Origin of the sequence: Paenibacillus sp. FSL H3-0310, assembly GCF_038002785.1 — a bacterium.
Taxonomy (GTDB): Bacteria; Bacillota; Bacilli; order Paenibacillales; family Paenibacillaceae; genus Paenibacillus_AQ; species Paenibacillus_AQ odorifer.
Genome location: NZ_JBBODC010000001.1, coordinates 2,652,181 through 2,709,851, shown reverse-complemented (window position 1 = coordinate 2,709,851; position 57,671 = coordinate 2,652,181). Strand labels below are relative to the sequence as shown.

At 43.2% G+C, this 57,671-nt stretch carries 44 protein-coding genes and 1 pseudogene (2 of these 45 only partly in view); 38 read left to right on the top strand and 7 right to left on the bottom strand.

Features of this window, described 5'->3' with window-relative positions; translation table 11 throughout:
* On the bottom strand, positions 1 to 362 hold the beginning of the coding sequence (locus MHH63_RS12295) for an MBL fold metallo-hydrolase (RefSeq protein ID WP_076126538.1). The gene continues 661 nt to the left of window position 1, outside the view; 362 of the gene's 1,023 nt are visible here — the first part of the coding sequence; its start codon is at positions 360 to 362; the stop codon falls past the left edge of the window.
* A gap of 155 nt (positions 363 to 517) precedes the next feature.
* Here MHH63_RS12295 and MHH63_RS12290 point away from each other — a divergent pair, with 155 nt between their 5' ends.
* From MHH63_RS12290 to MHH63_RS12130, 33 genes are all read left to right on the top strand, one after another.
* Complete coding sequence (locus tag MHH63_RS12290) at positions 518 to 1,528, top strand: fumarylacetoacetate hydrolase family protein (RefSeq protein WP_076281794.1); 1,011 nt, start codon at positions 518 to 520, stop codon at positions 1,526 to 1,528.
* A gap of 91 nt (positions 1,529 to 1,619) precedes the next feature.
* Positions 1,620 to 2,201, top strand: coding sequence for a TetR/AcrR family transcriptional regulator (locus tag MHH63_RS12285; RefSeq protein WP_076279708.1), 582 nt, complete (start codon positions 1,620 to 1,622; stop codon positions 2,199 to 2,201).
* A gap of 368 nt (positions 2,202 to 2,569) precedes the next feature.
* Positions 2,570 to 3,517 (top strand): ABC transporter permease, encoded by a 948-nt coding sequence (locus tag MHH63_RS12280; protein WP_036677080.1) that lies wholly within the window; start codon positions 2,570 to 2,572, stop codon positions 3,515 to 3,517.
* A 13-nt stretch (positions 3,518 to 3,530) separates the two neighbouring features.
* Positions 3,531 to 4,400 carry a carbohydrate ABC transporter permease gene (locus MHH63_RS12275; protein WP_036677077.1) on the top strand — a complete coding sequence of 290 codons (870 nt, stop codon included), beginning with the start codon at positions 3,531 to 3,533 and terminating at the stop codon, positions 4,398 to 4,400.
* Between the two features lie 66 nt (positions 4,401 to 4,466).
* Complete coding sequence (locus MHH63_RS12270; RefSeq protein WP_036677074.1) at positions 4,467 to 6,053, top strand: extracellular solute-binding protein; 1,587 nt, start codon at positions 4,467 to 4,469, stop codon at positions 6,051 to 6,053.
* A 190-nt stretch (positions 6,054 to 6,243) separates the two neighbouring features.
* Positions 6,244 to 7,983: a sensor histidine kinase gene (locus MHH63_RS12265; RefSeq protein WP_341143120.1), complete on the top strand. Its 1,740-nt coding sequence runs from the start codon at positions 6,244 to 6,246 to the stop codon at positions 7,981 to 7,983.
* 2 nt (positions 7,984 to 7,985) lie between these two features.
* Positions 7,986 to 9,605, top strand: coding sequence for a response regulator transcription factor (locus MHH63_RS12260; protein WP_340393628.1), 1,620 nt, complete (start codon positions 7,986 to 7,988; stop codon positions 9,603 to 9,605).
* A gap of 84 nt (positions 9,606 to 9,689) precedes the next feature.
* Positions 9,690 to 11,921, top strand: coding sequence for an FAD-dependent oxidoreductase (locus MHH63_RS12255; protein ID WP_341171588.1), 2,232 nt, complete (start codon positions 9,690 to 9,692; stop codon positions 11,919 to 11,921).
* 14 nt (positions 11,922 to 11,935) lie between these two features.
* Entirely contained in the window at positions 11,936 to 13,147 is a 1,212-nt protein-coding gene (locus MHH63_RS12250; protein WP_341171587.1) for a GDSL-type esterase/lipase family protein, read from the top strand.
* A gap of 296 nt (positions 13,148 to 13,443) precedes the next feature.
* Entirely contained in the window at positions 13,444 to 19,050 is a 5,607-nt protein-coding gene (locus MHH63_RS12245) for a golvesin C-terminal-like domain-containing protein (protein WP_341171586.1), read from the top strand.
* A gap of 341 nt (positions 19,051 to 19,391) precedes the next feature.
* Positions 19,392 to 20,333: a hypothetical protein gene (locus MHH63_RS12240; RefSeq protein WP_076184887.1), complete on the top strand. Its 942-nt coding sequence runs from the start codon at positions 19,392 to 19,394 to the stop codon at positions 20,331 to 20,333.
* Between the two features lie 108 nt (positions 20,334 to 20,441).
* A complete protein-coding gene (locus MHH63_RS12235; RefSeq protein ID WP_341171585.1) occupies positions 20,442 to 27,239 on the top strand; it encodes a putative Ig domain-containing protein in 6,798 nt (2,265 codons plus the stop codon).
* Positions 27,240 to 27,446: 207 nt separating this feature from the next.
* On the top strand, positions 27,447 to 28,124 hold the full coding sequence (locus MHH63_RS12230; RefSeq protein WP_076126558.1) for a response regulator transcription factor: 678 nt from the start codon (positions 27,447 to 27,449) through the stop codon (positions 28,122 to 28,124).
* Positions 28,121 to 29,128 (top strand): sensor histidine kinase, encoded by a 1,008-nt coding sequence (locus MHH63_RS12225; RefSeq protein WP_341171584.1) that lies wholly within the window; start codon positions 28,121 to 28,123, stop codon positions 29,126 to 29,128. The genes MHH63_RS12230 and MHH63_RS12225 overlap by 4 nt, the downstream gene beginning before the upstream one ends.
* 92 nt (positions 29,129 to 29,220) lie before the next feature.
* On the top strand, positions 29,221 to 29,934 hold the full coding sequence (locus MHH63_RS12220; RefSeq protein ID WP_341171583.1) for an ABC transporter ATP-binding protein: 714 nt from the start codon (positions 29,221 to 29,223) through the stop codon (positions 29,932 to 29,934).
* A complete protein-coding gene (locus MHH63_RS12215) occupies positions 29,931 to 30,704 on the top strand; it encodes an ABC transporter permease (protein WP_341171582.1) in 774 nt (257 codons plus the stop codon). Before MHH63_RS12220 ends, MHH63_RS12215 begins: the two co-directional genes overlap by 4 nt.
* The gene (locus MHH63_RS12210; RefSeq protein ID WP_076190264.1) at positions 30,701 to 31,459 is read left to right on the top strand and encodes an ABC transporter permease; all 759 of its coding nucleotides are present in this window, start codon (positions 30,701 to 30,703) and stop codon (positions 31,457 to 31,459) included. Before MHH63_RS12215 ends, MHH63_RS12210 begins: the two co-directional genes overlap by 4 nt.
* Positions 31,460 to 31,649: 190 nt before the next feature.
* Complete coding sequence (locus tag MHH63_RS12205; RefSeq protein WP_249267693.1) at positions 31,650 to 32,234, top strand: TetR/AcrR family transcriptional regulator; 585 nt, start codon at positions 31,650 to 31,652, stop codon at positions 32,232 to 32,234.
* Between the two features lie 158 nt (positions 32,235 to 32,392).
* Positions 32,393 to 33,262 carry an NAD(P)-dependent oxidoreductase gene (locus MHH63_RS12200; RefSeq protein ID WP_076190263.1) on the top strand — a complete coding sequence of 290 codons (870 nt, stop codon included), beginning with the start codon at positions 32,393 to 32,395 and terminating at the stop codon, positions 33,260 to 33,262.
* A gap of 63 nt (positions 33,263 to 33,325) precedes the next feature.
* Positions 33,326 to 34,378, top strand: a complete 1,053-nt coding sequence (locus tag MHH63_RS12195; RefSeq protein ID WP_341171581.1) for an LLM class flavin-dependent oxidoreductase — start codon at positions 33,326 to 33,328, stop codon at positions 34,376 to 34,378.
* Between the two features lie 60 nt (positions 34,379 to 34,438).
* Entirely contained in the window at positions 34,439 to 35,380 is a 942-nt protein-coding gene (locus MHH63_RS12190) for an alpha/beta hydrolase (RefSeq protein ID WP_076190261.1), read from the top strand.
* A 306-nt stretch (positions 35,381 to 35,686) separates the two neighbouring features.
* Positions 35,687 to 36,613: an ADP-ribosylglycohydrolase family protein gene (locus tag MHH63_RS12185; RefSeq protein WP_076190260.1), complete on the top strand. Its 927-nt coding sequence runs from the start codon at positions 35,687 to 35,689 to the stop codon at positions 36,611 to 36,613.
* A 44-nt stretch (positions 36,614 to 36,657) separates the two neighbouring features.
* Positions 36,658 to 38,307, top strand: a complete 1,650-nt coding sequence (locus tag MHH63_RS12180; protein WP_076190259.1) for a DUF6138 family protein — start codon at positions 36,658 to 36,660, stop codon at positions 38,305 to 38,307.
* Positions 38,304 to 38,513, top strand: a complete 210-nt coding sequence (locus MHH63_RS12175; protein ID WP_341171580.1) for a hypothetical protein — start codon at positions 38,304 to 38,306, stop codon at positions 38,511 to 38,513. Before MHH63_RS12180 ends, MHH63_RS12175 begins: the two co-directional genes overlap by 4 nt.
* A 33-nt stretch (positions 38,514 to 38,546) precedes the next feature.
* A complete protein-coding gene (locus tag MHH63_RS12170) occupies positions 38,547 to 38,681 on the top strand; it encodes a hypothetical protein (protein ID WP_256717169.1) in 135 nt (44 codons plus the stop codon).
* 227 nt (positions 38,682 to 38,908) lie between these two features.
* Positions 38,909 to 39,589, top strand: coding sequence for a nicotinamide riboside transporter PnuC (gene pnuC, locus MHH63_RS12165; protein ID WP_076179409.1), 681 nt, complete (start codon positions 38,909 to 38,911; stop codon positions 39,587 to 39,589).
* Positions 39,586 to 40,596: an AAA family ATPase gene (locus MHH63_RS12160; protein WP_076179408.1), complete on the top strand. Its 1,011-nt coding sequence runs from the start codon at positions 39,586 to 39,588 to the stop codon at positions 40,594 to 40,596. Before pnuC ends, MHH63_RS12160 begins: the two co-directional genes overlap by 4 nt.
* A gap of 26 nt (positions 40,597 to 40,622) precedes the next feature.
* Positions 40,623 to 41,510, top strand: coding sequence for an NUDIX domain-containing protein (locus MHH63_RS12155; protein ID WP_076190258.1), 888 nt, complete (start codon positions 40,623 to 40,625; stop codon positions 41,508 to 41,510).
* A gap of 2 nt (positions 41,511 to 41,512) precedes the next feature.
* Complete coding sequence (locus tag MHH63_RS12150; RefSeq protein ID WP_076190257.1) at positions 41,513 to 42,064, top strand: NADAR family protein; 552 nt, start codon at positions 41,513 to 41,515, stop codon at positions 42,062 to 42,064.
* A gap of 596 nt (positions 42,065 to 42,660) precedes the next feature.
* Positions 42,661 to 44,616 carry an AraC family transcriptional regulator gene (locus tag MHH63_RS12145; RefSeq protein ID WP_076126581.1) on the top strand — a complete coding sequence of 652 codons (1,956 nt, stop codon included), beginning with the start codon at positions 42,661 to 42,663 and terminating at the stop codon, positions 44,614 to 44,616.
* Positions 44,617 to 44,690: 74 nt separating this feature from the next.
* A complete protein-coding gene (locus tag MHH63_RS12140) occupies positions 44,691 to 45,716 on the top strand; it encodes a FecCD family ABC transporter permease (protein ID WP_076126583.1) in 1,026 nt (341 codons plus the stop codon).
* Positions 45,713 to 46,726, top strand: a complete 1,014-nt coding sequence (locus tag MHH63_RS12135) for a FecCD family ABC transporter permease (RefSeq protein ID WP_076126585.1) — start codon at positions 45,713 to 45,715, stop codon at positions 46,724 to 46,726. The genes MHH63_RS12140 and MHH63_RS12135 overlap by 4 nt, the downstream gene beginning before the upstream one ends.
* A gap of 9 nt (positions 46,727 to 46,735) precedes the next feature.
* A complete protein-coding gene (locus MHH63_RS12130; RefSeq protein WP_076126587.1) occupies positions 46,736 to 47,593 on the top strand; it encodes an ABC transporter ATP-binding protein in 858 nt (285 codons plus the stop codon).
* Positions 47,594 to 48,138: 545 nt separating this feature from the next.
* On the opposite strand, the gene MHH63_RS12125 is transcribed toward MHH63_RS12130, so the two are convergent.
* On the bottom strand, positions 48,139 to 49,050 hold the full coding sequence (locus tag MHH63_RS12125) for a helix-turn-helix transcriptional regulator (RefSeq protein WP_076126589.1): 912 nt from the start codon (positions 49,048 to 49,050) through the stop codon (positions 48,139 to 48,141).
* 99 nt (positions 49,051 to 49,149) lie between these two features.
* Between MHH63_RS12125 and MHH63_RS12120 the strand changes: the two genes are divergently transcribed.
* The 3 genes from MHH63_RS12120 (at position 49,150) to MHH63_RS12110 (ending at position 51,072) form a co-directional block, all read left to right on the top strand.
* Positions 49,150 to 50,091: an alpha/beta fold hydrolase gene (locus MHH63_RS12120; RefSeq protein ID WP_341171579.1), complete on the top strand. Its 942-nt coding sequence runs from the start codon at positions 49,150 to 49,152 to the stop codon at positions 50,089 to 50,091.
* Positions 50,067 to 50,657, top strand: a complete 591-nt coding sequence (locus MHH63_RS12115; RefSeq protein ID WP_256715941.1) for a YdeI/OmpD-associated family protein — start codon at positions 50,067 to 50,069, stop codon at positions 50,655 to 50,657. The genes MHH63_RS12120 and MHH63_RS12115 overlap by 25 nt, the downstream gene beginning before the upstream one ends.
* A 226-nt stretch (positions 50,658 to 50,883) precedes the next feature.
* The gene (locus MHH63_RS12110) at positions 50,884 to 51,072 is read left to right on the top strand and encodes an alpha/beta fold hydrolase (RefSeq protein ID WP_341171578.1); all 189 of its coding nucleotides are present in this window, start codon (positions 50,884 to 50,886) and stop codon (positions 51,070 to 51,072) included.
* Between the two features lie 20 nt (positions 51,073 to 51,092).
* On the opposite strand, the gene MHH63_RS12105 is transcribed toward MHH63_RS12110, so the two are convergent.
* Positions 51,093 to 51,428: a hypothetical protein gene (locus tag MHH63_RS12105; protein ID WP_076126593.1), complete on the bottom strand. Its 336-nt coding sequence runs from the start codon at positions 51,426 to 51,428 to the stop codon at positions 51,093 to 51,095.
* Positions 51,429 to 51,756: 328 nt separating this feature from the next.
* Between MHH63_RS12105 and MHH63_RS12100 the strand changes: the two genes are divergently transcribed.
* Positions 51,757 to 53,250 (top strand): SMI1/KNR4 family protein, encoded by a 1,494-nt coding sequence (locus MHH63_RS12100; RefSeq protein WP_341171577.1) that lies wholly within the window; start codon positions 51,757 to 51,759, stop codon positions 53,248 to 53,250.
* Positions 53,251 to 53,616: 366 nt separating this feature from the next.
* Positions 53,617 to 55,095, top strand: a pseudogene (locus MHH63_RS12095) (serine hydrolase domain-containing protein).
* 209 nt (positions 55,096 to 55,304) lie between these two features.
* Here the strand turns inward: MHH63_RS12095 and MHH63_RS12090 are convergent.
* The 4 genes from MHH63_RS12090 to MHH63_RS12075 form a co-directional block, all read right to left on the bottom strand.
* The gene (locus tag MHH63_RS12090) at positions 55,305 to 55,655 is read right to left on the bottom strand and encodes a hypothetical protein (protein WP_036677002.1); all 351 of its coding nucleotides are present in this window, start codon (positions 55,653 to 55,655) and stop codon (positions 55,305 to 55,307) included.
* The gene (locus MHH63_RS12085) at positions 55,645 to 55,884 is read right to left on the bottom strand and encodes a helix-turn-helix transcriptional regulator (protein WP_036677000.1); all 240 of its coding nucleotides are present in this window, start codon (positions 55,882 to 55,884) and stop codon (positions 55,645 to 55,647) included. The genes MHH63_RS12090 and MHH63_RS12085 overlap by 11 nt, the downstream gene beginning before the upstream one ends.
* Before the next feature lie 269 nt (positions 55,885 to 56,153).
* Positions 56,154 to 56,399 carry a hypothetical protein gene (locus MHH63_RS12080; protein WP_341171576.1) on the bottom strand — a complete coding sequence of 82 codons (246 nt, stop codon included), beginning with the start codon at positions 56,397 to 56,399 and terminating at the stop codon, positions 56,154 to 56,156.
* Positions 56,400 to 56,806: 407 nt separating this feature from the next.
* On the bottom strand, positions 56,807 to 57,671 hold the 3' portion of the coding sequence (locus MHH63_RS12075; protein ID WP_340393688.1) for a ketopantoate reductase family protein. 59 nt of this gene lie beyond the right edge of the window; the window shows 865 of its 924 coding nt (coding positions 60–924); its start codon lies beyond the right edge, outside the window; its stop codon occupies positions 56,807 to 56,809.

Genomic DNA, 57,671 nt, shown 5'->3' with positions numbered 1-57,671 from the left:
CCTCTTCTAATGACGCTGTCCATCCAAGCGATATTTTCGGTGAGACGCTCTCTGGAGGCTTCCTTGTGCATAATAATACAAGCATCTTCAAACACTTTGTTTCCCCAGGCATGGTCGCTGTTATAGTGCGAGTTCACCACATATGCGGGAGAGCCGCCGTTGCTTACATCCATAAAAGCCTCCCGCATTTCCCGCGCATGGAACAAATCGAAAAACGTGTCATACACCAGCCCGTCACCCTTGTTGATGAATCCGGCATTGGCCCAACTGATCCCACGATACGGCGAAATACCAGCAAAGACGCCATCTGCGACTTCAAAAAATTTAACGCGAGGTTTTTGGATAATACGTCCATACTTCATAAAAATTCTCCTTTACGTATATGTTTTTGGGGTAAAGCATGCCTTTATTATAGAGAGTGGAAAACATAATTGCAAGCATGTACTTGCATGCATTTGTTCCATGTAATATGATGTAACAGAACAACATCACACTACATGGATGGAGGCGCTGCAACATGAAACTAGTAACCTTTCAAACCAAGACATCCCAGGAACCTTTGTTTGGGCTTGTAATTAACGAGAAATTTGTCGTGTCTTTTGCCGCAATCATGAAAAAGCAGGGAACATTCGTTGACAGTCTTGAAAGTATGGACAGCTATCTTCATTATTTACCGGCAAGTTATGATGCCGCTAAGGAATTAATGCAATATGCGGTCGAACAGTCGCATCAATTTAATGAAAATGAAATCTGCCCGATTGTAGCGGTAAACCTGCTGCCGCCAGTTCCAAATCCGGCTGCGCTTATCGATTTCGGACTGACACCAAGACATCTGAGAAATGCTGGCGTAAATCTGCTGCAAAGAGAATATACAGGGCCGGAAAGAGAAGAGCTTAAACAAAAAATTGCTGAAAAATTCCAGCAAGATCCGAACAAAGTAACTTTCAGTTATTACAAATGTAACCATAATGCATTAATTGGCGATGGAGATACGATTCATTGGCCTTCGTATTCTTCCTACCTGGATATTGAGCCGGAGCTGGCCTTTGTTACAGGGATGGAGAACTGCATTGCAGGTTATGTTATTTTTAATGACAGTACTGTCCGCGATGTGCAATGGCCGGACTTCCAGGGGCTGACCGGACCGACGCGCTGCAAAGATTTTGATCGCAGCAAAGGAATAGGGCCATTTCTGGTTACGCCGGATGAAATCGACAATCCGCTGGTACTGGATGTGAATGTATGCATCGGGGAGAGACTGCACTGGAAGGGGAGCACATCCGAGTATGCTGCACACCCTGCAAAAGTGATGGAGGAGGTTCTCAAAGTTTTCACGCCGCTCCCGGGCACGATTATAGGAATGGGGACGATACCGGATTGCTGCGCAATCGAGACCGAAGAATGGCTGTTGCCCTCTGACCGAATCCAGATTACATTTGATAAATTAGGCACGCTCACGCAATTGGTGCCTGATCATGTCAAGATTACGGAACCAAGCCGCTGGGAAAAAAGAAGCGATTTGCCTTAAAAAACGTTTATCAAAATGATGAACCCCAACCCTGCTGCATATGCAAAACTTGTAGTAGAATAGGATTAACATATGCAAAAGGAGAAATACAATGCAAACTTCAGACAGAATCATTGAAGCCGCGACACAGCTCATCAAAAAGAATGGCTATCGGGGAGTAAGCACCAAAGCCATTGCAACGGAAGCTAAAGTCAATGAATCTACGATTTTTCGGCAATTCGGAAGCAAGCAAGGCATATTGGAAGCCATCATTGAAAGACATTCGGATATTCCGCAATTTGAGAAGCTGTTAAAAGAGGAAGCGACCGATAATCCGGAAGTCGATCTGCTGAATGTAAGTCAGCAGTACCGTTTGTTTTTCCATAAAAATGCGGACATCATTTTGATTGGCATCCGCGACAAAGGAATGCTTCCCGAATTAGACAGAATGCTCGCCGATCCGCCGGCGAAGCTTCACTCCTTGCTGGTTGAATATTTTGAACGCTTGCAGAAGAAAAAAGTTATCGCCAGACAGGATGAGCGTCTTGTCGCAATGTCTTTTCTCTCGATGTGCTACGGATTTCAGATGAGCGAGCTGATTCACCGGCAATATCAATCCCAATTCGTCACCGAGGAAGAGTTCTACAAGCATAGTGTCTCATTGTTTGTTAAAGGAATTTTAGCCCAGTCATAAGCATTATTGATTTATCCCATTCATCTAATGGAAGAGCATGCAGCGACGGTTGATGATGTGGTGATTATTTTTAGTAATGGAAAATAAAATACGTGGATGCATTATATAAAAAACATGACTCATTAAATTAAGCCCAATTTTTTCTAGGGCTTTTTTTGTTTGGGTCCTCAGGATTGTATTTGGTCTATACTCAAACTTTCGAGCCAGAGTTATTGTACGAGCTTTAATGCAAGACAATCATGCCTATTGCATTGGAATTATCCAGGGCTGTACTTACTTAATATCTTATAAGAAATTCTTGAAATTACAGAAATTTATCCAGTAGGGGGATGCTATTATACAAATACAAATAAAGACGAGGTGATGATATGCAAGCAAAATTGGCAGCGGACGCCATTCCCCTCCCCAAAAAGCGGAACTCATGGATAAGGACGATAAAAAAGTATAAAGTGATGTACGCTCTCTTGTTCCCGGCATTAGTTTACTTTGCCGTATTCAAATACATTCCTATGGCGGGAATCATTATTGCCTTTAAAAACTATAACCTAGCTTTGGGACTATGGGATAGCCCATGGGTGGGATTTAGAAATTTTACAGATTTTATGAACGGCGTTTATTTCTGGGACATCATGAGAAATACGATTATCATATCCCTGTATAAGCTGTTGTTCGGTTTCTCAGCTCCTATCATACTTGCTTTGCTGCTCAATGAAGTTTATACCCAATGGTTTAAGAAAATCGTTCAAACGATCACTTATTTACCCCACTTTCTATCATGGGTCATTGTTTATGGAATGATGGTGGCATTATTAGCCCCAGGGGATGGTCTTTTTAACATGATCTTGAAGGAAACTGGAGTTGAACCCATCTCATTCCTAACGGAACCTGCCTGGGGCAGACTGCTGATCATCTTATCTGAAATATGGAAGGATATTGGATGGGGAGCGATATTGTACCTTGCAGCATTAGCAGGAATCGATCCAAGCTTATATGAAGCGGCTAGAATTGATGGCGCTTCCAAGTGGAGACAGCTATGGCATGTAACACTTCCCGGCATTCGAGGCGTGATGATTCTGATGCTGATCCTTAAATTAAGCCATATTCTGGATGCTGGTTTTGACCAAATATTCATGTTTGCCAACAGCTTTAATCAGGAGAAGATCGACATTATCGACACATGGGTATACCGTGAAGGGCTCGAGCGACTTAAGATTGGCTTGGCTACTGCTGTGGGATTATTTAAAGCGGTCATCGGATTTGTTTTAGTGTTGGCAGCGAATAAGCTCGCCAAAAAATTCGATGGGCAAATTTGGTGAGGTGGTTATCAAAATGATCAATTTGACAATCGGAGAAAAGGTCTGGCAAGCATTCGTTTATTTTATTCTTATTTTGCTAGCTCTACTTTGCTTACTACCCTTTCTATATGTGGTTGCTGTTTCAGTAACGCCAGAATCGGAAGTGCTAAGAAGAGGAATTGTTATTATACCAGAAACCTTTACCTTTCTAGCCTATAAAGAAGTATTCATTTCTCATGGTATTGGGCAGGCGTATAAAATCACATTGTTTCGAACGATTGTAGGCACTGCTCTCAATGTGTTCTTTACGGTAATCGCAGCATATCCGTTATCCAAAAAATATTTGCCGGGTCGCAGCCCATTTTTACTATTCATTGTCTTTACCATGATGTTTGGGGGAGGATTAATTCCGACTTATTTACTAGTCCGCTCTCTGGGATTGCTAAACAGTCCGTGGGTATTGATCATTCCAAATCTCATTAGTGCATTTAATCTGGTGATCATTAAAGGCTTTTTCGAGCAATTGCCTGCTGAAATCGAGGAATCAGCGAGGGTAGACGGTGCAAGTGAACTTCAGTCGTTATGGCGGATCATTTTACCTCTGTCCTTGCCCGTCCTTTCCACAATTTCATTATTTTACGCAGTCGGGCATTGGAATAGTTACTTCGATGCTATTGTTTATATCAATGATTCCAACTTAATGCCGCTCCAAGTGATCTTGCGCAACATCCTGCTTAACGTCGCAACACAAAGTGCTGATTCGCTTGCCAATACCGGAGCTGTTAGTACGTTCGCTATACAAATGGCAGCAGTTGTCGTGACTACAGTTCCGATTTTGATCGTTTACCCATTTATGCAAAAGCATTTTACCAAAGGTGTGCTCTTGGGATCGGTTAAAGGTTAAAAAGATATTCCAACCTGAGTTGTTACGGGGAAACCGTGATAATATAGAAGCAAAGGAGAGGTCATTATGCAACGTAAAGCGATTACATTTGCTATTCTGACAGCAATGGTCGGTGTGGGAACAGTATTGTCAGGCTGTGGGGAACAAAAAGAGGTTACATCGACAGCTTCGGGTAATTCACAAGGCCAGTCTAGTCCCTTTGAAACCAAATTGAAAATTTCGATGTTTAACCAAGGAACTTTCAATGCTGCTGCTCCGATTCCTCCCCGTGAAGAAGATATCCAACGCCAAATGTTGGAGAAAGCAGTAAATATCGACTTGGAAATGATGATTCCTCAATCAGGGCAAGCAACGACTAAATTAAATACGCTCATTGCTGGCGGAGATATTCCAGATTTGATCTTTTTAAAGAGCCGGGCTGATCTCGCGCAATATTATGACCAAGGCGTTCTTGCGGATTTGACACCGTATCTGGATCAATTCCCTGAACTGCAGAAACGTTTTAGCAACGACTCCTGGGAGGCGATGTCCTATCAGGGAAAAACCATTGGGGTTCCAGGTTATGATAACGTAAACGGTATTAGTCGAAGCTTCTTTATCCGTAATGATTGGCTGAAAAAGCTGAATATGGAAGTGCCAACAACACCTGACGAGCTATTTGAAGTTATGAAAGCCTTTACAGAGAAAGACCCGGACGGCAATGGCAAAAATGATACGTACGGATTCATAGGCGGTATGAATAAAGAAGGCAATCTGCAAACCTATGGCTTCGATAGTTTGATGTGGATGTTTGGAGTCAATCCTCCCTCAGCCATTGATGTGAAAGACAATGAACCGGTGTTCCTGTTTACCGACCCAAAAATGAAAGAAGCGCTCGCTTATATCAATAAAATGATGGAAGCTAAAGTTGTAGATCCAGACTGGGTGACGATGAATACTCCCGATTTATTGGACCAAAAGCTATTTAAGGGTAAAGTTGGCTTTATGATAAGAGATGCCCGCAGGCTGGAACCAGATTATCAGCAAAAAATGAAAGAAATCAGTGGAGAGGTGCCGGAATGGATCGTCATTCCTCCAATGACAGGTCCTTATGGTGATCAAATTGTAGAGAGAAAATCGTTCCAAGGCAATTCATGGGCCATATCCAAGAAAGCGGATAAGGACAAAATCATTCGGATCTTGTCCATGCTGAATTATCTCTTTACGGACAAAGAAGCATATCCAAATTTTGCATACGGAATTAAAGGGATTCATTGGGATTTGGTAGACGGCAAGATCAAAAATAAAACCTCCGAATTATCAAAGGAAATGAAAGAAAAGTACTTATGGGTCGATCATTATAGAATGCCGCGTCGTGGTGATGATGCTGAGTACTTCAGCTTCCAGAATCCGAAGACGGCAGAAGCTTTTGAGAACAATCAGAAATACGTGGCGGCTACGTTGCCCGGGAATTTATTGACTGAAGACCCGAACGATTCATTGGCTGCTGACCGCCAACGCTACATTAATGAAAGCTTGGTCAAATTTATGACTGGCAAAGAACCTCTTTCGAACTGGGACAATTTCCTCAATACATTGGAAACTAAGTTTGACATGCAGAAGTATAAAGACTCAGTAATCAAGCAATTTAAAGAAGCAGGCTTAATCAAGTAAATCAAACGAAGAGAGCGGCTATAATTAGCCCCTCTCTTTATTGAAATATAAGAAAGTGTAAGTTTTACTTTATGCTTTATCCTTCTATTTTTCGAAGAAACGCTTATCGTCCTTAAAAAGGACGCCGAAGGCGTTTCTTCTTATCATATGCTATTATTTGTTTATTACAGATTTAAAAGGAAGATGATCGATGCGAAGAAGAATCAGCTTGCCTTTAAAACTATTTTTTATCGTGTTTGCATTTGTGTTAAGCTGCATAATCTTGATAAGCCAATTGTCTTATCGTTATGTCCAAAAGGAAATTAGAACCTCTGACATTTATTATACCAACCAAATACTTGATAAGATTGATCAGTATTTCACAGTTAATTTTTCCTCCTTCCAGACGATGCTGTTCTCGGTCGAGTCATCGGTGAAAGCCAACATTGACAATCCGGACGTGATTAAAAAGCAATTAAGAGAGCTCTATGAACTCAACAGTAATTACGTCAGTAATATTTATTTGATCAAAAGCGATTTATCTATTCTAGGCGGAAGTACACCTACCCGAATATTTGATGAACCTTTAGCTGAAAGAGAACCATTGTTTGATGCAGCTGACAAGAATAGAAGGATTACATTTGTCAGTGATCCTTACAAATCTAAATATTCCGGCTGGACAGTTACGATGGTCCGATATCTGAACAGTGCTCCGTTTCCTATGGCCATTGCAGTAGATTTAGATCTAAATGCCATTGAAGATACCTTGTTCAAGATTAATAAAAAAGAACAAATGAATTTGGCTCTAATCACCGCATCGGGAAAAATCATTGCCGGATTTTCGGAAAATAAAGGCCCCCTGAATGTTCAAGATCATACTTTTTCAATCGGTGAAACGTCAGCAGAAGAAATTCTGGATACTACAGAAACAAACCTTCAACTGCACACCAAGGAGGGGATTCAAGTCTCCCTTCTAAAAAAACCGACTGAAAAATTCAACTGGACCATCATCTCAATCAACGATGAATCACGCTTGAAAGCTGCTTTATCCAGATTGGAAACCTATTATATCGAGCTTCTAGCTGCTGGTTTTCTCTTAAGTCTGTTCGTTTCCTTCTTTATTGCCAAATATATAAGGAACCCGCTCTATGCACTCAAAACAAAAATGAAGCGGGTGGAGCAAGGCTCCCTCACAACTACAATATCGATTAACCGAAATGATGAGTTTGGAGATCTCTCCCGAGCATTCGATCGTATGCTACAGCAAATTGTGGAACTGATTCGGGGAGCAGAGCTTCATAACGAACTTGAACGAAAGCTGGAAATTCAAGTGCTGCAGTCTCAAATAAACCCTCATTTTCTGTATAACACGCTTGGTTCTATCAGCAATGTCATACGACTCGGACAAATAGAGAAAGTAGATGTGGTGATCGAGTCTCTCATTTCAATATTGGAATATGGGATAGCCGACGCTTCGGAGAAGGTATCACTGCGTCAGGAATTGCAAAATGTATCAGACTATATCGCGATCCAGAACATCCGCTATAACCGAAACTTCCACTTAATCGAAAATATCGAAGCAGGGCTAATAGATTTTCCGGTTTTTCGAATGCTGTTGCAGCCCCTTGTGGAGAATAGTATCTTCCATGGTTATAACGGAGGGGGGATCGAAGGCCCTATTACTATTCATGCGTACAGGGAGGGTGGCAACGTCATCATAGAAGTAGTTGATCAGGGCGAGGGAATTCCAACTGATAAAATAAAGCATATTTTAATTTCAGAACCGGGGGATGTGGAATTGAAAAGGAAAAGAATCGGGTTAAATAATATTCATGACCGAATCAGACTTCACTACGGAGAACAGTTCGGGCTCCAAATCATAAGCATACCTAAGGAAATAACCCGGGTTCGCGCCTTATTCCCAGCAGGCTTGTTTAAAGGAGATGCATGATGATGAGAGACTACACCTGCTTCATTGTTGACGATGAAGATCTAATCATTCAGAGATTGGAATTGTTTTTTCACGAGCGCTCCCTTAGGGATAAGCGATTTCATTTAGTGGGAAAAGCGAATAATGGGCTGAAGGGGATAGAGGAGATCGTAAAGCTTAAGCCGGATATCGTAATATCTGATATCGTCATGCCGCGAATGGATGGGATTTCCATGATTGAGCAGCTAAAGCCAAAGCTTCCCCATACCCAATTCATTCTTTTGACCGCTTATTCATCCTTTGAATACGCCCAGAGAGCTATTCAAGCCAACGTATTGGAGTACATTGTTAAGGTTCCGCTCAGAGATGCGGATTTGGATCGAGCTTTAGATAAGGCAGCCGGGATTTTAAATGAAGTTAAGAAAAAAGAAGCGGAATTTCAATCTTTAAACGTATCCGTGCTTGAAAATAAATATCGAGTCCGCAAACAATTTTTTAACGAGCTTATCAGAGGTGAAATCCCTTCTCATCGGGCATCAGATTTTGCCAATCGTATGCAGTTTCATTTCTTTCAAGCCAACTATCGCTGCTTCATTGTCGAGATGAATATGTATGAAAGTTTCCGAAATGATTATTCAGCGTCTGATCAGAACATATTGAGGTATGCGATTACAAATATAATCGAAGAAACGGTGATGAATGGTGGCAGTGGTGTAGCTGCGGATCTATCCGATAATCGTTTTATTGGCTTTCTATCCTGGGAAAATAATCGCAGTGATCTGGAAACGGAATATGATTGCCAGACATTGGGGGGGCAGATCGTCTCCCATTTGCATCAATATTTGAATCAAAGAGTATCCGTCGCTTTTGGAGGTCCGCACCGAGGCTGGGAATCCATCAAACAAGCTTACACGGAAGCACAAAATGTGAGTGATGATTTCTATTATCATACAGAGAAAGTTGTAAAAACACCCATGCATCGGTTCCAGTACCATAATGACAGAAAAGAAGAAGTTCAGCAGAAATTGGCTGATTTTCTTGCTGGGGTGAAAAGAAAGGTTTCCAAGGAAGAGCTGGAGAAAGCATTTGCTGATCTGAACCAATTTGTTACGGACCATAAAATCCATAAGTCCATCATGGCGCCTATGCTAAGAGACTTATACAGAGACATTATTGTGAAGTTTAAATCGGGGAACAAGTTAGCCACGGAAGTAGCAGAGTTTCCTATAGAATTTTTAGCCTTTCGGGAGCAGCTTGCCTATATTGGCGACTTTACCTTTGAATATGTGCACGCTGGCCAACTTTTGCATCGTATAGAAATCATGAGTGCTATGCGGTTTATAGAGAAAAATCTGAAACAGCGATTAACGCTCGAGGCGATTGCCGAGGAAGTGAATTTAGCTCCATCGTATTTTAGCAGCTTATTCAAAAAAACAATGAATGAAGGCGTTATCAGCTACATCAATCGTAAAAAAATCCAATTAGCTCTCGAGCTGTTAAATGTTCAGGATTATTCTATATTGGAATTGTGTGAGGAAGTAGGAATTGTGAATGAAGGTTATTTTTGCAAATTATTTAAAGAATATACGGGTGATACTCCTAAGCAATATCGGATAAAAATGACACGGTATGAATCCAATTAAGGTTGCAAAAAATGTGTGATTTTTTCGCGAAATCATGTAAAAAAAAAGGGAGCAAAAGGATTACCATGATAGAAGGATCTAATCATGGAGGTTATCAAAATGGAGCTTATTAAAGCAGATGTAACCGTCGTCGGCGGAGGTATTGCTGGGATATGTGCTGCCATTGCTGCCGCACGCCAAGGGCTGCAAGTGTCACTAATTAATGATCGACCGGTTCTTGGGGGAAATGCGAGCAGCGAGGTCAGGGTTCATATCAACGGGTCGGCATATCTCGGAAACAGTCCATCCTATTATGCACGCGAAGGAGGGTTGGTGGAAGAACTCAAGTTGAAGATTTTCCACTATAATCCGTTATACAACAAGAAGCTGATGCTTTCGCTTTCGGATACGGTCTTGTTGGATATGGTCTATGCTGAGCCTAACATTTCTCTATTTCTGAATACATGCGTGCATGAGACGGGCATGGAGAACGGCAGAATTAAATGGGTGGAAGGCCTTCAATTGGCTTCCGAAAGGAAATTCCGTTTTGAAAGCCGAACCTATATCGATTGCTCTGGAGATGGAGTTGTCGGATATCAGGCAGGTGCTCTCTTCCGATGGGGGAGAGAAGCGAAACATGAATACAAGGAAGAATTGGCTCCTGAAGTGGCGGACCATTACACCATGGGCGATACGATCCTGTTTCAAGCCCGTGACGTAGGATATTCCGTTCCATACAAAAGACCTGGCTTTGCGTATGATATTACGAAGTTGGCCTTTTTCGATAGTATCAGAAAAGGCTTAAACCATCGGGCTTTTCCAAGAAAAATCAACGGGCTTGGCGGATTGTGGTGGCTGGAATACGGCGGACATATGGATATTATCAAAAATAATGAAGACATCGCGTTGGAGCTGCGGAAATTGGTATACGGGATTTGGGATTATCTCAAAAATAGCGGTGAATTTGATGATGTAGACAATCTCATTTTGGATTATGTATGCCCGATCCCGGGAAAGCGGGAGTCGAGGCGGTTTATTGGGGATCACATGTTGTCTCAGAACGATCTCACAGCAAAGCCGCATTTCGAAGATGCTGTATCGGTCGGTGGATGGTATATGGATTTACATGCTAATAAGGGCATCTACGATGAGGGGCCGGCTACAGCTTGGAATTTCGTGCCTGGATTGTACAATATCCCTTTCCGCAGTTTATATTCACGAAATATTCCTAATCTCATGTTCGCTGGTCGCAATATAAGTGCTACCCATGTGGCTTTCGGATCTACAAGGGTTATGGCAACCTGCGGTTGTATGGGGCAGGCGGTTGGAACAGCTGCTTCGTTGTGCTCGAAATATGAGGTAGACCCTGCTGCTATAGTCGAAGCTCATATGGGGGAGCTGCAGGCGCTATTGCTTCGAGACGGACAAACCATTGTAGGCCTTCAAGAGGAATTGGATCCTTACTTCGCTGACGGATTAACTATTCGTGCCTCGTCTCAGCGCAGCTATGACAATCTTCATCCAACCGAAGAGATTTCCTTGGAGAAAGGGTTATGTTTGGTCTTGCCGATTCAGACATCCGTGGCTGAAAGCGTACGGTTCAAAATTAAAAATAGCTCCAAGCATTCGGAAACTCTACATGTGAAGCTTTTTGGCGGGGAACGAAAGGAAAACTACATTCCAACCAGCGAGTTGAGAGACTACCACTTGGTTATTACAGCCGGTCATGACGACTGGATTACGCTAGACTTGGACTGCAAGAAACCGGCTGACGACAAAATCTACATCATATTGGAGGGCACGGCGAGCCTTGCCATATACGGTAATGAAGAGAAATTGACAGGAGCGGCCAGCTTCCACTATAGGCCGGAAGAGCCGTCCAGGCTGAAGAAATTCAATAAAAGCATTTGCTTTAAGGACCTGGTGCCAGCTCAGAATATGTATAGTCCTGAGAATGTTGTCAATGGCTACTCCAGACCTTATGGCCAACCGAATGGCTGGATTTCTGAACATTCGGAAGGACAGGAATGGTTGGAATTCTGTTTTGCAAGCCCCAAAAATCTGGACGAAATCCATCTTGTTTTTAATTCGCAGCTGGATTTGGAGCATTTCAACGACCCGATTGAGTCCCTTATCCAAGATTATGATATGACCTTGACCTTAGAAGACGGAACCGAGAGGACAATCATAACTCGTGGAAATTATCTCACGTTGAATAAACATAAGATAGATGCGAATGGTGTAACCCGAATCCGGATTAATTTCGGCGCAACTTATGGTTCGCCTTATTTTGAAGTGTTTGCTGTGAAATTGTTTGCTCCTAAAATCGATAAATGAGGACAGGTGAAGTCATGATGAAGGAATTATTCCCTCGTAAAGGGCTCCCCAATATAATTCAAAAATTGGAAAATGGGGATACCGTAACAATCGTCTATTTCGGCGGCAGTAATACACGTTCTGAAGGCTACAGGGTTATGACGGCGGATTGGCTTCGTAAGCAATATCCTAAGGCGGATATCCGCTCTGTGAATGCAGGCATTGATGGGACAGGATCGGATTTGGGCTGTGCCCGTTTGGAGACAGATGTACTGCGTCATCGACCTGATCTAGTATTTGTTGAATTTGTCGGTAATGATGGCGGAGATCCCGAATCCAAGGCGCGGATCGAAGGGATTGTCCGTCAGATCCGCAAGCGGAGCCGGTTTACTGATATCCTGTTCGTTTATACGCTGAAGGAGCGGGATGTGGCCTTATTTCAGTCTGGAGAATACCAGAAGGGGGCTCTAATGCAAGAGGAAGTGGCCGACTATTACGGTATTCCTTCGATTCATCTGGGCGTAGCGGTCAGTCACTTGGTGTCGGAGGGAAAACTCGTTTTCACCTCAAGGGAAGACGTGTCCATTTCCGGAGCCGTTGTTTTTACACATGATTCGATCCATCCGACTATTCCCGAAGGACATCAGATTTACACGGATACGATCACCCGGTCATTTGAGAAAATTAGAGAACTTCAGGATCATCCAGGAAGGTCAGTACATCACTTACCTCAGAATCCGTTGGTCCCGGCTAATCCTTGGGAATATGCGAGCATGCTGCCATTGGATAGTCTTACCGATTTTTCCGCAGGATGGTCTTACATGACTCCCGATGATTGTGCTTTAGTACGCGAGTACAATTGGTTGTTCCCCGGCCTGTGGCGAGCAGTCGATCCTGGAGAGGCTATTACGGTGCAGTTCGAAGGAACCCATATCGGGTTATTCGATATCGGGGGGCCTGATTCTGGCAGATTGAAGGTGTCGGTGGATGGTGGGGAACCCTTTATTGTCGATCGATTCACACTACACAACGATCATAATCGTAATCAGTATGTATTCTTGCCGGAGCTCCCTAATGGGAAACATACGGTGCGCTTCGAAGTCGATACCGAAAAGACAGACAAAGCGGCTGTATTTGAGGCATGCGGCAATGAACGAAGTATTGAGCATGTTCGGCAGCATCCAGATTGGTATGATCAAACGGTGATCCAGCTTGGGAAGTTGTTATTGGTGCAGCCGCCATTATAATTAATCATAAGGTTTTCACCAATTGAAAGACCTATATCATACTGACTGCAGTTGAGCGGCCAGTTATGATGTAGGTCTCTTTTTTAAAGGAAGACAATGTCGTTTCTTCTTGCTTAAAATCTTATAAGAAATTCTTGAAATCAAAGAAATTTCACAGTTATGTGACATGCTATGATAAAAACGACGGAGCGGGATTAGCCAGAAGAATACGGCTGATTGCTTCTTTATGATCTTCGAACAAAGGAGGGTTTTATTAATTTGTAAGCGTTATCAACTTAAGGGAGGCTGTGAGTTGTATGATAAAAAGGAAGCTGTTTTTCTTAATCGTTTTCATCGTGACGATATTAGTTCCTTTCAGCCTAGACGGAATAAGGACCGCTTATGCAGAGACCTTACCGTATAAGACGATTATCATCGATGACGGGAGCATCACGATCAATGATGTTGTGACACCTGATGTGGGTAACGAGAACAACGGATATTCGGCTCCAAATTGGACCACAAGTACAGGGGTGAAGGGGTATGATAACTCCAGCTCCAAATATACGAGTACAGCAGGCAGAACGATATCATGGAATCCACGATTGGAAGCAGGAACGGCGAGAATTTCGTTATACAAGCTTAACTGGGAAGATAAAGCGGATAGCAATGTAAAAATTGAAATCGTCCACAATGGAACGACGGATGTTCTCTTTATGGATTTGAGACCTTCATTTGGCGCTTCTGTGGGATGGGTTGATTTGGGAGAGTACTATTTTTCCGGAGTTGGTAACGAATTCGTTAGATTAACTCGGTCTACCAGCACAACCAGCACGATACTTACTCGTGCAGATGCGGTCAAGTTCGAAGGGAATATTCAGCAAAAAGAGCCTCATAAGACGATCATCATTGATGATGGAAGCCTCACGATTGATGATGTCGTCACCACTGATGTAGATAACGCAAATAACGGGTTCTCCGCTCCTGATTGGACTACAAGTACTGGAGTGAAGGGATTTAATAATTCTAGTTCCAAATTTACCGATGCAGTAGGAAGAAGCATCACATGGAATCCGCGATTAGAAGCAGGGACGGCGAAAATTTCATTCAACAAGCTTGATTGGGCGGATAAAGCAGACAGTAATGTTAAAATCGAAATTGTTCACAATGGGATTACGGATGTCATGTTTATGGATCTGAGACCCTCGTCGGGGCCATCGGCCGGATGGGTTGATTTGGGGTCCTATTATTTCAGTGGTGATGATAGCGAATTTGTCAGACTGACTCGAACACAACCTACGACCGGAAAAATCATTACGCGGGCCGATGCGGTCAAATTTGAAGGGAATATACGGCAGCAAGCTCCGCCGTTGCCTCCGCTGCGCAGCCGTACATTGGCGAATCTCAGTTACACGGAAAAAGGCAGCATCGAGAATGCCAGCTATAAGGCTACCTTTTATGAAGCTGCTTGGGATGAAGGCAAAACCATCGTTCGTGATATGTTCTACAAGGATACGGATACGGGGAACTGGATGCCTGTTAATAATGTGGCGGAAAGACTTGAAGAACAATGGGTCTTATTGGATGGGAATGCGGGGAGTCGAACCAATTATTACGATACGATGAACAAACGCTGGATTACATTCGACGAGATCAATTTCCCAGACAGCCACACGGCGATATTAACCGATTCTTCACATGAAAGCGATTACGATTTACAAGTGAACTGGTCTATGTCAGGGGACAAACCTGATGTTTCCTTCGCCTTTACACCTCGCAAGGATGGCAATTATGTAATCGGTTATCAGTCCTTCACAACAGAGCAAATCTCAGACGTCAATGAAGTGTTAAATGGTTTCAGATCACACGCCAAAATGGTAGGTTCAGTGGAATCAACAAGCTTAAGGGAACTAAGCGCTCCGATGAGTCTAATTGAGAAGAATGACGGTTCGGGGAATCCATTGACATATGGGGTATTTGTACCGTCGGATGAGCTTCCGGTTGAATTTGAACCGACGGGAGGCGTTACGAAGCAAAGGCTTGGCATGAGCCTTGTCAACAACGAAGGCAGCGTGCAGCCAATCTTGTACGCTCCTCAATTAGGGACCTATTCTCAAATGAACGCAGAAAGCACTTATCAATTTCATATGGGACTAATCACTCAAAAAAGCAAATTGTATGAGTCCTACGCGGATATTCTTCGCAAAGAGTACGGTTATTCTGCTTACCGGGAAAATGTATCAGATCAGTCGCTTACTGACGCGATGTTCAATATGATCGATTTACTTAAGATAGAGCCGCAAGGGGATGACTCTGTTGATTATGTCCCGTCACCCAGCGGGTGGTGGAGCCGTGCCAAGGGCTTTATTGACATCGAAAACGAGGATAGCGTTCGAACAAGCTCGAATGCAGTTCTTTTGGGGGCTTACTATTTGACTGGGGATGACCAGCTCTACGATACGAGAGCATTGCCGTCCGTCCAGTATGGCTTATCGCGAAATGGTATAGGCTGGTCGCCTACGCAAAAGCCAGTATACGGTGTGCCGTCGTTATGGAAAATGGCAACCTTGCCGTTTGATTTTTCAAGCGTAACCGCTCTCAATCAGATGATGGGTACTTCGGCAGGAATTGGAGCACTGGCACAGGAAGAATACCTCGTGCGTGATCCTGACCAGAAAGACCGTGGTCCTGTCATTCAACCCCTGATGATGTATCGTATGACGGGAGATACGCAGTATTTACAGGCTGCCAAGGATGCAGCCGACAGCTATATCATGCAGCATATTGATACGCCTGCATCCGTCAATGTGAGTAAAAATGAGTTCATTTATTATTATAGCAAGCTGTGGATGGAGATCTTGGAGCTTTACGAGGAAACTCAGGATCCCAAATACTTGAATGCAGCTTATAAGGAAGCCAAACGGTATGCAACGATGTTTGTTGCTCGTCCGGTTCCTGAAGGTAGAGTTACGATTCCGCAGCCTGAGACGTATAATTACGCGGAGTCGTTCCATTGGCCGGAAAGTGGTAAATATCAATATCCTCGGATCAAGCTCCCAGAAGATGTAGCCGGAGGCGTACAAGCGGATAGTTGGCTTGTTTCTCCCAATGGATTGACGTTTGAAGCGGGAAGTACAACTGGCTATTATCGGATGAATGCTCAGGAAGCTCCATTCATGCTGAGATTGTCGCTCTATACAGGTGATAAACTGCTGCAGGATATTGCTCATAATGCAGTTATTGGACGATATTCTAGTTATCCAGGTTATTACTATAAGGGCTTCGCCGTTAGCCAACTTGAGCCAGAGTTTCCTCTGGAAGGCCCAAGCGGGGCTACATCCATCTATTATCACCATATCCCGGGACAGCTCGGGCAAACGATGGATTATTTGATCAGCGAACAAACGTTGAAATCAAATGGTAGTATTACATTTCCTTCTGTTTTTGAAACTAATTTTTTATGGTTCAAATATCACCTCTATGGAAATAAACCAGGGAATTTTTACGGTAATTCCGACGTTTGGCTCTGGATGCCCAAGGGGATTATCAAGACCAACCATCCTCAATTGAACTGGATAACGGGAGAGAGCGGGAATAAATTCTACATCGGGTTAAGTAACGAATCGTCAGCTGAAGTCCAGACTCCGATCGAATTGAATGCGCAAATCATTGGGTTCAACCCGGCACAAGATTATACCGTAACCATCATCCGCGACAATGGCATACCAGAGCAAGCGGTTATGAGTGGCGGAATCATTCAAGCCACGGTTTCAAGCAAGGGAATAACCGCTATCATTGTAGAAGGACTCAACATTGATGTGCCGCTGCACCAGGTCAGAACTGCTGATACATCGGATGCAAGCTATTTCTTCGATATCCACAGTCCAATAGATGCGGTTAAAGGTATGCTGATCGTCAAGCCCGACGAAACGGCCTATGATGCTTATGTGCAGGCAAAAACGACAAAACCAGCGACGATCCATTATTCCTTGGATGGCGGAGTAACGTATACAACCATTCCAGATACGATCTATCCGATGGAATGGTCGATACGGGTAAACGATTTATCCCAAACCTTCACTTATTATGTGGAATCGGATGGGAAACAGACCCGCAAGCGGACACTCTATTTGCCTGATCAAGTACAAGAAACTCCAGTTCAACCGGATTGGCAGGAGAGTTCATCGATCATTGTGGATAATACGGAGGCAGAGACAGAAGGCGTCTGGATACGGGATACAACGGCTAACGACTATTACTATGATAACTATGTGTACGCCAAATCGACTGCCGGCACGGCGACAAGCAGAATTAAATGGCGGCCTGAGCTGCCGGAAAGTGTTACTTACAGTGTGTATTACAAGCTTCCGCAAATAACCGCTACAAGTGAAAATTGGGCAACGAATGCCTCATTTACCGTTTATTATAGTGGAGGCTCCGAGACGGTTACCGTTGATGAGACAACGGCCAATGGGACTTGGGTGCACCTGGGAGATTATCCTTTTGCAGCAGGCGATAGCGGATATGTCGAATTAACCAATAAGGCCAACAAGTCACGGGTAGTTGCCGATGCGATGATGTGGGTGGATCCAAACAGTATGCCGCAATTGGAGTCTGTGGTGATCCTGTCGGATCGGGGTGAACTGCAAATGACTCAAACCGCACAACTAAGCGTAACCGGCTATTTGGATAACGGTCTGATTGGTGATCTATCACAGGCAAATGTGCAGTATTTCGTTGATCGAACCGATCTGGCTGAAGTGGACAGTAGCGGTATGTTGACCCTTCTAAGTCTCGACGGAGAAACGGATCATATTGAGGTATGGGCCACTGTAACGATTGACGGGGTGACCTTAACAACACCTTCTATGACAATTGCGATCAGGGACTTAACGGTTATTGTCGACAGCACGAATACGACTGGGTTATACACGACAGAAGGATCTTGGAGCCAAAGCAATTTAGCTGGATACAAAATTGGGGTTAAGTCCCGTTATTCTACCGTTCAAGGTTCATCAGCGACGTGGAAAGGCCAGTTCCCAGAGGGGAAATATACGGTCTCCATTTACAAGCTCGTCCATACGACGGCAAACGATAACTATGTCAAAGTGGAAGTGAAGCATCAGTCGGTTACCGAGGTTACGTATATTGATGCAACCGTCGGCTCATCAGGTTGGGTTAATCTAGGAACGTTCGACTTTACTGGAGACGGCAGCGAGTACGTTCGTCTAACCAGGGTTACTCCGACAACGGTAGATCCGCCAACTCTACCTGCCGATATGATTTATACGAGGGCTGATGCAGTCAAGTTCGAACGGCATTCCGTTAGCCCGGAATTGCTTGCAAATGGGGTGCCAGGTAAACCGATACTTTCGAATAATAGCGGTGTTGCGACAGGTATAAATGATGGCAATTATGAGGTTACAATGAATATGTGGTGGGGAAACAATGGCTCACTGTATAAGTTATACGAGAATGGTCAATTGATCCAAACGAAGTCATTGGCCGATGTTTCGCCAGCCGCCCAGACTTCCATTATTCCTATTCAAGGAAAGCCGAATGGAACCTATGTGTATACATGTGAGTTATCGAATTTGTATGGAACGACTTCATGTGATCCACACACCGTCACCGTGACTGATGCGAAGCCCGGCAAACCTGTTTTGTCTAGTGACAACTGGGATCAAGATGGGGACTATAACATTACTGCTAATATGTGGTGGGGCACGAACGCAACACAGTATCGATTATATGAAAATGGCGAACTTATTGAAACGCAATCTTTATCTTCACAAACACCAAGTGCTCAATCGGCCACTACACAAATTTCAGGGAAATCTCCTGGCATCTATCACTATCGCGGTGAGTTTATGAATGGAAGTGGAACAACGGAAAGTGATACGATACAGATTATTGTAAAATAAACTTATGAGCTGAGTGGATGAGAACAATCCATTCGGCTTTTTTATTTCCTGGAATTTAGTATAGAGCTATACAAAAAGCTATTCTTTCAAGGCTCTCAACTGGGTGATATCTACATAATACTGCTCATGCTAGATTAGCAGGGCGTTTTCAACCAAACGTGGTAATTTGAACATGTCAAATTTGTTCTAATTCAGTCTAAATAAGCGCTTACATTAGGGGGTGGCTAAACTTACAATAATGTCTAACCATTTAAATTTGGGAACTTCTCCTGCAACGGCGAAGAATTTCACTATCATGGCTTTCATGCAAAGCTAGGTTGAATATTGGAGAGGAGGCTGTCATGGGGATTACAAGACGAAAACCAACAGTGATTATCTTGTTTACCGCTCTGATTGTTCTTGCTTTACTCATGTTGGGCTTAACTAACAAAAAGGCGGAACTGCCTGAAAATTGGATATTTACAGTAGATGGATACGCCGTAACAGAGGAAGAATTTCAATCTTTTGTCAAAGAGCAGAGAGCTATAACGGTAGACTATTTCTTCAGAACTTATGGGGCCCAAGTAGATGAGAGCTTCTGGACACGTCAATACGGCAAAAATCATGAAACCCCCTCTGAATACGCCAAAAATTCTGCGATGACAGCATTACTAATGTCCAAGCAGGAGCAATTTATTGCAGACAAGCGAGGAATCGCCCCTTACCAAAGCTTTGATGAGCTTAAATCCGACATGCAAGAAGAAAATGTTAAGCGAGCTAAGATGGATGATTCAGGAGAGACTTACTATGGGTTGCCTCAGTTTGATTTATATCAATACATGCAATATTTAAGTGGCGCCCGTTGGCCGGATTTGATAGAAACCCAGGTAAAGAAAACGAAAATGAGCGACGCCCAGTTACAAGTTGAGTATGCATCAAAAAGTGCGGATTATATTCGTGTAGCTGATAAATTAACGGCTGCGTTAGCGACAGCGGGACAAGTCAAAGAAGAGAAAGTGCTAAATCGTTTAGATATATCCAAAGAAGATACCGAGTCTCTTAAGTTCTGGGAGTCTTTAGCTGCTGCTTCTGTAGGTGAGACAGTAATCGGTAAATATATGGGTGAGGATGTCGTTGCTACATTAACCACAAAACCGGAAATCATCAAGCTTAAACTGGAAGAAGTGAAAGATTCCATTCTATACGGATCGGCGGAGTTTGACTTGCGAGCGTTAATTGCAAATACGAATGAATTGAAGATCGTGTATAACGGTAATCGATTCAGTGAGTTTGTAGTGAACTAGAATAGTTAGTTTTTAAGTTTATAAAAATCTATGTCTATTGAGACTTCCATAGATACAGATTTTTTATAAAGTATAAATTTATTAATTTCAAAGGGAGGAAATTTTGGAATGATACGATGGAAATGGATGCAAAAAGCTTTGTCGATAGTTACGGCTACAACGTTGGCATTCCCTGGTCTGTTCGGCTTGGCACCTTCATCCGAAGTGTCAGCTGCGGGAGGGAGTGAATCTTTTGACTCCGTTGTACTAGAATTGACACAAGCGGCAGGTCAAACAGGTAGGGTAAATCTTACGTATAAAGGTTCACCTTTAAGCAGTCTGGTTAAAGGACCGGTTATTGACGAGGTAAGTTATGATTCCAGCAATTCGCAACTTTTAACTGTTAATAATCAGGGGAACATTACTTTATCTAACGGTTATACATTTGCGTCGCCAGATGCTCCGGGCGTCCCGGTGACAATCACGGCCAGGGCGGGTTATTACCCTGACTCAGAAGTGTTATTCATGGAGGACTTCGAGAACAACAATGGTCCGATGACATCTATGAGCAAATTAGGCTCGTCATTCACGCTGTCCGATGCACAGTCCCGTTCTGGATTGAAAGCGATTACACCTTCGGATGATACGAATAATGAAAAGGTAGCTCAAGATGTGGCATTGCCGGCTGGCAGCAATTATAAGATGACGGCATGGTATTTTGACCCGTATCCTAATGAGGAGAAGACTGCGACGGATAGAACGCAATTTGCTATTGTAGATGGTAAAAATGCCACCTTTGCCGGGACATTCTATCAAAGTTCAGAGGCAGATGTTATTCATAACCCAACGAAATATACTTGGGCTTATGCACCATCATCAGCGGGTACAGCAGGCAACCGTTGGAAAGATAGCGGGGCTTTACGTTCCACAGGCTGGCATAAATTCGAGTGGCTTATTACACCAAATGGTGCGACGTTACAAATAGACGGAACATTAATATCCGATTCAGCGCAAAGTGATATTTACAGAGCTATGAAGAGCGGTACAACCATTCAGCCTAAAATAGCGGGAGGATGGAATAGCCAGACAGGGAACAAAGCTTATATTAAAAATAAACATCTAATTGACGATTTTTATGTTGTAAAAGATGTGGCTACAACAACAGGAACCAGAACATTAACAGTGAATTTGGTGCCTCCCGGCGGATTGCCAAATTTAGAAATAAGCACTCAGCCAACAGCTGCAGAAGTGAAACAAGGTGAGACAGCAACATTTAGCATTACGGCATCAGCCGCTGCTACTGCTTATCAATGGTATGTATCTGATGATGAGACTGGCTTGAGCGGGACAAAAGTCAGCGGAGCTGATAAGGCAGTATTAACACTTTCCAATGTGGACGCAGCTTCACAACAAGGCAATTTTTATTATTGCGAAGTTTCCTCGGCAGAGGGAGTTGTAGTGAAATCCCATGCTGTACCGTTGTTGATAACCACCAATACGCAGGTGAATGCACCAATTAATCCAACGCTTGACTCGGATACGGGTATTTATAATGGCGCTTCCAATTACGGGGATACCCTTGTAACACTGTTCAAAGACGGTGGACCTGTTGGTTATTATTTATCGAAAAATGGGGGACCCGACCAGCCTAACAATCATGAAAGGCATCATGTTCTGCCCTATGCAAGGGCACTCGGAGTGGGCAACTACACTGTTACAGCTATTGTCATAAATAATGCGGGAGATATCAGTGAAGAAGTTGCAGCATCCGGAATATTGAAAATCGAGAAATTGCCTACACCGGCAAATGCCAGATGGAACGGCACATACGCTACATGGGATCGCGTCGCTAACGCATCTGCCTATTCGGTTCAACTCTTCAGTAATGGAGTGGTTAATGGAAGCCCGATTGCAGCAACAAGCAATGATGCGGCTTTGTCCCCGACTTTAAATGATACATTTAAAATAAAAGCAAACGGCAACGCAACGTCACGATTCTTAGACTCTGATGAGTCAGGGGAGAGTGCACAATATTCAGCGAACATTGCGCTAATTCGCCAGAACGATACATTACGGGCAGGAGATAGAACGCGGTTAATGGTTGACACAGCTGATGTGTTCGTTGCTGATAACATCAGCTTCAGTCCGGCGGATCAAGACAAGGATAAGATTGAAGTTGATGATGCCGGATTCGTGACGGTTAAGAAAGGTTATATTCCGACAGGGAACGAAGAAGTTACTGTACATGTGAGCGTTGATTACTTCAATAAGGCTGACACTAAGTTTTACGATGGATTTGAAGGGGAGAAGAAATTTTCAAATGGTGCGAACGGATATGTTCACAGCGATGTGATGTCCCGTACCGGAGGAAAGGCCGCGACATCAAGCGGCGCCGGTCAGGTGGCGACTGTTCCAGGTACCTATAATTATGCCCCTGCAACCGGTAAGACAACAATCGTTACTGCTTGGTACTATGATGATGGCAGAGCGGCTTCCAATGACCACGCTGTCTTTGGCTTAACCCCATCGTCCAATGAACATATCGCAATAAATTATGGCAATGGAGATGGTGACTGGGCGGAAAATCTGACCAATTACGCAGTCAGGCCTGGTTCATCCGGGAGATTCTATCCTGTAGATGTCCAGCGAAGCGAAGGTTGGCATAAATTTCAATGGTTCGTTACATCAACAGGAACAACCTATAAAATCGATGGACAAGACATTCAAAGGCAAACAACAGCTGGCGGAAATTTTGATACTCCAGTTAAGAACAATATTTCCAAGATCGATGCATTGCAGCTTGCTACGAACTGGGGCAACAAGCCTGGAACGGTTAAGGATATACAGAACAGGCATTTTATCGATGACGTATATGTTATCGATAGTGGAATAGCAGCCCAAACCGGAACAGCTTCTATTACGCTAAAGCTCTTGCCTAAAGAGTATAGTCACTTGGAAGACAGCACATATGTTATTGGTCTGGATGACTATAATATCACCGTAAATCCTGATTTAACGGATCTGGCTGGAGTGAAGATCGGCGCTGTAACTCTGCTGCGGGATGTGGATTATACGGTTAGCGGTAATGTATTGAAGATTAACAAAGAATCATTCACAAGAAATAATATCGTGCCGGGAAAATATACCGTTAGACTTGATCTGTATCCTGCCGAAATCACCTTCGAGTTGAACATTGTACCCCTTGAAGTCCGTGATTATTATCTCTCCAATAACGGTGACGATCATGCAGATGGACGCACACCAGCTACGGCATGGAAATCAATCTCCAAGATTAATGAATATGTATTTATTCCAGGTTCAACTATTTATCTGGATGCGAATAGCGTATGGAACGAACAAATCAGACTGCGCGGCAATGGTGAGGAAGGAAATCCGATTACGCTTACAAAATATAATACGACCGACCCTAACCAACGCCCGGTAATTAATGGTGGAGGAACAGCGTCGAGCCCATCAGGCATATCCTTAAACGGTACCATTGAGTTATATGACGTAAACTATTGGGTAGTCAGTGGAATTGAAGTAACGAACATCGGCAATGCGGCAGGTGACGGCCGCTCCGGTATCGCTGTAATGTCAAGGATTTCGAAGCTGGGACAAGGTCAGTTTAATATTCAAGATTATGCTGATGCTCGTATGCAAGGAATCGTCATTCGAGATAACTATGTTCATGATGTTAATGGGCTGCACCAAGCAAATGGAGCAAGTAAGGTATCCGGCGGCATCATTATTAATGGTTATGTGGATATATTGGTTGAAGGCAACAAAACCCTTCGTTGTGATAACGAAGGTATTCGCAATAATGCCTACGGGCCAAGCAATCCAGGGACTAATAACACAGGCATTACTTGGAGTAATTCTAGCTATCCTTGGGCATCCAACGCTGTGTTTAGAAACAACTGGATTTCTAGTTCGGTTGGAGATGGCATTGTCATGTCCGGCGGGAACAACTCCCTTGTGGAACGAAATGTGGTCACAGACAACGGTTATAGCTATTTAAGCGATAAGAGCGGCAATCTGGTTACGAACTGGGGGCCAAATAATACAGCACCAACATATCTAGGTTCGCAAAACTATGCGGCTGCGTGGATTATGGCAAGTAAAGGCACCATCTTCCGCTATAATGAAGCTGTGGATAACCCTTATCATGCAAGTAATGACGGTATGGCTTGGGACATTGACAACTATTGTCAGGACAATGTGTATGAATACAATTACAGCCGAAATAACTATGGTGGTTGGTACTTACAGATGAATGCTGCCAAGGGCAATATCGTTCGCTATAATATTAGCGTGAACGACGGCCGCAGCCCCGATTTTAACAAGAGCTTTAACAGTCTAATATTGCTTGCAGGAGGTTCTTCAACGAGCGAGGAATTAAGTGGCTTATACTATAACAATGTCATCGTCACACCATTAAAGAATAGCAGTTCGTTAGTATTTGACCCGACAGCCTCCAACTTGCACATTTATTTCCAAAATAATATATTTGCCTACACTGGGGCAAACAACCAGGTTGGTCTTAAAGGCGGGGGAACATCAGCTCCATTTGCAGCCGGACGGTTTACGAACAACATTGTATATCCGGCTAATCTTTTTGGCAGTATGAACGCAGGTGGAGGCGGATATCTAGGTGCAGGCGTAACAGCAACAGACAACCGCTATGTAACGGAAGAGGAACTGAATTCTATATTAAAAGACTATAAATCTGCGCCTGAACATTGGATTACCAACAGTGGGACAGTGGATGCCAAGCTTGATTACAGTGCGATGAACGGGTTCCGTCTTGCGGATGGTAATAACCTGGCCTATGGTGCAGGTGCCGAGATTGTAAGCCCATATGTGGATCGGGCGAATGCTCTGCCTCATATGACGGAGAGAACAGACTTCTTCGGCAATTCAGTTAGCGGCAGAACGCCTTCCATCGGCGCGCACAACCCTTATGCGGTAACTTTTGATTCCAATGGGGGCAGCGAAGTTGCGGTGAAGTTCGCTGACATGGGCGCTACAATTACCGAGCCAACAGCGCCGACAAAAGATAAAACTGTTTTCGGCGGTTGGTATCAAGATAAAGGATTAAACGATGCTTGGAATTTCGATGCTGATCCTGTTACAAGGGATATTGAATTATATGCGAAATGGGCTGAAGACGCAGGTACGGCACCAACGATTACGACGAATTCGCTTGCGGATGGCAAGGTAGGACAACCTTATTCGGCAGTTCTTACCACTGATGGCGATAAGCCGATCAAATGGGCTGTTGTAGAGGGTCAATTACCATCAGGATTGAGCTTGGATGAAGATGCAGGTGTTATCTCTGGTACACCGGATCAATGGGGTCAATTTACGTTCAAAGTTCAAGCAAACAATGACGTTGGCAGTGACACAAAACAGTTCAATATAGTGATCACTGAAGATGTCTCAGTTGATACAGCTCCGGAGGTTATCACTAAGAATTTACCAAATGGCAAAGTTGGACAACCGTATACAGTAACACTAGCGGTATATGGCAGTGAACCGATTTCTTGGAAGGTCCAGGAAGGAGATTTGCCAGTAGATTTGAACCTAGATGAAGCAACAGGCGTTATCTCGGGTACGCCTCTAGAGGCGGGATATTACGAATTCACTGTTGCAGCAACGAATGATTTTGGTAGAGATGAGCGAGAATTGAGCATCGAGATTAAAGAAGATAAGCCAGTGGATACAGCTCCGGAGATTATCACTAAGAATCTGCTAAGCGGCAACGTTGGACAACCGTATACGGTAACATTAGCGGTTTACGGCGACAAACCGATTACCTGGAAAGTGAGTGATAATTATTTACCTGCTGGGCTGAATTTAGAAGGAGCTACGGGTATTATTTCAGGCGTGCCTACTGAAGCGGGAACTTACAAATTCAATATTACGGCTTCCAATCATGCTGGCATGGATACGATAGAGTTAACTATTGTAATTACTACAAATGACAGTGGTGGCCATAATGGCAATAACAATGGCGGCAATTCAAATGGCCACAGCAGTACGCCGACTCCTTCGCCAGAGTCATCAGTAGCGGAGCGTATTGATGCTACAATCAAAGAGCAGCTGAAGAAGGGTAATTCCATTGAATTGACGATGTCAGCCGGAAAAGATGAGCTTGAGATTCAAAGCGATACGATCGGTGCGATTATTAATGCCGACAAACCGCTAATCGTTACGAATGACACCATATCTGTTAAATTGTCCGCTGAATTGTTGAAGCAGTTGAATACAGGAAAGCGGATGAAGGTTGTCATTATACCTGTAGAAGAAAGAGGCGGAGCTATAGGGCGGGGATATGAATTAAAGATCTTCGTGGATGGCCGGGAAGTAACGGATTATACAGGGCTTATACCCGTAACCTTCGATCTGTCAAAAGAGAAGCTGTCGACAAACGATCTTAACATGTTATGCGGTGTTATGCTTCAATTGAACGGTAACATGGAGCGTTTAGGCGGCAACTATGAGCGTGAGACAGGTAAATTTACTTTCACGGCAAAAGGACTAGGTTATATCTTCATTACAGCCAAGCCTGAACCTGTGAAATTGGAATTCATTTTAGGAAAGACAGGATATAAATTAAACGGAATAGAAATGAGTATGGACGTTGCTTCAACGGTAGTTAAAGGCAGAACGTTAGTCCCACTGCGCTTCGTTGCCGAGAGCTTAGGAGCAAACGTAAGCTGGGATAACGTAACGAAAACCGTAATGATCACCTTGAAAGGTCAGACTTTATCGATTAAGATCGGTGAACTTGCACCAGGAATGGATGTAGCAGCTGAACTTGTAAACGGTCGTACTATGCTCCCATTACGTTTCATTGTTGAGTATTTTGGTGCAAATATATTCTTCGATAATACTTTGAAATCTATTAGTATCATGAAGTAGTATTTCCTAAAATTAGCAGCTACGCTCGAAACCCTCTAACATGCACTGCCATGTTAGAGGGTTTTCTAGTGTGCGCCCGGCATAGACGATAACTTGGCGGTGAATGTCCTCTATTAACGAACAATAAAATTGTCTTAACTGGAAACAATTCTTTAGATTGTGTTAATCTGTCTAATAGTGAACTCGGTTTAGAAAGAGGGAAGTTACTTGAAAAGAAACGTGTTATATATTGAAGATAATGAGAAGATCGGCAGTTGGGTAAAGGAAGAATTGGAACAACGAGGATTTTCAGTACAGTGGCTGCTTTCTGGTGAAGGAGCTGAAAAAGAAGTAAATCAGCATGAAATCGTTATTTTGGATATCATGTTACCCGGTTTAGACGGATTTACTGTGGGGAAACGATTAAAAAAGGCAGCTCCTGCTGTTCCTATTTTGCTGTTAACTGCCCGAACATCGATAGATGATAAGGTAGAAGGGTTACAATTTGCTGATGACTATTTAACGAAACCATTCCATACGGATGAACTAATTGCTAGATTAGAAGTATTAATCCGTCGAAAGGGCGGAACACATTCCGAACGCATTTCATTAGGGAATTATATTGAAGTAGATCCAGACATCCAAATGGTATTTGACAAACACACAGGAGAAGAAATTATATTGACAGGGAAACAACATCATATTTTGATGTACTTCTTACGCCACCCTAATCAAGTTTTACCAAAAGAACAAATCTATGAAGCCATCTGGGAAGAAGCTTATATCACAGGTGATAAAACATTAATGGTACATATTCATCGACTGCGTCAAAAGCTGGAACGCCATCCAGACTCCCCAGAGATTATTGAAACGTTGAAGGGAATAGGCTATCGGGTGAAACTATGAGACAGACTAAATCACTATTTCGTCGTTTTCTAAAAGGACATTTTCTATTTATCTTTTTACCTCCGATCGTACTTATTTTCTTATCTGCGTTCATTGCGTCTCCTTTTAATGAAGAAGAGCTGAATAAGTTAAATTATTTTTACGTTGTACTTCTTTTGTTTGGTTTTATTATTGTCGCATTTGTGGTAATCTCTTGGATTTTCTTCTTGAGACTTCGTAAACGTCTCACCTGCTTACAGGAAGTCATGTCATTTTCAGCTAATCATAATTCATTTCCTAAACCAATATCCGTTCAAAGTGATCGTATGGATGAAATCGACCAGTTAGGAAGTTCTTTCAATTGGATGATTCAGCAGCTTGAAGACAGTCGCAAGCGAGAACATGAAGAGGAATTGTTACGACATCGACTCATCGCGAATTTATCTCACGACTTACGAACGCCGCTTACCATTTTGAGAGGACATGTCACCCGATTAAATAAAGAATCAATGAGTCTAGAAGGACAAAACTCATTATCAGAGATGAACCATACGATTACTAGAGTCGGAGATCTAATGGATGATTTACTTTCCTATACATTGCTTACATCAGGAAAACATCCTTTTGAGCCCACTTCAACAGATATTGGACGTTTAGTAAGAGCATCTGTTGCTGCGTGGTATCCTGTATTTGAAGAAAAAGAAATCCGGATCGAGGTTGATTTACCGACTGAGGCGACTTTTTATTGGGATGCAGATCCTAAATGGATGACACGTGTTCTGGATAATTTATTTCAGAATATTCTTCGCCATGCAGCAGAGGGGAAATATGTAAACATTGTGGTTGATGTAGAAAAAGAACAGATCATTGTTGCAGACAGAGGTCCGGGGATGGATAACTCTTCCTATGAGCGTGGGGCGGGGATAGGTTTATCGACTTCAAATTATATGTTGAATAAAATGAAGCTTAAAGCTGACTTTACATCAAATGAAAACGGCACAACAGTGGCTATTGGTAGAGCTTAACCTAAAGTTAAACCAGAAGTAAACAGCAGGATAACCGAGATGTAACTTTGCTTCTTTATAATTAGAACCATAACAGAAAGGAAGTGTTATGGTTGCTTACAATTAATAACTTAGTCAAACATCGCGGAACTGGGAAAATCTTATCAGGTATCAGTTTTAAAGCTAGACCTGGCAGAGTAACTGGTTTTCTAGGTCCAAATGGAGCAGGTAAAAGCTCTACACTTCGCATCCTGCTTGGATTAGATCGTGCTACCTCAGGGAGTGCACTAATCAATGGAAAGCCATTCGCAGAATTACATAATCCTGTATCCACAGTAGGTGCCGCACTTGATGGATTTGGAGCTCATCGTATGCGAACAGGACGGGCACACTTGCGTTGGATTGCCCGTGCCGCAGGATTGTCTAACTCACGTGTCGAGGAAGTTCTGGAAATAGTAGGTCTTACTAATGCAGCCGGAAAAAGAGTTGGGAAGTATTCTCTTGGTATGGGGAGGAGACTTGGAATAGCAGCTGCGCTACTCGGTGATCCAAAAGTATTGATTTTAGATGAACCCGTAAATGGGCTCGACCCAGAAGGAATTCGGTGGATTCGGACATTTTTACGTGAACGTGCTGAGTCTGGAAATACGGTGTTGTTATCCAGTCATCTAATGGGAGAGCTTGCAGAGACGGTTGATGATGTGGTGATTATTAAGCATGGAACTATCGTTGCAGATGGAACATTGGAAGAAGTAATAGGTAACTATTCCACGCTGGAGGAAGCCTTTTTTGCCCTGACATCTGAAAATGCGGGTGAAGTTGTATGAGAGCATTCAACGCGGAACTATCTAAATTGTTCTCCTTACCGGGTATTTGGCTTGCTTTTCTCATTGGAGCGTTTGCCCCAGCGCTTATTTCTGCCTTGGACAGCATAGCACAAAAAGAGGAGATTATAGCTGGAGTTAGCACGCGGCTATCGGAAGTTGGCTATATTGGGTTAGCTCTTGGTGTGCAAGGCGTTATTATTCTTGGTGTGCTTGCTGTCAGCAGTGAGTATTTGACAGAGAGCAGTGAATCTGGTGGAGGACAACAGATTACAACGAGTTTAACTGTTGTTTCATCCCGTCTTCATTTTTTGCTGGCAAAAGCAGGCGCTGTGACTGTGATCAGCATACTGCTTTGTATTGTTGCTATTATGACAACTGTGTCTGCAACGCATCTTATTCTTGGTGAATATGCCCCTGCATTTGAATGGTCCAGACTTATCGGTGCCATTTGTTACTGGACATTCACTGCTCTTTTAGCACTTGGAATTACTTTTCTAACTAAGAATGGCATCCTCCCGCTTGCTGTGCTCATAATAAATTCATCCGTTGTATCATTTAGTGTCCTGTTGTATAGGGTTACAAAGTTGGCGTTTTACTTACCAGATAGGGCTGGCGCTGAAATGTTTATGTTTACGGACAACACGTCCACAGGCAGTTTATTCGACAGGTTTCACACCCCCTTCACAGGCGGTTTAGTCATGTTTGCCTGGGTAGTCGTTGTTCTCATTGTTGCAGCTATTGTATTCCATAGGAGGGACGTTGCAGCATGAGTGTCTCATCTAGTAGAAAGATAACACAAATCCTGGGTGCTGAACTGGATAAATTAGTTACATTACCATTGATAGGGCTCACTCTTTTGGTTACATTCATTCTTAATTTAGGTTTATCCGCCGCTTTTACTTCTGTTGATCTACAAGGGGCAGCAGGAACGCAAATTATACTGAATACAGGACTTTCTTCTATGGGATATCTACAAGCAGGGTTCATTATTCTTGGCATCTTAGCTACTTGTTCAGAGTATACAGGGGGACAGATTCGAACTACTTTAACTACGATACCTTGGCGAGGGTTTCAATTATCCACGAAGTATTTGGCCTTGACCATTATAACCATTCCTGCGGCGTCTTTTACTACTGCATCAGGTGTACTATATACCTTTATCATGATGAAAGACACAGCAGTAGTGATTGAAATAGACGAAATGATAAAATCATTAGCAGGTGCAACAGGCTATCTAACTTTAACCACACTTCTCAGTGCAGCTATAGGTGCTTTATTAAGACGAACTACTCCTGCTTTAGTGGTACTGCTTGGCTATTACTTCATTGTCAGTCCATTGTCGAAAGATTTTCTACACAATACTAAATATTTTTTTCCAGATACAGCAGGATATTATATGTATATGCCGCCTTCCTCCGATGAAATAAATGTCCTTACACCAATGGAAGGGACAGGTATTTCCCTGTTATGGACACTGATCTTTATTACAGCAGCTATTATATTTTACCGTAAACGAGATGCCTAACTCTGAACTAGCTGATTTGATCATTAAACTAGAATAATATGCAACAAACATTGATGTTTGGATAAAAGATGTTTATGAGCAATTCAATGACTAAGTATTTGCTCTTGAGAACGGACACCAATATGAGTGTCCGTTTATTTTATAAATCTGGACTGATCAGTTCAGATATGTTATATTTCAATGACGGGAGGTGTTACTTATCGCTAGGACAAAAGAATTTAACAAAGATCAAGCGCTGCATCAAGCTATGCTGTTGTTTTGGAAAAAAGGATACGAAGCGGCTAGCATACCGGATTTACTAGAGGTGATGGGCATTAGCCGATCCAGCCTTTACGATACGTTTTCCGACAAGCAAACCTTGTATACAGATGCCCTTGAGCATTATAAAAAGGGGAATTTCAATAAGCAGGCTATTCTTGAACATGCATCTAGTGTTAGAGATGGAATTCTTCAATTTTTTGAGTATCATATTGCTTCAGCATACGATACCAGCCTGCCGGGCGGGTGTTTTGTTACGAATGTAGCTACAACATTGGAGTCGCCAGATGAAAAAATTAATGAGTTGATAAAGACTAGTTTTTTGGAATTAGAGCAAGCTTTTTGTGACCTTTTAGAAAAGGGCCAGCAACGGGGAGAAATTGATAAAACGACTGATATCAAAGCGTTGTCTTATTTATTGTTGAATTTACATCAAAGCATTAATATTATGGCCAAAGCAGATCAGAATCCGGAACGTGCAAAAGAGATGATTAGCTTTGTAATAGCAGGAATCTAATTTTTTTTTAATTATTTCGGAACGATCGTTCCGTTATCATATTTCCCATATTTTGAAGGTGCTAATTAAGGAGTATGTGTTAGACTATATTTTTTTTAATTATTATGGAACGATCATTCCATTATTGAGAAATCCCTCAAAATAAGGAGAGGTGTCTAATGAAAGTATCGTTTATTGGGCTTGGAAATATGGGGCTCCCAATGGCCCAAAATCTGTTGAAAGCGGGTTATGAATTAGTCATCTTTAATCGGACCCCTAAAAAAGTTGAACCCTTAATGAAACAGGGAGCACGATATGCCAAAACACCGCTAGAGGCAGTGAAAGAAAGCAATCTTGTAATTACCATGCTTTCTGATGATGCTGCTTTGAAGGAGGTCGTCGAGGGACCAGATGGTGTTCTGAATGGATTGTCGGAAAATGGAATTCACATCTCTGCCAGTACAATCAGCGTAGATCTGGCTCGAAAATTATCCGTCTCGCATGCGGAGCGAAAGCAACACTTTGTGTCTGCCACGGTGATGGGGCGCCCAGATGCCGCTAAAGAAGCTAAATTGCGTATTATTTTAGCTGGTCCGGAACAAGCAAGACAACGGGTACTTCCCGTTTTAACAGCATTGGGTCAAGAGATAGTAGAGATTGGGGATCACGGCGAAGAAGGGAACGTTGTGAAAATTGGCGTTAACTTTCTAATTGCTTCAATGCTGGAAGCTTTGTCGGAAGTGCAGCTAATGGTAGAAAAGCACGGTATTGATTCGTCCCAATTTATGAATGTCGTGAATGCTCTTTTTCAATCTCCAATATATCAGAACTATGGAGCGATCATGAGCGAACAACGCTTTGAACCGGCCGGTTTTAAAATGAAGCTTGGGTTAAAAGATGTTGCATTGGCTATTGAGGCAGCGAAGTCCGTTCAAACTCCTCTACCTTTAGGTCAGCTTATCCACCATCACTTGTCTGAAGGAATTGCCAATGGTTATGGTGAGTTGGATTGGACGGCTTTAATCCGTTGTCTTGAGCATTCTTCTTAAAAAATTGGGTTGCACCGATGATGTCGGGCGAATTGCAAGAGAAAATATAAGGAGAGATTAACTATGGAAATAGGTGTTACTTCGTTCATAGAAACAAAGCCTGATACTGAGACCGGAGTTGTGATGAGTCACGCACAGCGATTACGAGAAGTCGTCGAAGAAATCGTCCTTGCGGATCAGGTAGGACTTGATGTGTTTGGCATAGGTGAGCATCATCGTGAAGATTATGCAGCTTCATCACCAGCAGTGGTGTTGTCTGCTGCAGCCCCCCTAACAAAGCGGATTCGATTGACGAGTGCTGTGACGGTTCTTTCATCAGCTGATCCTGTCCGTGTGTTTCAGGATTTTGCCACGCTTGACGGCTTATCCAATGGACGTGCCGAGATTATAGCGGGCCGGGGTTCCTTTGTTGAATCCTTTCCGCTTTTTGGGTATGACTTGCATGACTATGAGGATTTATTTAATGAAAACATCGAGCTGCTTCTGAAAATACGGGAATCTGAGAAAGTTACATGGAGTGGAGGACATCGATCAGCGATAAATAATCTGGGTGTATACCCGCGCCCTGTTCAGCACTCTTTACCCATATGGATTGGTAGTGGCGGTACCCAGGAGTCTGCCGTGCGTGCAGGACTTCTGGGCCTGCCATTAGTCCTGGCGATTATCGGTGGAAACCCAACCAATTTTGCACCGCTTGTACAACTGTATAAAAAGGCGGCAGCTCATGCCGGACATGATGTATCGCGGCTTCAGGTAGGTTCACATTCCATCGGATTTGTTGCAGAAGATACGGAACAGGCGGCAGAACTCTTTTTTCCGTCTACCCAGTACGGTATGAATAAGCTCGGCAAAGAACGGGGGCGGGCGTACTACGATCGTTCCAGCTATGATGCTGCCCGACGCTTTGATGGTGCGTTGTATGTAGGGGATCCGGAAACAGTCGCCCAAAAAATAATCCATCTGCGTAAGCATGTAGGGATTACACGATTCATGATGTATGTTCCCTTAAGTACGATGCCGCATGAGTTGGTTATGCGGGCTATAGAACTGCTCGGTACAGAGGTTGCGCCGCGAGTACGAGAGGAAATTGCCAAGTGGGAAGCTCAAATGGGATAAGGATTATCTATGAATAAGACGTAAACGAACGAATTCATTATTTTATTTGGAGGGATTATTATGAGTGTTGAACCACGTATACTACCAGAATTAAGAGAGGTTTATTCACAATTTCCTGGATTTGAATTGGAGAAGAATTTAGAGTGGAGCAGGAGCTTAGTGTCAGCTGCATCCGTGGAAGGATCAGAGCATGTAAACACAACCAGGCGCAAAATCCCGAGGGATGGAGGCGAGATGCTGGTGAAAATTTATGAGCCTGCCGGGCGAACGAATGACTTGTTACCTGCCATGCTATGGATTCACGGGGGAGGATACGTGTTAGGACATCCGGATATGGACGACGAATTATGCGAACGTTTTGTTCAGACAGCTGAATGTATAGTCGTATCGGTTGATTATAGGCTTGCTCCCGAGCACCCTTATCCGGCGGCGATCGAAGATTGTTATGCTGGATTGGTATGGATGACGGAGGAGGCAGCCTTGCTTGGCATTGATGTGGATCGGGTTGCAATTGCCGGTGCTAGCGGTGGCGGCGGACTGACAGCAGCACTCGCGCTGATGGCGCGTGATAAAGGAGGACCGTCTCTTATTTTCCAAATGCCATTATACCCGATGCTTGACAACCGAAACATCACACCGTCCAGTCATGAGATTACGGAAGCAGGCGCAATCTGGAACCGAACAGACAACATAGCAGCTTGGAACATGTACCTGGGCGAGGAGAGCGATGTCAGAGGAGAATCTACTTATGCAGTACCCTCGAGAGAGGAGAACTTGGCAGGTTTGCCGCCAGCCTATACTTGTATAGGTCAGCTCGATCTATTCCGAGACGAGACAATGGAGTATGTGGCACGACTTGCACAAGCAGGTGTAGATGTTGAATTCCACCTGTATCCCGGTTGTTTTCACCTTTTCGAAATTTTCGCTCCAGAAACAGAAGTGAGTCAGCGCGCTGTTCAGGGCTATATGGATGCGATGGCCCGGGCACTTCATCCTAGCTAATTATAGGGACTAAAATAAACTGCGAATACGCAGAAAAAGTTGATTGGTTATTTAAGTAGAGACACGTAATTATTCGGGAAGTATTCATAAAAAAGATGAGGTTGTTGATTTTAAAAACAGCCTCATCTTTTGTTATATATTATTGATTTCAAAAAAGGCTTAGATTACTATCGTATTGTTCATTGGAAGCTTATTTCTTCAATTTTTATTTACATGATGCAAAACAGTTTAAATATTGATAGGGTAGGCTTATATATTTGTAGACAGCTTGATCCAAATTATATCTAGTGATAAGGAGAATACAACATGTGGGATAAGATTAAGGGTGGGCTTTACGGCTTATTGATTGGAGATGCTCTTGGTGTCCCCTATGAATTCAGATCAGTGGAGCAGCTCCCACCTCTGGAGCAGATTGAGTTTACTCCTCCTGTGGGCTTTCAGCCCACCTACCGAGATGTTCCAGCCGGCACCTGGTCGGATGATGGTGCGCAGGCACTATGTCTGCTGGAGAGTCTGATTGATAAAGGTACGCTGGAGCTAACTGATTTTGCTGACAAATTGGTCGACTGGTATCATGAAGGTAGATGGGCAGTAGCCCAACAAGTTTTTGATGTTGGAATACAAACCAGTCGTACGTTGTCTACTTATTACCAAGGAATGTCCCCTTACGAGAGTGGCAATACAGTTCCTGATGGGAAAGGGAATGGGGCGCTAATGCGCGTGCTACCACTTGCCTTGTGGCACAAAGGAACAGATAAACAACTCGTTCAGGATGCACATACTCAATGCCTTGTAACTCATGCACATATCTGTAATCAGGTATGTTGTGCCTTCTATGTGTTAATTGCACGTGAACTGTTGCAAGAGCAAGACTTCAATCTGTGCTACCGAACTGCTCTTAGCAAGCTTCGAACGATCTACCAGCAGATGCCTGAGCATGAACGGGAGCTCGAAGAGAACATTCAGCCAGATAAAGTATTCTATGGCGAAGGATCTGGTTATGTTGTGGATTCCTTGTTCAGTGCGTGTATGATCCTCCAAACCTGCACTTCCTACGAAGATGCCGTCAAACGAGCAGTTGCCTTAGGCAACGACACGGATACAACGGCCTGTATCACAGGTGGTCTTGCCGGAATCCGATATGGCTATGAGCATATCCCTCAGCGCTGGATCAACCAGCTGCGAGAGGCAGATCTGGTTGATCAACTGCTTCTCCGTCTTCAAACTGCATGAGGTGTACTAAGTTCTATTAGCATTAACAATGAGGAGGAGTGGGAATGAACGCAGCAGTACAGAGGTTTTTAGACGATGTGTGGAGCGAGATGATAACCATATACAACAAAGAGACTATAAGAATAAATGAATTCATAGGAAATCGTCCGCTCCAGGCAGGGATAAAGGATTATCTTCAGGTAGCTTGGCGTGACGGAAAAATACATATTGATGTTGAAGAACCGTTCGATTGGACGGACAGCTCTTATGAAATCGAAGCAGGTCCTTATATCGCCGAACTCACGGATGAATTAATTAGATCTGAACTTTACCCGGCATTATGCAAGAGAGTGGAGGAGCTTTTTTTATCAGAGAAGTTAGGTCCTCGTTTTTTTGATTACCGATTCCAGATCGTACTTTCCTTTGAAATGGAGGACGAAGACTTAACACTTTGCGTGCATCTGGTTAACGAAGAGAAGCTGAACGAACTCCGCAAATCATTACAGAAGTTTATAACATCCAAAATCATGTCTGATCTTCCCGTATTGCCGAGTGTTGATGACCAGTTTTTCTTTTCTCATCACTTGATGAACCCTGATCTTATGAAGCAAGAAGAAAATGCGGTTGGCCCATTAATTGAGCATTTATCCGACAAGCTCAGAAGTAATAGGCGACGCTTAGACGAATGGACTGGCCAGTATACTTTGGCTATGGATAATTGGATTCAAAATATTTTTCTTCCACGCTATTTTGTGCGTACAGGCAGCTTTAGAATGGATTGGATACCTAAAGAGGATATGGCGCTTATGGATCCGAATGCAGATCAACTTTCCTTTTTTGTATATGCCGCTCTGCAAATTGGAAAAACGAAACCGGACATCCGGGAACAATATTTGAAACTAGCTGTCCAACTTGGTTCAAAACACGCAGCGGAGTATATCCTGGGGGGAAGCGGGAAATTCACTCCAGTATATAAAGGGACCCATGTTGAAGTTGATAATAATGATGTAACACAGAGCATTGAAGTCCGGATTTTGAACGAGGAGGAAGCAGCTTATGGAGAAGCATTGGATCACATTACCCAATTGCTGCAGCAGGGATTCCCGAAGGAATATCACCTGAAGCTGAAAAGCAAACAAAGGAACTATCTTCCTCTAAAAAAAATGGCTAAATCAGGTCTTCATCAGTTTTTTGCTGGTGCACTAGCCTATCCGTCTCTTTTTCCTAAGCTGGCTGCGTATGCGGATATCGCAATGGAGCCCTATGCGTGGTACAAGGACACGGAACCGGGTGAAAAGTCGGTCATGCCTGGTACCTATGCTGTACTCGGATTAGGATTATATAGCAAGGAATATTTCTCACTCGTCTCTCGTTATATGGAGATGGTAGATTCGGAGCACCAAATGATACAGGATAGTTATGCGGAGACCTTTATTGATACGCACGGTGTGGAGGCTGAGCTTATGCCAGTTCTAGTCGACATTCTGCTAGCAGGAAATGAGGAAGCAAGATCTGTCAAAAACTTCGTGATCGATCGGGTCGAGCTTGCAGAAGCGCTGCTTCAAGAGCTGTCGCCTAAAGAAATATATGAACGGGAGCAGGTTATATACCGGATATTCGGAAGCCGTGCAAAGCTAGAAAAATCCGTGAAGTCAGAGCAGACGGAACTTGAACTTAGAGTTATTCTATCGGAGCTACTGACTCTTATAAGTTGATTACGATATATAAAAATGGAATTCCCTATTGGTTCGGGCAGGAAGATGATGATGTTTTTATTGTGGCGTCAGTGGAGCCAAGTGGTTTATCATTTTATGCACAGATGAGTAATAGTGATTGGAGTTCTTGGATAGAGAGATTTAAATTGGAAGCGACAAAAGTATTAGGATTTGATGTTGGTGAACCCGAAGACGGGTTTATGTAATGAAGTACACAATTTAATTGTGGGGATGATTTCGTGTTTACTGAAATGGTAGCCCAATATTTACCTGTTCTCTTAGAAAAAGAGGGTGATTATTTATTCGAGTATAAAGACGGAATAGTAAACCTTAAAAACAGTCCACCTATTGGTGCGTTAGTTGAACAAGATTAGAGGAAATCCCTTTTAATAGGGGTTTCTTTTTATTTTTACAAATTTAAAGTTAGTTCTGTTGAGAAGCCTTAAATAAGTACCTGTCTGTGGAAATAGGAAGAATTTGCTTGCCCTTCGCAGAATTTTCTGTTATTTTTGATAGTAACAATATGTTATTAACATAATGATACTAAGTACAACTAATTTTTTCGCTCTATGAATGAGTGGAAAAAGCGGAGGGATGCAAGATGAAAAAGGTGGCGGCTAACTGGAATCTGTTCGAAATTACGTGGTTGGTGCTGTTTACCTCAATTGCTGTCGGGTTTACAGTGATTACAAAGGACTCTTTATTCGGATTCACGGTATTTATTACTGGGGTGTTATGCGTGGTGCTTGCAGCGAAGGGCAACCTGATGAGCTATGTTTTCGGCATGTACAATACCATCGGTTATGCTTATTTGGCCTATATTAACGGTTTGTTTGGAGAGGTTATGCTGAATCTGCTATTCTTTGTTCCAATGAATGTCATTGGCTTCTACATGTGGAAAAATAATCGCCAAAAAGACGGTAGACTGACCATGCGTCAGATGGATCTTAGAAGACTGCTCCTCGTTGGGATGGTCTGTGTAATCGGCTGTTTAGTGCTCGGATTTGGGCTTTCGTTCATTCCGGGACAGAATTCGCCTTACATTGATGCCACTACAACGGTGCTGTCTGTTGTGGCGACCTTCTTAATGGTTAGAAGATTCAAGGAACAATGGCTGGTCTATATCGTGCTAAATCTCTTTACGGTGCTGCTGTGGGCGATTCGCATGCTGGAGGGCAGCGGGGAAGGCCTACTGATGATCGTGATGTGGAGCGCGTATCTGGTCAACGCAGTTTACGGGTACTATATTTGGAATAAAGGGGCGAAGGAGGTGGCGGCATGAACACGCTTGGACTAACACTGGGGAAGTTTGCCCCGCTGCATAAAGGCCATCAGTTCATGATTGAAACGGCGCTACAAGAGGTCGATGAATTGATCCTAGTCATTTACGAAACGACAGTCACTCCGATCCCGCTTCATGTCCGGGCAAATTGGATTCGCAGGCTCTATCCGGAAGTCCGGGTAATCGAAGCTTGGGATGGTCCGGATGGGTATTCGGATGACAGGGAACATGAGGTTCGGGAAGAACAGTATATACTCGGTTTGCTGAACGGAGAGCAAGTAACGCATTTTTACTCGAGCGAATTCTACGGCAAACATATGAGTCTCGCTTTGGGTGCAATAGACCGGCGGGTGGATGAAGCCCGAGAGCGGGTCCCGATCTCAGCGACGATGGTCCGTTCCAATCCATATCAGCACAGGGAGTTCGTAAGTGATATCGTGTACCGGGATTTGATCACGAAATTGGTATTCGTTGGAGCGATGTCAACGGGTAAGTCGACGATCACCGAAGCACTGGCACAGCGATATTGCACAACGTTCGCAAGCGAATACGGACGCGATTATTGGACCGAACATCAGGTGGACCGCCGAATCGGCTTGGAAGCGTTCGATGAAATCGCGGTGGGTCATATCGAGCGCGAAGAACAGGCAATGCTTGCGGCGAACCGGGTTCTGTTCGTCGATACCAATGCGATCACGACGTATATGTTCGCCCTAGATTACCACGGCCGGGCCCCCGAGCTGTTAACCCGGATCGCTCTGGAGAACGCGCAACGTTATGATCTGTTCTTCTTATGCGCTGACGATATTCCTTACGACGATACGTGGGACCGCAGCGGGGATCAGAAGCGGCATGTCTTTCATAAACAGATTATCGCGGATTTGAAGGAGCGGCGGATCCCCTATATTACGCTGCGGGGGAGCCTGGAGGAACGTATACGCAAGGTAGATGAAGTGTTGGCAAAGTTCGAGCCCTACGGGAACTATTTCGGAGAGCTGAACGGTTAAATCAAATATAAAGGAGGCATACCTACTTGGATTTGTTGGATAAGGATGGACTTACGGAATCTGAATTTTTGAAGCAATACAAGGCAGGCGATTACGAGCGTCCTTCAGTGACAACGGATATGGTTATCTTCACTGTGACGGAAGAAGAGGCTGACAGTTATCGCAAACTACCGGAAAAAGAGCTACGCGTCCTATTAATTCGCCGGGGGGCTCACCCCTTCCTGGGCAAATGGGCGCTACCTGGCGGTTTTGTCCGACCGAATGAGACGACTGAGCAGGCAGCAGTAAGGGAACTATGCGAGGAAACTGGCGTAGAAGACGTTTATCTGGAGCAGTTGTATACGTTCAGTGATATCGGGCGCGACCCACGAACCTGGGTAATAAGCTGCAGCTATATGGCTCTGATCAATAGCGACAAGTTGGAGCTTAAGGCAGGAGATGATGCAGCAGACGCCGCCTGGTTCAAGGTATCCTATCGGCCGCTGCGGGAGCAAAAAGAACTGATTGTGGACGGATACATCAAGACGCTGGAGTACGAACTCAAACTAAGCAGTGAAAAAGAAGAACTTTCGGCAGTCGTGGCGAGGACTATGACAGCGAAGACTACATCGACTGGCACGGATTATGAGATCGTATCGAATGACGGATTGGCCTTCGACCATGCGAAGATCATAGCATGCGCTATTGATCGGTTACGGGGAAAAGTGAATTACACCGATATTGCACTGCACTTGATGCCGAAGCTTTTTACCTTGACGGAACTGCAGCAGGTTTATGAGGTAATTATGGATAAAGAGCTGTTGAAGGCGGCTTTCCGGCGTAAAGTAGCCGATCTTGTAGTGGAGACCGATCATTATACCGAAAATGCGGGGCATAGACCATCCCGCTTATATCGGAGAAATTTGGAGGGTTAACGATGATTTACAATATCGATGATTTAAGAAAAGCATATAACGAGGGAAAAAAGTTCAAATTCGTGTTTTTTTGGGGACATACACCGCCTAAGGACGGGAGCGTTGATAAAAGCTGCTTCAGCCAATGGTGGATGTGCCCGTTCACGGTAGAGGGAACGCAGTACTCATGCGCCGAGCAGTTTATGATGGCCGAGAAGGCAAGGTTGTTCGGCGATGACGAAATGCTGGAGTCCATCCTTAAAGCTAAGCATCCAAAGGAGATGAAGGCTTTTGGACGTGCGGTCCAAAACTTTGACAAAGATATTTGGGATAAGGAATGTTACAGCATCGTCAAAAGAGCCAGCTTGGCCAAATTTTCGCAGAATCCGAAGCTTAACGATTATCTTAACTCGACGAAGAACCGCATCCTCGTCGAGGCTAGCCCGCGGGACCGTATTTGGGGGATCGGCATGGGCCAGTCCAATCCGGATGCGGAGAATCCCATGAAATGGCGGGGCAGAAATCTGCTGGGGTTCGCACTGACGGAAGCGCGGGACGAGTTGCTGCGGAGTTAGATTTATACAAGATTAAATTAATGGACTTGAGGAAATCAATGACAGGATGAGGGATAACCGTGAAATATACCGATTATATCTGCCTGAAAACAGGAAGATACCAATCAGTAGGAAAGTTTGGCGATAATATTTATGCATATGAGGTCCTTACGGGGGTAACCGACTCCCCGGAGTACCATCAAATTTCTAAGGCGGAATTCGATTCTTTTGAAACTTGGAGCCAAGAGTACATTTCGGATCTTAAAAAAATGTATGAAATCATTAACCGCCCCGTTATCTGCAGCGGCTACTTAGGGAGAGCGGAACTAAATCTTTCACTGCTTCGGAATATTTAGCTGTAAATAATATCTTCTACTGAGATTATAGAAACAATTCTTCGCTCAGAGGACAAGAACATAGTCTCACTGGATGCCGCGCTGTCCGCGGCTTTTTTTATCGGTACAAGTTCTTGTCTTTTGTTTAGGGCAAGAACTTGTCCCCAATGTCACTTAATGATGATATACTTACCTCATTAATTATGATATTGATAATCAATATCAATTGAATTGATAGGTGATATATAAATTGCAAAAGGTGAGATGAAGGAGCGCAGATAGATGCAAGACGAAGCAGCAGCAAGTCAGGTATTTACACCGGAGATGATCGATACGATGGCCCACATTTGGACACGTTCGATCATTACATTAATAGATGTACGTTTTCAGAATGTAGCGTCCCAATACCCGTTGGAGCAGTATAAAATGCCTAGTAGCATGTTTATCTATGCATGTGGAGGAGAAGCACAAATTCAACTGAATGAAACCACATTTGGAATGGAACGCTTTGGTTTAGTTCACGGAGGGAAGGGGAGCCTGCTCAGTATTTCGCCTAAAGGGGAGAATGTGAAGACCTTTATGGTATTTTATAAAGCAGAATTACCTCTTTTTTTCAAGAGGCACCTGCAGCAATTACTCGAGGAAGTAAATCCATTTGTTCAACAGTATGGTTATACACCAAGTAATCCTATCTTGCTACTCGATTGGTTTCAACAGATGATGAATGGCTGGAACCGCGGCAAAGCGATGGATCAGCTGCAGGCCAAAAGTTTTCTATATCAATTGATACATGGGGTGTACAGAGATTTTGAGAGTGGTGAAATTCGGTATCTCCAGCCAGATCCAGCCTGTTCTGCCAAGATATATCTCGATAAACATTACATGCAGCCGATTATGTTCCAAGAAATTGCTGATATGTTTGGGATCAGTGGCGGGCAATTGACGCGGCTGTTCAAAAAAAAGGAAGGCATGAGCTTACAGGAGTACCTCATTCAGAGAAGGATTGAAGCTGCCTGCCATGACTTGAAACATACAGAAGCAACCATTAAAGAGATCGCAACAGGATCTGGTTTTGCAGATGAGAAAAATTTGTTTCGGATGTTTAAGAAGTATTACAAGATGACGCCAAGTGATTATCGGAAAATAAACGCACTATCTATGCAGGTTGATGGTATTGATAATGATTCTCATTTTCTTTACTATGAGAGGGAACTAGCGGGTCTAGTCCAGTCTTATAGAGAAGGGGAATCAACCATGTTTGGAAAAGTAAGAAGTAAAGAAATGATCTTGGCGGCGACGATGAGCTTGATGCTGTTATTGTCGGCATGTGCGTCGGGAACGCCATCGAATAACGGGGGAACGGTGAATTCAAACCCTGCGCAGACACAACAGACGACACAACCGGAAGCTTCAGAAGCAGTCTCGCAGACGAGAACGATATCCACAGTAAAGGGTGACGTTAAGGTACCGAACAACCCTCAGCGTGTTGTAGTCGATTATTTGGTTGGTGATGTGGTGGCCCTCGGTGTAACTCCTTTAGGGGTGGCGAGAGCGGCAAGGGACGGGAAAGAGGCTGTTTTTGCTAACCAGATTACAGACTCTATTAAAATAGCTATGGAGCCGGAAGATGTCATGACTCTTGAGCCTGATCTGATCATTTTAGCATGGGGCGATGAAAATTATGAAGATTTATCCAAAATTGCCCCGACAATTTATGTCCCTTATGGTGATATGACTACAGAAGAGCGGATACATTTTATTGGTGATGTTTTGAACAAGCAGGAAGAGGCTAAGGCTGTTCTGAGTGCTTATGCCGGAAAAATAGAAGAAGCGAAGCTAGCCCTTCAGAATGCAGGTCTTTCAGACGTGACGATTACTATGGGGGAATTCAGTGATAAAAGTAACTACATCGCTGGAGCCAAGCATGCGGTTGGCGAGCTTGTTTATAATGGACTTAAAATGAAGGCACCTTCAAAAGTTCAAACTGATATTATTGACACAGATAAATATTGGGGAGATATCTCTATGGAGGTCTTGGCTGCTTACATAGGGGATTATCTAATCGCTATAGGAGATACGGAAGTCCCTACTGATAATGCGGTTTGGAAATCGCTACCTGCTGTGCAACATAATCGGATCATATCGGTGGGTACATCGCTATCTTGGTCCACGGATATAATGACTTCCAGTGCATTGATTGATCATATTGTAAATCAATTGCTGGCTATGGCTAGATAAGGATTTTGACGAGGTAAAAAGAAGTACTCCAATTTGTAAATATGACTATCAGTAGGTAAGGAAAGGAAAGCGTAATGAAAAACAAGCCTGAACAAAAACGCCGTGGGGCGGTGAATTTCACCATGTACATGGTGGTAGGGCTTGGATTAACGGTTCTCATGTCGGCGGCGTCGATTAGCTTCGGCGCCGCCGACATGAGGTTAGCGACTGCATGGGAGGCTATTTTCCGATTTGATCCAACGCTCACTGAGCATCAAATTATACAAACCCTACGTCTTCCGCGTACCGTAGCCGATCTGATCGTCGGATGCAGCCTTGCGGTATGTGGGGCTATTATGCAGGGAACGACGCGAAATCCGCTGGCTGACTCCGGGCTGATGGGCATCAGCTCTGGTGCAGCATTCGCGATTGCTCTTTGCCTGGCCTTTCTGCCGGGTTATTCGTATGGGCATATGATGCTGTTTGCTTGTCTGGGAGCAGCACTCGCGACCGGGATCACTTACTTCATCGCGTCACTGGGCAAGCGCGGGATGACGCCTCAGCGGCTGGTACTGGCAGGACTGTCCATCTCTATGCTATTTGGCGCACTCAGTCAGTATTTAGCGATCAATTATAATCTGGGTCGAGCATTAGCATTCTGGACGGCAGGCAGTACAGCGGGGGTTAAGTGGGGGGAATTGCTGATCATCTCACCGCTATTTGTTGGTGGTGTACTGCTGGCGCTGGCGCTATCTCCTTCTGTTACACTGCTCAGTTTGGGGGATGATGTGGCAAGTGGACTCGGTATTCGTAGCGGACTGGTCAAAGGTTTATCGACGATTATCGTGCTCGTGCTGACTGGATTGGCTGTTGTCTTAGTTGGTCCGATCGGGTTTGTTGGTCTGATTACCCCACATATTGTGCGATACATGGTCGGTGTCGACTATCGTTACATTATTCCGGCAGTTGCACTATATGGTGCGTTGCTGACCGTGTCGGCCGATCTGGCTGGCCGCTTGATCAATAAGCCGTTCGAAACACCGATTGGTATTATATTTTCTATCATTGGTGTGCCGTACTTTCTCTTCCTGGCTCGCAAGCAAAGGAGGGAATCTGAATGATCAAGCAGCGTTATACGGTGCAAAGGGGCATTATCGTCAATATAGTGCTTATGGTGCTCATCCTTATGTTTGCTGTCATTAGCATGAATTCTGGCAAAATGAATCTTTCACCGCTAGAAGTGCTGAATGTTCTCCTCGGAAACGGTACAGATAAGCAAAATCTGATCGTGTTCGATTTTCGCCTGCCACGAATCACACTGTCGATCTTGGTAGGTCTGGGAATGGGAGCGGCTGGGGTCGTGATGCAGAGTTTGCTGCGTAATGACATGGCTAGTCCAGGGACGCTGGGGATTAGTTCGGGATCGGGTTTGTTTGTCCTGTTCTTCGTCGTATTCATCGCATCGACAGGAAAGGGCTCCTTTATTGCCCTACCACTACTGGCCTTTGTTGGCGGATTATTGGCGGCGGGATTGATCTTCTTATTATCGTATCGCCGTGGGCGAGATATTTCGCCAATCGGTTTGATCTTAACCGGGGTCGCACTCGGAAGCGGGTATGAAGCGCTGACCACCTTCCTGACTCTCAAGCTGAATGATTCGCAGATGGATTTCATGCTGCATTGGCTGGCGGGAAGCTTATGGGGCGCTGATTGGCGTTATATTTCCGTACTGGCACCATGGGTCTTGATTTTACTCGGCTATATTTTCTACAAGTCTCGCATACTCAACACCCTCCATCTGGGCAATCAGACGGCAGAAGGGCTGGGTCTTGCCGTGAAGCGGCAGTTTTTGGGGTTGTCGGTCGCTGCGGTTGCTTTATCCTCTGGCAGTGTGGCCGTGGGCGGAAGCTTCTTTTTCGTTGGCTTGATCGCTCCGCATGTGGCAAGAAAACTGGTCGGGCCCGATCATAAATTGCTCGTTCCGGCTGCCAGCCTGACCGGAGGATTAGTCGTGGTGCTGGCTGACACGATTACGCGCACGGTTAGCTTGGGGGGAGATGTGCCGACGGGAATCGTCATTACGGTCATCAGTGTTCCGTACTTTCTTTATTTACTATCGAAGGCCAATTAGGAGGACGTCATGGAAAGTATTACAGCGCAACAAATCGATATTGCCTATAATGACACACTTATCGTACAAGAACTGGACTTGCAGATTCCGCGTGGACAGATTACCTCGATTATCGGTCCCAATGGATGCGGCAAATCAACCGTACTAAAGGCAGTTGGTCGGCTGCTCAAGACGAATAATGGTACGGTTTATCTGAATGGTGCCGATATCCGCACGCTGTCCACCAAGGAAGTGGCCAAGCAGATGGCGATTCTGCCGCAGACGCCGACCGCCCCAAGCGGTTTGACGGTCGGTCAATTAGTCGCCTATGGGCGTTTTCCACATCAACGGGGCTTCGGCAAACTCTCCAAAGAGGATAAGCAAGTAGTAGCCTGGGCCCTATCGGTTACACAGCTTACAGCGTTTGAGCATCGTGAGGTCGATACGCTATCTGGCGGTCAGCGTCAGCGCGTATGGATTGCGATGGCGCTCGCCCAGCAAACCGATCTGATCCTGCTGGATGAACCCACCACCTATCTGGACCTGGCGCATCAGCTTGAAGTGCTGGAACTGCTCTATGAACTAAATCGCAGTCAACAGGTGACGATTGTGATGGTGCTGCATGACCTGAATCTGGCAGCACGCTTCTCCGACTATATGGTAGCGATTCGTGAGGGTCAGGTGGTGGAGCATGGTTCGCCAGAGCGTGTAATGACGGTACGGACGCTGCGTGAGGTATTTGCCATTGATGCCGAGATTATGCTGGAACCACGAACAGGGCGACCGGTGTATGTGACGTACGAGCTCTTGCGTGATAATCGTAGAGAACAAGGTGTGGATCAAGGATTCCCAAAAGCTAAGGAACAGAAGGAGGCGATTGCCACTTGAAAACCGCATGGCGTGTCCTGCGTGCCCACGGAAATACTGGTGCAGTTAGGCATTGGATTTGCCGGTGTCATGATAGCCACGATTCAACGAGTATAGCCTTTGGTGTAGCTTCCACAAGCAACTAACTCCATGAAAGTGGGCTAAGGCTTGTTGCAGAGGGGAGAGATAATAATAAATAACAACATATCCTAAATTCAAAGCCGCAGGTAACTAGCTTGCGGGCTTTTTTTATTATTCGGAGCACTAGATTACGTGATTAATTTGAGAGAACCAGTATATATAACTCTAAATGAAGCAAGGAGGACTATTGAAGGTATCAGAGGAATGCGCAACAAGCAGATTGCCCGGAAACTGCAGATGGGGACCGCAACACAGCAGTTGAGAAGATTAGCTGGTTCAGACTCAGGCGCACAATCACAATAGAATCTAAACGTGGCTGAAATCTTGGAACAGATGTATCCCACGGTGAAGACAAATCGGGCTGAACCGTACCATAAATAGGGTGAAAAGTTGAGTTGAAGGTTGAAGCTTTAATGCTAAATATATCAGGAATAGTTCTCCATCATTTGATATAAATAATTTCGAAAGTCTTCAACATAGGTTTTGGGCTCTACAACTTTTAGATGAGTGCCGAAGCTTGCTAAAAGTTGAAATCCCATACGATTTTGTGGGACATAAATGGTTGCTAATAAAAATCCAGAATTATGGTCTTCAATACTTCTTCGACCATACCTTTCGATGATTTGATCTTTTATGCTAGGCGATATCCAGGCCTTAATCGTGACGAATTCAGGTAGATAATTTGCTTCGTGTACTTGCTCTGACCAATCGTCTCTAGGATGAAACGCGCGTTCATCCATAGTAATATGATCGATCCGAGATAACTTGAAAGTTCGATATCCCTGTCGATGTAAACAGAATCCTTTCAAGTACCAACTCGATTCGCTAAAATGCAGCTCATAGGGCTCGACCATTCTATTCGTTACAGCCCCGTCCTTATCTGTATAATCAAACGAAACCAGCCTCTTTTTTGAAATGGATTCTTGATATGTCTTTAAGGTTTCAAGAATCTCGGACCGACCTTCCCAATCATAAAACGACAGTTGAATGGAACGATTTAGAGACAATGGACTAACCATTGCCTCTATTTTTTTTATCGTTCTTTCAACTTCTTCAGTACGGAGGATTTGTTCCAATCCGCCGAGCGCAGTTAATATATTCTGTAAATCGGAGCTGCTTAAAAGGCGTTTATCAACCTTGTATTCATCCATTATGCCGTAGCCCCCTTTGACCCCATTGACAGAGTAGATCGGGATGTTCGATAAGCTCAATGTTTCCATATCGCGAAGGATCGTTCTTTTGGAGACATTGAATAGTTGTGAGAATTCCGTTGTAGAAACAACCTCTTTTTTCAGCAATATCATGATAATCGAAATGAGTCTCTCCACTTTGTCCATAATTGCCCTCTTTTTTTACATGATTTCAGAAAGGTGACACCTAGATGTCACCTTTTATTCATTATACTACAAGTATCACAAGAAGGAGGTTTTAATTCAATGTTTAATCCAACCGATTTTCCCAAGCCCACCCTTATTTCAGCCAACGGTGTGGAACTCGAAGTGTTTGAATCAGGCCGAGAAAACGCAGGAAAACCTATTGTACTCTGCCACGGCTGGCCAGAGCATGCCTTTTCTTGGCGCCATCAGATGGACGCACTTGCCGCAGCGGGCTACCATGTCATCGTCCCCAACCAGCGGGGTTACGGCAACTCATCCCGTCCGACCGAAGTAACAGACTATGACATTGAACACTTGTCGGGTGATCTCATCGCGCTTCTCGATCACTATGGATACGAGGACGCTACCTTTGTCGGTCATGACTGGGGTGCATTCGTCGTTTGGGGACTGACCTTGTTGCATCCAAACCGCGTCAATAAAGTGATAAATCTGAGCTTGCCTTACCAAGAGCGCGGAGAAAAACCCTGGATCGAGTTCATGGAAGAAATACTTGGCGGCGATTTCTATTTCGTCCACTTCAATCGACAGCCAGGCGTCGCGGACGCCGTATTCGAAGACAATACATACAGGTTCCTTCGCAACCTGTACCGGAAGAACGAGCCTCTCAGAGCACCTGAGCCAGGTATGGCGTTGATCAATCTCGCCAGAGCAGAAACACCGCTCGGTGAGCCCGTATTGAGCGAAAGCGAGCTGGCCGTTTACGTCTCCGCTTTTGAAACATCAGGGTTCACGGGCAGCATAAATTGGTACAGGAACCTTGACCGCAACTGGCGCTTATTGGCGAAAGTGAACCCAATCATCCAGCAGCCGACCCTCATGATCTACGGCGACCGGGATGTGGTTGCGAAGTCTGAAAACCTGACAAAGTTCGTGCCCAATGTGGAAGTGGTCAATCTGGATTGCGGTCATTGGATCCAGGAAGAAAAGCCGGAAGAAACAAACCAAGCGATTTTAAAATGGCTGGAACAATGGGAGATGTAGTTTTTTTCAACAACCAAGAAGAGTTTAACGATTGGTTAGAAGAACATCATGCTGAAGCTAGTGAAATTTGGGTGGGCTATTTTGGGATAAGTACAGGTCGTGCAAGCCTTACTTGGTCTGCATCAGTAGATGCCGCTCTTTGTTTTGGGTGGATTGACGGTATACGAAAAACCATTGATAAACAAAGCTATAAGATTCGCTTTACTCCGCGCAAAGTAAATAGTGTATGGAGTGCTGTGAACGTAAAGAAGGTAAAAGCACTAATACAGTTTGGAAAGATGAGACCAGAAGGAATGCACGTCTTTAACAACAGAACCGATGCACAAGGCTATTCCTCTGAACAAAGAAACGTGGAACTTGCCAAAGAATATGAAGAACAAATCAAGGCAAATCAAACAGCCTGGCTATTCTTCACTAATTTATCACCATCCTATAAAAGAGATTCAATCTGGTGGGTAATGAGCGCCAAGAAAGAGGAAACACGATTAAGAAGGCTTGGAATATTGATCGCTTCATCTGAAGAAGGGCTAAAATTTCAACATTACAAAAAATATATTACAGAATAAGGAAATATAAATAACAAAAGAATGGTTAAAAGGATTTTTGGTACTGCATAAATCTGGGTCTATTGTTTCCCTGATCTATAGGAGAGAGGAGCTACTGTATTTCTCAATCAATTAGGGTTTAATTCTCATCAAAAGTCAGAACGTTTTAAATGCGAGGCATAAATCAAATCGCTAAATGAAGAAGGGATGAAACAGCTCATCCAAAATCGCAACCCCCTTCATTTTCATGGTACAGCCGACCCTCATGATCTATGGTGACCGGGATACGGTCCAGAGGTCTGAAAACCTGACAAAGTTCGTGTCTAATGCAGAAGTGGTCAATCTGGATTGCGGTCATTGGATCCAGCAAGAAAAGCCGGAAGAAACAAACCAAGCGATTTTGAGATGGCTGGAAGAGCAGAATGATGCTGAATAGAGTCGCTTAGCAAGCAAAACTTAGAAAAACAATAAGGACACCCAAACAGGCAAGGTCATTAAGTTAAGCTCAAAGGTAAGAACGGGAATAAAAATGGAATTCAAAACGGCATGGGAAAGCCCCGTGCCGATCGCTGTCAATACGAGTCCTGAATGAACTTCATTAACAATCTCTTGAATTTCAAGTACTGTCCATGGAGATGTCTCGTCCACGCTCAATGCATAATCAACATAGGTTAAGTTCGACGGAGTAACACCTGTTACTCCAGTAGTGTCAAATATTGAGTGGTCAGGCGCATCGCCAGCTTGCTGAACGTAGTAAGCATTAATCGTACCCAACGCGGCTTGTGGAGACAATGGTGCAGGTGTTTGTGTAGGTGTCTGCGTTCTATAGATGTTACGCTGAACCGTACCATTAAATAGGGTGAAAATTAGTTGTGAATGAAGTTTATATAGAGATAAAATTAACCCCTAAGATGACTCTTAGTTTTTTTCATATGACTTAATACAACAATATTTACAAATTCATGATACGATATTGCTAAATCGGGAAATAGATGCTCCATATGTAAGATAGAATTAATTATTTATGGAACTGTTGAAGATGAATCATAACAAAATGATTGATGATCAACCAAGAATGTTTACTGAAACTATTATGACTCTGTAGAATGGGGGCCACTATATGTCATTAGCTAATAAAAAAGAAGAGTGTTTACTTATCGAGACATTAAAATCGCATATACCTAATGTAGAGGAATTACTGAATCCAGCAGTTGAGGAATCAGAAATAAATCTTTTCGAGAGCATGATGAACTGCAAATTTCCAGAAGATTTCAGAAAGTTATACATGAATTCTAATGGAGAAGGAGAGCAGATTTTTGGCGTTATGGCTGGTCTTGGTTGGATGAACATTGAATCGATAGTAAGTAACTGGAAGTCCCTTTTGGAATCAGCTTACGATATTATATCCAGCAAATCAGATGTAATAAAAGACGGGAACTACAGAGAAGGCTGGATTCCTTTTGCTGAAGATGGTGGTGGCTCATTTTTGGCAATAGATTTAGACCCCGGAGAAAAGGGCGTTTATGGGCAAATTATCACGATAGATCATAATTCTCATTTTTCCTATGTTATTGCAGAAAGTTTGGGACATTTCTTTGAATTTATCGATTCGAGTCTCAGAAATAGTAGTATTGGTATTCGTGAAGAAGAAGATGTAATCATATTATCCCGTGAAAGTGGAAGTTTGTTAGATGATATTTTGGCTTTGACTAATTTGAATATCGAAGAGAACAGCCTTATCCCTGTAAGCGGATTTTGGGAAGAGTATTTTAAAGACGATGTTGAAAGTGGTTTTGTATCTTCAAAAACATTGAAAAAAAAGAGAATGGTATTTATTAGAGCTGATCAAGCTCAAAAATACGGAGCAATATCTTTGGATATTTTAACCCATATGGTTAATCTTAAAGAACTTATTATACATGCGGATGAAATTACTAATTTTGATGTACTTCAACGCTTGGCCTCTTTAGCAGAACTTGTGATAGGATCAGAAGCTTTTAAAGAGTCTGATTTGAAGTACTTAGTTTCTTTAGATGGGTTAAGGAAGCTAACATTAATAGGACTTCCATTAAAAGATATACATACACTGAAAGATATAAAGAAATTAAAGAGTTTGAGATTATGTAGAATGAACTCAATTGATAGGGGATTAATAGGAACTATAAAAAATTTGAAGAAACTAAGTTTAGAAGAAATGGAGGTTGGCGACCTGCTTTATATTTCAAACCTTAGTAAGTTAATAAAACTAGAGCTCAAACAAGTGACAATACCACATTTATCATTCTTAAAAGCTTTAAAAAATCTAACGGTTTTTGAGACAGATAGCTGTGCAATAGATGAATCACATATAGAGGTTATAGGAGAATTGAAGAAATTAAAGCAGTTCACTTATCCGGTTGGAGATTTAACAATACTCAAAAATTGTATGAGTCTAAAGCAGATTGGAGTAGATGCATCAAGACTTAAAGGTTTGGAGGAAATTTCAGACTGTAATATAGTCGATATAACTATATTTCATGCAACATCGAAAGAGAACGCGAAGTCCGTAGTCGCGGAGTTTAATAAATACTTTAAACTTCAGTCATATGGATGGCAAGTAACATGGAAAGATTAATGAAGCTTGCCTACACTGAGCTTTATCATTATAGGGTGAAATTTTTATAAAAGAAAGGAGACTAGCCATTTTGGTTAGTCTCCTTTCTTTTTGCCGTTAGACCAACGCTGATACCTAATAAAATAGTAATGATGAAGCAGAAAAATTGTAGACATAAGATTTAAACCATTGACCTTTCCGCTAAGCAATCAGAGGGGCCTTTTTTGCGAAACAAGAAATAATATACATGGGTCTGTGAAGTTTACAATTGTAATCTAATTATTGAACGTCTAGCATTAAGTATATTGGAGCGACGCATTAGGCGGATAAGGCGTACTACAGGTTGTTTATATTATCCTCGCATAATTTACTCGAAATGGAGAGCTTATGAAAAAGACTATTGTTTGTGTAATAGCGATACTTATCGTATTCTCAGGATTCGCAACACAAAGTTATGCGTCGTTGTCAGATACGCAATCTGTGGCAATACAGACGTTGTTGGATGATGCCAGTCGTATATCAGGTGTGCCGGGAATGTCAATCTCGATACTAGCTGATGATGAAATTTTCTACTTTTCTTCCGGGTATGCAGACCGTGAAAGTGGGTTGTCTGCAAGTGAGAACACACTATATGAACTGGCCTCGGTCAGTAAAGCCTTTACCGGTATGGGTATTCTGCTGTTGGAGGAACAAGGGCTGCTGTCAATGACTGACACTGTCCAAAAATATTTACCTTGGTTTACGTTAAAGTATCAAGGAAAACCTGTTGATATGCAAAGCCTTACACTCAATAACTTTCTTCACCATACTAGCGGCCTAACAAATGGTAAGCATTCTCAAAATATTCCACAAGGCAATACACCAGATTTGCTGCAAAAGACTGTGGAAATGCTGGTAGATGTTGAGTTGGCGTTCCCTCCCAGTGAACAGTACAACTATGGGACCGTTAATTATGACGTATTGGGTTTGGTTATTGAGATTGTGTCGGGACAAAGCTATGAAGACTTTATGAGGGAACAGGTATTTCAGCCGTTAGGTCTTCACCAGACGTATGTTTATAAAGAAGATGCTCAAGCCACCGGACAGTTGGCACAGGGCTACCGTTCTTCCTTTTTTATGACAACTCCATATAACGCGCCGGATTTTTCCGGGAATAAACCCGCAGGCTACATCATTTCTTGTACAAAAGATATGGCGCGTTGGATGGGCATACAGATGGGTATTGTGAAGGACATACCCGAAATATTCCATACGGTTATCGAAAAATCACATCAGGGTGATATGTCTGTTCCGGCTGTCAACGAAATGTATTATGCGGCGGGCTGGACGGTAAACGCCAACCAAACGATTATAGAGCACCCAGGGGGAAATCCCAATTTTGGAACCGAAGTGGTCATACTGCCAAATGAACGAACAGCCCTGTGCTTGCTGACCAACGGCGCAAATATCAATAGAAGCATGGTACTAAAAGTTAAAGAGATATTAGACGGCAATCTAAGGTAGTCATATGAAATAAGCGGCACACAGCTTTTGGACATCATTTTATCGTCTACCACAATTATTTTTTGCCTATTGGCCGTTCTGTTCTTTCTCTTAGGATTACGCAGAAGAAAAATGAATGGGCGGCAGCCAATGACTAAAAAGCGAATAATCGTAACAGCTATTTTGCTGATTGCTACGATTGCCCTGTGTATAATGTGCTGTGCATTAGATTGGCCAACGATACTTATTTGGCAACCATATAGTGTTCTTACAGCCTTGATTTCTTCAGCATTATTAACAGCAAGCATTACATGGCTTGTATACAATCACCGATATAATAGTCTCATAAAAGGCGGGGCAGAGCGCGGTTTTTTTGATTTATGAATACATGTTCTTGTCGCGATCAAAGGACAAGAACATGTAACCATTGCCGCTAGAAGCAGAGGGGGGAAGGAACATAAAAGGATATTTTTGATTTTAGCAATTTATTTTACAACCCGATTGCACCTATTGAACTTCCATACCACTTAGTTAGCATATTTATCAACATTGTCTAATCCCCATCCTTAGCTGGTCCTCGCTCTGACCCTTCCTTACGACAAATCCTTTTTATACTGGATGGCCATGTAAATTCCACCAGCTAAAAACGCTAGCGCATATTTGAACAAGAAAAAGATGTTCCACATATACTCTTTAGGAAAAATCATGTCACATAGAATAATTGTCAACAGCATAAAGTAACTGCTTTTCAAAAAGATTTTATTTGTCCGTTCATCGTCTTGCCCAATCTTCTTATAAAATACATAGGTAAAAATCGCACTACCCATGAGCAGTAAAAAACCTACTCCAATGAGAATATTCCAATTTCCCGTAGATTGCTCAGCCCAGGACTTTAAAGGGTGGAAAATTGCGTTATGGATATCAGAAATAGACTTAATTTTCATTTTGATCATTTCCTTTCAAATAAGTAAAAACATCGTTAACATCAACATTAAAAAAATCGGCAATTCGAAAAGCCAATAGCAGAGTCGGCACATAATTCCCTTTTTCCATTACGAAAATGGTTTGTTTGGAAACCCCGACTTTCTCTGCTAATTCTTGCTGAGACATTCTGGCAAGTACACGATATTCATAAACCTTATTGGATATCGAATCACCGAAATCTTTCTTCATGACCATCACCTCTTGAATCAAATTATAAACTGATTTTTAACAAATGTAAAGTATACTTATACTTCGTTACATAATACATTTATGTTTACCTGGACTACTTTTATTTAACAAAAGCCAGAATGCAGAAAAAACCTGACGAAATTCATGATTCCGCCTGGTTCACATATCGATCTAATGTAATTTATGTTTTTTGTGGTGCAAATCGATGAATGATTGCCACGATCGTGCAAGAACAATTCACAGTCAATAGCAGACGGATGGCCATCGGATTACTTAACGGATCTGGGATGGACGAAATCCATGCCTTTTAGCACACCAGGCAACAAACAGAGCAAGAAGGTATTGATAGGCATCACGATATCCACCCCTTGCTTCCCCGCAGCCTGAGCAAGTGCTGTCTGCAACAATGTTGCCGCACCACCGAATGTCAGCCCCCACAGCGCAACAGAAATGAAGATAATAGTACCATGCTCACTCCAAAGTCCTAGTACAAGAGATATCAGAGCAAATCCCAATCACCCAGATTCCCACCAGTGCCATAATTCCAAAAACAAGCAGAACCTGGCCAAGATAGGGTTCAAGCCCCATATCATCTAGGAAAGGAGAGATATAGGTGTACAAAATATTATGAGCCAGCATCCAGGCAAGAACCACAACCAAGATAGGAATCACCCCAGGTGTGAGTAAAACTTTGAATACTGAAATGCGTTTATCAGCCGACTGTCCCGGATAATAAAGCAGCGACAGGAAAAGACTTGATTAAAAAGTCTTAGACTGCCGCTGTTCAATTATCATTTCCCGTTAGTTTATTCAAGGATGCTACGAAAAAACTATATATTTAGATTTTCATATTCAGATTAATGCCTGATTGAAGGATTTAATGAAAATAAATAAAAAAATACCATACTATTTTAACAAAAAATTACTGAACATGTATTTCCGATTTGATATCATGTTGACTTAAAAATTTCATTAAATCATTACTTAGCTGCACAATCTCATTGTTAGCATTATTCGCATAATCCGGCAACATCATATCCCTAACCATCTTAGTTCGTAGCCATGTCATAAAGAAAAGATCCAAAAATAAGTTTGGAAATTTAAGCACCATTTTAAGCATTGGAGGATCAATTGAAACGCCAGCTTTTTGTATTGCCCTTAGATACGCTTTTAAAGTGACTGTTATTTTGCGTGCCGTCTTTCTGTTTCTGGCTGTTTTTTCGTCAATGATCTTATTCTCAGAATGCAAAAAACTCAACATGGCAATGTCTGATACGGAATGTGAGATTAGATACGCTTGCATATCCTTTTTAATAACGTAGGGAAGCTTTGCAGTTTTAAATAATTTTGCGAGGTTTTCTATACGTTCTGTCACTGCACCATTAATTTCTCCAAATGCAGTTGCCGCTATAAACTTTGGTAGAAATCGCGCATGTAATACTCCATCTTTAATCTGTCCTCCGAAGCCGGGAAAAGCTGGTAGAAGTCTATCCCCTACGATATCCAGCCACGAAGAAAATCCAATTGAATTACTAATCATCGTAACTATATTTTTGCTTTGATTATCTTTTAGCGCTAACAATGCTGATTCGGACCTATCATAACGAACAGTAACGAAAATAAAATCGTATACATCGTCATTTTCGAGCGTATCCATGACATTCACTTGTATCGATCTAACTGTACCTTTTTCTATATACTGCAGGCCATTTTCTCTTAATGATGTATATCTATTCGAATGTGCAAACAGGCTAACGTCATACCCTGCTTCAATAAGCTTTATTGCG

Excerpts from the sequence above, each read along its gene's own strand:
- MHH63_RS12290 (WP_076281794.1), top strand. The coding sequence starts at position 518 with ATGAAACTAGTAACCTTTCAAACCAAGACATCCCAGGAACCTTTGTTT.
- MHH63_RS12285 (WP_076279708.1), top strand. The coding sequence starts at position 1,620 with ATGCAAACTTCAGACAGAATCATTGAAGCCGCGACACAGCTCATCAAA.
- MHH63_RS12280 (WP_036677080.1), top strand. The coding sequence starts at position 2,570 with ATGCAAGCAAAATTGGCAGCGGACGCCATTCCCCTCCCCAAAAAGCGG.
- MHH63_RS12275 (WP_036677077.1), top strand. The coding sequence starts at position 3,531 with ATGATCAATTTGACAATCGGAGAAAAGGTCTGGCAAGCATTCGTTTAT.
- MHH63_RS12270 (WP_036677074.1), top strand. The coding sequence starts at position 4,467 with ATGCAACGTAAAGCGATTACATTTGCTATTCTGACAGCAATGGTCGGT.
- MHH63_RS12265 (WP_341143120.1), top strand. The coding sequence starts at position 6,244 with ATGCGAAGAAGAATCAGCTTGCCTTTAAAACTATTTTTTATCGTGTTT.
- MHH63_RS12260 (WP_340393628.1), top strand. The coding sequence starts at position 7,986 with ATGAGAGACTACACCTGCTTCATTGTTGACGATGAAGATCTAATCATT.
- MHH63_RS12255 (WP_341171588.1), top strand. The coding sequence starts at position 9,690 with ATGGAGGTTATCAAAATGGAGCTTATTAAAGCAGATGTAACCGTCGTC.
- MHH63_RS12250 (WP_341171587.1), top strand. The coding sequence starts at position 11,936 with ATGATGAAGGAATTATTCCCTCGTAAAGGGCTCCCCAATATAATTCAA.
- MHH63_RS12245 (WP_341171586.1), top strand. The coding sequence starts at position 13,444 with ATGATAAAAAGGAAGCTGTTTTTCTTAATCGTTTTCATCGTGACGATA.
- MHH63_RS12240 (WP_076184887.1), top strand. The coding sequence starts at position 19,392 with ATGGGGATTACAAGACGAAAACCAACAGTGATTATCTTGTTTACCGCT.
- MHH63_RS12235 (WP_341171585.1), top strand. The coding sequence starts at position 20,442 with ATGATACGATGGAAATGGATGCAAAAAGCTTTGTCGATAGTTACGGCT.
- MHH63_RS12225 (WP_341171584.1), top strand. The coding sequence starts at position 28,121 with ATGAGACAGACTAAATCACTATTTCGTCGTTTTCTAAAAGGACATTTT.
- MHH63_RS12215 (WP_341171582.1), top strand. The coding sequence starts at position 29,931 with ATGAGAGCATTCAACGCGGAACTATCTAAATTGTTCTCCTTACCGGGT.
- MHH63_RS12210 (WP_076190264.1), top strand. The coding sequence starts at position 30,701 with ATGAGTGTCTCATCTAGTAGAAAGATAACACAAATCCTGGGTGCTGAA.
- MHH63_RS12200 (WP_076190263.1), top strand. The coding sequence starts at position 32,393 with ATGAAAGTATCGTTTATTGGGCTTGGAAATATGGGGCTCCCAATGGCC.
- MHH63_RS12195 (WP_341171581.1), top strand. The coding sequence starts at position 33,326 with ATGGAAATAGGTGTTACTTCGTTCATAGAAACAAAGCCTGATACTGAG.
- MHH63_RS12190 (WP_076190261.1), top strand. The coding sequence starts at position 34,439 with ATGAGTGTTGAACCACGTATACTACCAGAATTAAGAGAGGTTTATTCA.
- MHH63_RS12185 (WP_076190260.1), top strand. The coding sequence starts at position 35,687 with ATGTGGGATAAGATTAAGGGTGGGCTTTACGGCTTATTGATTGGAGAT.
- MHH63_RS12180 (WP_076190259.1), top strand. The coding sequence starts at position 36,658 with ATGAACGCAGCAGTACAGAGGTTTTTAGACGATGTGTGGAGCGAGATG.
- pnuC (WP_076179409.1), top strand. The coding sequence starts at position 38,909 with ATGAAAAAGGTGGCGGCTAACTGGAATCTGTTCGAAATTACGTGGTTG.
- MHH63_RS12160 (WP_076179408.1), top strand. The coding sequence starts at position 39,586 with ATGAACACGCTTGGACTAACACTGGGGAAGTTTGCCCCGCTGCATAAA.
- MHH63_RS12150 (WP_076190257.1), top strand. The coding sequence starts at position 41,513 with ATGATTTACAATATCGATGATTTAAGAAAAGCATATAACGAGGGAAAA.
- MHH63_RS12145 (WP_076126581.1), top strand. The coding sequence starts at position 42,661 with ATGCAAGACGAAGCAGCAGCAAGTCAGGTATTTACACCGGAGATGATC.
- MHH63_RS12140 (WP_076126583.1), top strand. The coding sequence starts at position 44,691 with ATGAAAAACAAGCCTGAACAAAAACGCCGTGGGGCGGTGAATTTCACC.
- MHH63_RS12135 (WP_076126585.1), top strand. The coding sequence starts at position 45,713 with ATGATCAAGCAGCGTTATACGGTGCAAAGGGGCATTATCGTCAATATA.
- MHH63_RS12130 (WP_076126587.1), top strand. The coding sequence starts at position 46,736 with ATGGAAAGTATTACAGCGCAACAAATCGATATTGCCTATAATGACACA.
- MHH63_RS12125 (WP_076126589.1), bottom strand. The coding sequence starts at position 49,050 with ATGGACAAAGTGGAGAGACTCATTTCGATTATCATGATATTGCTGAAA.
- MHH63_RS12120 (WP_341171579.1), top strand. The coding sequence starts at position 49,150 with ATGTTTAATCCAACCGATTTTCCCAAGCCCACCCTTATTTCAGCCAAC.
- MHH63_RS12115 (WP_256715941.1), top strand. The coding sequence starts at position 50,067 with ATGGCTGGAACAATGGGAGATGTAGTTTTTTTCAACAACCAAGAAGAG.
- MHH63_RS12110 (WP_341171578.1), top strand. The coding sequence starts at position 50,884 with ATGGTACAGCCGACCCTCATGATCTATGGTGACCGGGATACGGTCCAG.
- MHH63_RS12100 (WP_341171577.1), top strand. The coding sequence starts at position 51,757 with ATGTCATTAGCTAATAAAAAAGAAGAGTGTTTACTTATCGAGACATTA.
- MHH63_RS12090 (WP_036677002.1), bottom strand. The coding sequence starts at position 55,655 with ATGAAAATTAAGTCTATTTCTGATATCCATAACGCAATTTTCCACCCT.
- MHH63_RS12085 (WP_036677000.1), bottom strand. The coding sequence starts at position 55,884 with ATGAAGAAAGATTTCGGTGATTCGATATCCAATAAGGTTTATGAATAT.